Here is a 56631-nt window from a genome sequence, read left to right on the forward strand (position 1 = left end):
TTCCGTCTGCTGCTGCGCCCAGCCTCCGCCTTGGTCATACGTCCGCCCCGCTCTACTTTGTGTTTTGGCGGAGCTTACTGTTTTCATGACGCGCATTCTATTGGGCACAGGAAATTTTCTTTGCCCGGCAAAGTTTTGATAGCGCCGGGAAAGAAGAGTTGCCGTAAGGGAAGGTTTCAACTTGGAACAAAAGGGAATGTGATGGTAGCCGTCAGCAGACAGCGGGATGACCATCGTTCCATAAGTACGCCGCAACGCGCGCGAGATATGACCGATCAATGCCGGTCATATCATTCTTGCGGCACGCTTAGATAACGATGCCGCAGACGATAGCAGCGACAAAGATAAACGCCGCCGAAAACAGCGCAACGTGGATCGCAGTCTGAATCTTGTTCCGCGTCGTTGCGACACGCTTAGAACCGTCGAACTGATTCACATGCGTATTCGACATACCCAAATTCGCCATGTGTTGCCTCCGTTCGTTTTTTCGATGTTTTGCGGGCGAGTTCACGTCCGACATTCATACAATCCCTATCAATTAGGTAGAGATGAATTTTCGTCCAGAGGCCAACGAAGGAAAAAATAACCCTTGAACGATGGTCGGGCTCGAAAGATCAGCAAGGCCGAAATCAGCAGAGAATGCGGCGAACCCAGATCAAGGTGCGCTCTACGGCGTTTGCTTCGGGAACCCTAGTTTCGGCCGGATCGATCTGACGGCGGTTCTTTTCTTCCGGCAGAGTGACGGCCAACGCGTCCTCCTCTTTCGCCGGCACTGGCGGATGAAGGTAACCCATGGTCATGCCACCCATGAAAAACATGCCTACCTCCACTCGTATGACCCGAACCAGGGATCACGAAAGTTAACCGCCATTAACGGGATCATGACAGAATTGCGGCACGAGTCAATAGTCTATACGATTGGTCGTCTTTTAAGTACTACTTAACTAAATTGGCGGAGAAGGCATAATGATTATAAGCAGTTAGGCACGGACAAAACCCTTGCTGGCAATCATCAGGTTGTGGGTGTAGTCCTGCTTGACATCGCCGGCCGCCAAATCTTTTGCGCTCAGCCGCTCGACGACGGCGCCGTTCTGCATCACCACCAGGCGTTCGCACATATGGGTGACGACGCCGAGATCGTGGCTGACCATGACGAATGTCAGGTGGCGATCTCGGCGCACCTGCTCCAGCAGATTGAGCACTTCCGCCTGCACGGAAGCGTCCAGCGCCGAGGTCGGCTCGTCGAGCAACAGGATCGACGGCTCGACGATCAAGGCGCGGGCGATCGCGACGCGCTGGCGCTGACCGCCCGACAATTGGTGCGGATAGCGGAACCGGAAACCGGAGCCGAGCCCAACCTCGTCAAGCGCCCGAGTGATGCGCGTCTCGCTGTCGCCGATACCGTGGATCGCCAGAGGCTCCAGCAGCAGCCGGTCGATGGTCTGACGCGGGTGCAGCGAACCGTAGGGGTCTTGAAACACCATCTGGACCTGGCGGTAGAACGCCTTGGTGCGTTTCGAACCCTTCAGCGCCTCACCGTCGATGCGGATCACACCGCCGCTGACGGGCGCAAGACCGGCGACGGCGCGCAACAAGGTCGACTTGCCGGAACCGGACTCGCCGACAAGACCGAAGGATTCGCCCTTGTCCACGCCGATGCTGACCGCATCGAGAGCATAGTAATCGTCATAGACGACGCTGAGGCCGTCGACTGCAAGCGCTGCCGTCATGCCGCCCACTCCGGCTTGCGGTCGAGGACCGGGAGCGGATGGCGGTCCTCACCGATCACAGGCATGCAATTCAGCAAGCCACGCGTATAGGGATGCTGCGCATTGTTGAGATCGGAAGCCTTCAGTTCCTCGACGATCTTGCCGGCATACATGACGATCACCCGGTCGCAGAAGGAGGACACCAACCTCAGATCGTGCGACACGAAAATCAGCCCCATGCCGCGTTCCGATACCAGCCTGTCCATGATTTTCAGCACATCGAGCTGGACTGTAACATCGAGCGCAGAGGTCGGCTCGTCGGCGATCAGCAGTTCCGGCCCGGCAATCAGCATCATCGCGATCATCGCGCGCTGGCCCATGCCGCCGGAGACTTCATGCGGATGCAGGTCGTAGACGCGTTTGGGATCGCGTATCTGCACGGCTTCCAGCATGGCGAGTGCACGGTCTCGCGCCTCCGCCTTGCTGACCTTCTCATGCGTGCGCAAGGTCTCGGTTATCTGCTTGCCGATGGTCATCACCGGGTCGAGCGAATATTTCGGGTCCTGCAGCACCATGGCGATGCGCTTGCCGCGCAAAGACCGGCGCTCCCTGGCAGAGGCCGACAGCAGGTCGATGCCGCTGAAATTCAGCCTGTCGGCGGTGACGATGCCATGGGGCGGTGTCAGCCCCATGATGGCGCGGCCGGTCTGCGATTTGCCGGAACCGCTCTCCCCGACGATGCCCAGCCGCTCGCGGCCAAGCGTGAAGGACACGCCTCGTACGGCCTCGATCATGCCGGTGCGGGTCGGATAGCGAACCCTGAGGTTCTCGACCGTCAACAGTGCAGTCATTGGCCGCTCTCCTTCGGATCGAGTGCATCGCGCAGCCCGTCGCCGAGCAGGTTGAAGCCCAGGCTGACGATCAGGATGGCGATGCCAGGCATGGCTGCGACCCACCATTGATCAAGATAATATTTGAACCCGGTGGCGATCATCGCCCCCCATTCCGGCAGGGGCGGCTGCGCGCCAAGGCCAAGGAAACCGAGACCCGCCGCGGTCAAGATGACGCCGGCCATGTCGAGTGTGACGCGCACGATCACAGAGGAGATGCAAAGCGGCATGATGTGGCGGAAGACGATGCGCATTGGCGATGCGCCCATGAGCTGCACGGCGGCGATATAGTCCGAGCGCCGCACGGTCATCGTCTCGGCCCGAGCCAAGCGCGCATAGGGTGGCCAGGATGTAATGGCGATGGCGATGATGGCGTTTTCGATACCGGGGCCGAGAGCGCCTGCAAAAGCGAGCGCCAGCACCAGCTTCGGAAAGGCGAGGAAAATATCGGTGATGCGCATCAGCACAGTATCGATCCAGCCACCTGCATAGCCAGCTATCATCCCAACAAACAGCCCAAGCGGCGCCGAGATGATCGCGACGAGCACAACGATGTAGAGGGTCCATCGCGACCCGTAGATCAGGCGGGACAGTATATCGCGTCCGAGATTGTCTGTGCCGAGAAGATAGCCCCCCGAGCCTGGCGGTTTCAGGTAGGCGTTGGTCAGGTCGCCGATCGTTGGCGGGTAGGGCGCGATGACATCGGCGAGGGCTGCGACTAGCATCAGGGCGATGATGATCAGCAATCCGGCGACGGCCAGCCGATTGGCGGAAAATTGCCGCCACATGACATAGGCGCGACCAAGGCTCGCTTGTCGGCGCGACTGCGGCCGATCCGACAGCAGCCAATCACGCCAGGAAAGTTGCGTGGTCCCAGTCCCAGCCGTCATTTACGTCGCGTCCTTGGATCGAGAGTGCGGTAGAGCAGGTCGGAGAGCAGGTTGATCCCGATGAAAACAGTACCGACGACGACAGTGCCGCCAAGCACGGCGTTCATATCGGCGTTCTGCAGCGAGCTGGTGATATAGAAACCGATGCCCGGCCAGGAGAAGACGATCTCGGTCAGTACCGAGCCTTCCAGCAACCCGGCATAGGAGAGCGCGATCACCGTGATCAGCGGCACGACGGCGCTGCGCAGCGCGTGGCCCCAGATCACCCGGGTTTCCGAAAGTCCCTTGGCGCGGGCGGCGACGATATATTCCTGACCCAGCTCATTCAGCATGAAACTGCGTGTCATGCGGCTGATGTAGGCAAGCGAGAAATAGCCGAGCAGCGAGGCCGGCAGAATGATGTGGCGGAATGCATCCCAGAACACATCCCATTGCCCCTGCATCGCACTGTCGAGCAGATAGAAGCCGGTGATCGGCGTGAATGTATATTCGAAGGCGATGTCGATGCGGCCGGGGTAGGCCACCCAGCCCAGCTTGGCATAGAAGATGAGGAGAGAGACCATCGCCAGCCAGAACACCGGCACCGAATAGCCGACGAGACCGATGACGCGCACGACCTGGTCGATGAAACTGTTGCGGCGCACGGCGGCGAGCACGCCGAAGGGAACGCCGAAAACCGCACCGATGATCGTGCCGACGGTCGCAAGCTCCATCGTCGCCGGAAAGACGCGCCGGATATCGTCCATCACCGGGTTGGTCGTCAGCACGGAAGTTCCGAAATCGCCGGTCAGGGCACTCAGCAGATAATAATAGAACTGCAGATAGAGCGGCTGATCGAGATGCATTTCGCGGCGCAGCCGCTCCAGCACCTGCGCAGGCGCATGGTCGCCGGCAATCGCCAGCACCGGATCGATCGGGATGACGCGCCCGATAAAGAAGGTGACGGCGAGAAGGCCGAGATAGGTCGTGACCGCGACGACCAGGAAGCGCAAGACGCCCATCGCAATGGGCGCGGCACGGCCCTTCTTGGGCCGCACCTCCATTTTCCGTTCGACAGTGCTCAAAGAACCAGTCCTACCGGACCATCATTTCGACACCGGCCAGACGAAGTTGGTGTCGAAGCTCGGGCCGAGCTTGAAGTCCTTCACATCCTTGCGATAGCCGGCGACTTCCGTCTGCTGGAAGAGGAAGACGAAGGGGCTGGCATCCAGGTACTTTTTCTGGATATCCTGATACATGGCGCCGCGCTTCGCAGCGTCGACCTCGAACAGGGCGGCCTTGGTTTCCTTGTCGAGTTCAGGCGTCGTCCAGTCGTTGCGCCAGGCAAGCGTCTTGTTGGTGCCTGCATCGGAGTTGTCAGGATTGTTCGTGAACGTATCGGCATTGGAATGGGGGTCCCAATAGTCGGCACCCCAGTTGCCAAAATAGATGTCGTGGTTACGGGCACGATATTTGGTGAGTTTTTGCTTGCCATCGCCCGGGATGATCTCGACCTTGATGCCCGCCTGGCCAAGCGTCTGCTGGATCGAAGTGGCAACGCCCGTATCAGGCTCGATGCTGCGCACGTCCATGGTGACCGAGAAACCGTTGGGCAGCCCGGCCTTGGCAAGCAGTTCCTTCGCCTTGGCGACATCGAGCTTGAACGGATTTTCATCCAGCGCGCCAAGCATGCCCTTCGGTTCGAAGGTCTGGTGGATTTCGCCGATGCCCTTGATCAGCGTCTTGCTGATGGCATCGTAATCGACCAGGTATTTGAACGCCTGCTGCACTTCCGGCTTGGCGAGGTTGGCATTCTTCTGGTTGAGGCTGATGTAATAGATCGTGCCTTTCGGCGTGCTGGTCGAAGCAAGCTGCGGGTTCTTCTCGACGGCGGCCAGGTCGGTCGGCGACAGGTTGCGGGCAACGTCGATGTCGCCATTTTCCAGCGCCAGTCGCTGTGCCGAGCTTTCCTTCATGAAGCGGTAGATGACGCGCGCAAGCTTTGGCTTTTCGCCGTAGTAATTGTCGTTGCGCTCCAGAACGACGGCTTCGTTGGCGCGCCATTCGCGCAGCTTGAACGGGCCGGACCCGGCATAACCGGTCTTCAGCCAGCCATTGCCGAAATCGTTGTCGTATTTGTTATTGGCCGAGGGTGTCACCGGCTTGACGTGCTGCAGAACCAGCTTCTTGTCGACCACTTCCGCGACAGTCGCCGTCAGGCAGTTCAGCACGAAGCTCGGCGCATAGGGTTTGTCGACGGTGAAGGTAAAGGTGCTCGGATCGGTCGCCTTCGCCTTTTCCGTGACATTGTCGCCGGTCAGGCCGAACTGAGTGAGGATGAAGGCCGGGCTCTTGTCGAGCTTGACGACGCGCTCGAAGGACCAGGCGACGTCATCGGCGGTGATCGGATTGCCCGAAGCGAATTTGAGGCCAGGCTTCAGCTTGAACGTATAGGTCAGGTGATCGTCCGAAACCGACCAGCTCTCGGCAAGATCACCCTGGATCTTGGAGGTGTCGTTGATGTCGAGGCGAACGAGCAGGCTGTAGCTGTTGCCGGTGACTTCGGCAGCGGAGAGTTCGTAGGCTTCGGCCGGGTCCATACTGAGAATGTCGTCGAAGGCGAAACCTTCGACCAGCGTGTCCTTCGGCGTTGCGGCGAAGGCACTCGGCGCGGCCATCGTCAAAAGTGCGAGAGCCGCACCGGCCGAAAGGGCGCGGAAGTTGCGGTTCATCTTGGTCATCATCATGTTTTCGTTCCCTATTTTAGCTTTATCACCATGAATCACATACGCTGCCCGCTGCTCTCTCCCCAAGCAGATGCCAGGATACGAAGCCAATTCTCCCTGCATAGTTTCACAAGATCGGCTTCAGCATAACCAACGTTCCTGAGGGCAGCAATCAGCTTTTGATTGCCCGCAGCATCCCCGATCTCCTGCGGAATCGTCGCCCCGTCGAAGTCCGATCCGAGACCGACGCAATCGATGCCGACGCGGCTGACGAGGTGATCGACATGGCGGACCATCGCCTCCATCGGCGTATTGGCATCCGAGCGGCCGTCCTCGCGCAGCATGGCCGTCGCATAGTTCAGGCCGACGATACCATGGCTTTCCTTGATGGCGTCGAGTTGTCTGTCGGTCAGATTGCGAGCGACGGGGGTCAGCGTATGCGCATTGGAATGGCTGGCGACCAGCGGCTGGTCCGATGTCTTCGCGACATCCCAGAAGCCTTTCTCGGTGATATGGGCAAGGTCGATGACGATGCCGAGCCGGTTGCATTCGCGCACAAGCGCAAAACCCGCATCCGTCAGGCCCGGCCCGGTATCCGGCGACCTCGGATAGGCAAAGGGTACGCCATGGGCAAAGACATTGTTACGGCTCCAGACGGGGCCGAGCGAGCGCAGGCCGGCCGCATAGAAGGTTTCGAGCGCGACGAGGTCGGCGTCGATGGCCTCGCAGCCTTCCATGTGCATCACTGCAGCGAAGACGCCCTTTTCCATGCAGTCGCGGATTTCCGCGGTTGAGCGGCAAAGCTTCCAGGCGCCGGCGCGATCGAGCTTGAGGGCGATCGCCGCCATTTCGAGCGCGATATCGAGCGACGGCCCCCGTTCCAGCGGCGGCGAGAGCGGCGTCGCATAATGGCCGCTGCGGTCGGGATCGGCGAAGACGAGATTTCCAGAGGGGATATAGATGGCGCAGAGGCCACCGGCCAGCCCGCCCGCTTTGGCACGGGGCGCATCGATATGGCCGGTCGATACCCCATCTCTGAATTCAGCGACCGGATCGGCTCCTTCGCGGGCATGATTCCAGAGTCTCAGCAGAACGTCGTTATGGCCATCAAATACGGATTGCATTGTCTATCCTGGATAGTGTGCTCCGAGGAGCAACGGGAAAGCGGCCAGAATAGAAAAGATGGCGGGATTCGCCATAGCTAAATAAAAAAAATCTTCATTAGCATAGAATGCCGCAGCGCACGAAAAAGGCGGGAGCAAAACCCCCGCCTCGAGATATCAGATGAAACCCGGCCGTTTCAGTGTTTGGCCCGCTTTTTCTGACGGTAGACGTCGATTGCGACAGCAGCGACGATGATGATGCCCTTGGCTATCTCCTGGTAGTAGGCGTCGACGTTCAGGAAGGTAAAGCCCGAGATCATCACACCGAGAATGACGGTACCGATGATCGTGCCGGTGATGCGTCCGACGCCGCCGGTGAGCGAGGTACCGCCGATGACGGCGGCGGCAATCGCATCCAGCTCATATGTCACGCCCATGCCGGCCTGGGCCGTCTGGACGCGGGCGGCGGTGATGATGCCGGCAAGACCGGCGAGCAGACCGGCAATCGCGTAGACCTTGACCAGATGCGCCTCGACATTGATGCCCGAAACGCGCGCCGCCTGCACATTGGCGCCGATCGCATAGGTGAATTTGCCGTAGCGCGTGTAGCGCAGCACGACATGGAAGACCAATGCGACGAGCAGGAAGACGATGACGGGCCAGATACCGGTACCGATGAAATTGAACTGATCGGTGAGGCCGGAGACCGGTTGCCCCTTCGTATATAATTTCGAAAGGCCGCGGGCGGAAACCATCATGCCGAGCGTTGCGATGAACGGCGGAATCTTGGTTTTCGTGATGAGCTGGCCGTTGACATAACCGGCGACAAGGCCAATCAGCAGGCCGACGCCGATCGGAACGAAGAAAGGCATGTCGGTCAGCGCTGGATAAAGCGCCCGCGCCCAGGTCGAGGATTGTGCGAAGCTCGCCGCCACCATGGCAGTCAACCCGACGACGGAGCCCGACGAAAGGTCGATGCCGCCGGTGATGATGACCTGGGTCACCCCGACCGCGATGATGCCGATGACGGAAACCTGCAGGATCATGATCTTCAGGCGCTGCACGTTGAGCAAGAAGCTCTGGCCGACGAAAATCCAGCCGAGGATTTCGCAGACGAGCGCAATGCCGATCAGCACGAGGAAGATGCCGAGTTCCGGCGGCACGCGGCGGCGCCTGGGACGCGTCACTGACGGTACGGTCGCCTCTGCAACTTTGCTAACCATGGTTCAATCCTCCTTTGCGACGGCCGGCCCGATCATTGCGCCGCCAGCTCCATCACCTTGACTTGGGTTGCATCCGCACGATCGAGAAAACCGGTCACCCGTCCCTCATGCATCACCATGATGCGGTCGCTCATGCCGAGCACTTCGGGCATCTCCGAGGAGATCATGATGATGGCGACGCCATCGCGCGCCATTTCCGTGACCAGGCGGTGTATTTCCGCCTTGGCGCCGACATCGATGCCACGCGTTGGCTCGTCCAGAATCAGAATACGCGGATTGGTGAGCAACCAACGGCCGATCAGCACTTTCTGCTGATTGCCGCCGGATAGATTTTCGACACGCTCGTCGAGATTCGGTGTCTTCACGCGCAGCTTGCGCGCCATATCTTCGCAAGTCTCCTCGATCGAGCCCTCCTGCACGAAACCGGCCCGCACGAACTTGTCGTGCAGCACGGCGACCTGCATGTTCTCAAGGACGCTGAGGATCAGCAGACAGCCGGTATCCTTCCGATCTTCCGTCAGGAACGCCATGCCGTGCCGGATCGCCACCGCTGGCGAGGAGATATCGGCCTTCTTGCCGAAAAGCTCGATCGTTCCGGACGAGGCCGGAGTCACGCCGAACAGCGTCTCGGCGACATTCGAACGGCCGGAGCCGACGAGACCAGCGACCCCGAGGATTTCACCGGCCTTCACATCGAAGGAAACATCCGAGAAGACGCCGTCCAGAGTGAGCCCCTTGACGGAAAGGACCGTATCGCCGATCGGCACCTCCTCTTTCGGGAACATCTGGGTGATTTCGCGGCCGACCATCATGCGGATGATGTCGTCGCGGGTGACATCGGTGGACAAGTGCGTGCCGATGTATTTTCCGTCGCGGAACACCGAGAATTCATCGGCGATCTCGAACAGCTCGTTCATCTTGTGGGTAATGTAGACGATGCCGATGCCCTGCTCGCGCAGATCGCGGATGATCTCGAAGAGATGCGCCACCTCGCGTTCCGTCAGCGCCGAGGTCGGCTCGTCCATGATCAGCACGTCGGAATTATAGGAGACCGCTTTGGCGATTTCGACCATCTGGCGGTTGGCGACCGAAAGATCCCGCACCTGAATTTCCGGATCGATGGTGATGTTCAGCCGTTGAAAGAGTTCCTCGGTCTTCCGGTTCATCTCCGCATGATCGACGAAGCCGAGGCGGTTCTTGGGCTCGCGACGGATCCAGATATTCTCGGCGACGGTCATGAACGGCATCAGGTTCAACTCCTGATGGATCATTGCGATGCCGTTCTCCAGCGCATCCAGCGGCGATTTCAGGCGGATCTCGACGCCCTTCAGGCGCACTTCGCCCTGATCCGGTATATAGATGCCGGCCAGAATCTTCATCAGCGTCGACTTGCCGGCGCCGTTTTCGCCCATCAGCGCATGCACGGTGCCGCGCTTCAGACGGAAGGAAACATCATCGAGGGCCAGCACACCCGGAAATTCCTTGCGGATACCTTCGGCACTCAGCAGATAGGTGGCATTGGGGACCGCGCCGCTGGCGCGCACCGCAGCCATGGTGGATGGGCTCACAACCATCTTTTCCCTCCCGGGAGCTGTCGGAATTTGGGGATGCGGGCTGTAACGCCCGCATCCGTCGCTAACAGCGCTGTTAGTTCTTCTTGACGAAGTCCTTGACGTTCGCAGGCGTCACGAGCTGGAAGGGAATATAGACCTTCTTGTCGACCTTATCACCCTTGGCAAGCTTCAGAGCAGCATCCACCGCCCCCTTGCCCTGACCGGCGGCGTCCTGGAAAACGGTGACGTCGAGGTCGCCTGCCTGCATGGCTGCCAAGGCATCCTGCGTCGCGTCGACACCGCCGATGACGACCTTATCCATCGACTTTCCGGCTGCCTTCAGCGCCTGAATGGCACCGATCGCCATTTCGTCATTGTTGGAGATGACGGCATCGAATTCCAAACCGCTGGAGAGCCAGTTGGTCATCAGGTCGGCGCCCTGGGTGCGCTGCCAGTTGGCGGTCTGTTCCTGAACGATCTGGATGCCCTTGCATTCATCGGTGGCGAGAACGTCATGCACGTCCTTGGTGCGCATGCGGGCTGCCTGGTTCGACAGTTCGCCCATCATGACGACGGCCTTGCCCTTGCCCTTCAGCAGACGGCATACTTCCTTGGTTTCCAAGGTGCCGGATTCCTGCTCGTTGGAAGCAACGAAGGCCTGCTTGTCCGGCAGGCTGTCGACGTTTGCCGGTTCGCGATTGACGTAGATCAACGGAATTTTTGCATCCGCCGCCAGCTTCGACATGGCGGCCGTGGCATCCGTATCGACGGGATTGACGATAATGGCGTCGACGTGGCTGGCGATGAAGTTCTGGATCTGGCTCTGCTGCTTGGCGATATCGTTCTGAGCGTCTTCGACCTGCAGCGTTACGCCCTTCATGGTCTTGGCATAGTCCTGCATGCCGTTGCGCAGAACGGTCAGGAAGTTGTCGTCGAACAGCGCCATCGACACACCGATGGTCTGGGCATGGGCCGCAGTCGACAGCATAAGTGCCATCGCGGAGCCCAGAATGAGTTTTCTCATGATTTTTCCTCCAACTACGGTGTCCGGCTACACCCCTCCTTAACGCCGGAGCCCCCCGGTCTCCACCGTAGGGCCATCAAATATGAGCTGCCATCTCCCTAACGGCAACCCAAAAAACGGAACAAACAAACCGTAAAATTCCATCTGCGGAATATTTATTCCATTTTTCGGTAAGAACGTCAACACTATTTTGTAGCTGCGATCACGGAACTGGCGATTGAAGCGCAGCCGGTAATTTTCGGTCGAAAAGGGCTGTAAAAGACGAGGATCGAGCTTACATGTGAGCCGTCCAATCCGATGGAACACACATTCCATTGACATTCTGCATGACGTAAAATTCCGCTGATATCAGGCCGAAACCACTTCACCGGCCGACCATGGAGAACCAACATGCCCTCGATGTACCGCTTCTCGGTCCCCGTCTTTCAACGCGGCCTCGCAAATCTTTCGACCTATCTCGACAAGATCGAGGCTTATGCGGCGGAAAACGGCACCGATCCGAACGACCTTGTCGGCGCACGCCTCATTGACGACATGCTGCCGCTCTCCGGCCAGTTTCAGCGCGCCACCGACAGCGCCAAGCTCGCGATCGTCCGGCTGACCGGCATCGACGCGCCGCGCTTCGAGGACAACGAGACCACCATTGCCGAGCTGCGCGAACGCCTGAAGAAGACGGAGGATTTCCTGGCGACAGTGACGCCGGAGACGATGGAAGGCAGCGAAAACCGGGAGGTGACGATTACGCCCGGCGGTAACAAGATCGTGTTCAGCGGCGAGAACTATCTCGCAAGCTTTGCCCTGCCGAACTTCTTCTTCCACGTCACGACCGCGCACGACATTCTGCGCAGCCGCGGGCTCCCGGTCGGCAAGATGACCTATCTCGGCTCGTTTTCCTGATAGCCTGCTATGTAAATCTGATCAGGGCCGGCGCGAGACCGGCCCTTTTTCCGTCAGTTCGGTATAGGCGAGCGTCTGATCGAGGTGCCGCGCCCTGAGCGACAGCATCTTTTCGGCATAGGCAAGCCGGGTCGCGACATAATTCGGGTTGTCGGCGAGATTGGTGAGCTCCATCGGATCATTCGCCAAATCGAACAACAAGGGCGGCAGTCCGGCGAAGTGGACGTATTTGAATCGTTCGTCCCGGATGACAGCGAGATTGCACGCATTCGACCTCAGGCCGAAATGCCGTTCCGCCTCGCCCTTGGCGATATCGCGGAAATCGAACTCCCAGAAAGCCGCGTCACGCCAGTCCTCCGGCTCCGCACCCTCGACAAAGGGCAGAAGCGTTTCGCCGTCCAGATGATTGTCGGGCGTGAGGCTCAGGCGATCGCAAAGGGTCGGGAAAATATCGGCGGCGCTGGTGAAGCGCTCCACCTGCCGGCCTGCGCCGGCAGGCTGCCCCGGATCGCGAATGACCAGCGGGATATGATAGCTGCCGTCGAAAAAGCCGCCCTTGCCGAGCATCCAGTGATCGCCCATCATTTCCGCATGGTCCGATGTGAACACGATCACAGTATCGTCCCAGGCATCCGCATCCCTCAGTGCCCGCCAGATCCGCCCGAGCTGCGCGTCCACTTCGGCAATCATGCCGTAATAGGTGGCGCGGATTGCCGACAGATCTTCAGCCGTCCAGTCGCTCATTGGCCCCTCGCCGCCATGGATGAATCCACTCTTGCCGATCAGCGGCATGGCGAAGGCGAGAAGGGGGTGCACCGCCTGCTCCACTTCGCGGTCGGCAGCGCGCGCAAAAGCCGGCCCATCGCTCGGGGCAAACATGCGGTTATAGGGTTCTGGCACCGAAAACGGCGGATGCGGCCTGAGGAAAGAGACATGGGCGAACCAGGGCTCCTCCTGTTCGCCAAGCCAGCGAATGAATTCGCCGGCGAGAAAAGCCGTCTGCGTCTCATCCTTCGAATAGGCCGGCGCGGCATTGGAGATCTCACCGGGCTTTGCGCCGACGGGAATGTGGATATCGCGGCTCGTCGCACCCTGATGGCCACGCGAGCGCAGCCAGGAGAGCCATTGCTTCTCGTGCTCCGGCAGAAGCTGACGCACGCTGAATCCGGGAAGCACGCCCTCATAAGTCGTTAGATGCGGATCGTTCGGGTCCATGCCGCGCGGATCGGGCCCCGTATCGGTATAGCCGAACAAGGTCGGATCGTAGCCGGCACGCCGGGCGGCAAGCGCCAGATTGTCGAAACGGGCATCCAGCGGCGACCCATTGCGGCAGACGCGGTGGTTCATCTGATAAAGGCCGGTGTAAAGCGTCGCCCGCGCCGGCGAGCAGGGTGCCGCGCCGGCGAAATGCCGGCGGAACAACACACCATCACGCGCCAGAGCATCGATATTGGGCGTTTTCACGCAGGGGTGACCGACAGCGGAGAGACAATCGCCCCGCCATTGATCGGCCGATATCAAGAGCACGTTCGGGCGCTTGCCCGAACCACGCCGCTCAATGCTGGTTGGATTTGGCATGCCAATTCCAGGCGGATTCGATAATACGCGAGAGATCATATTTCGGCGACCAGCCGAGAACATCGCGGGCCTTATCGTTATTGGCAACCAGCGTGGTCGAATCGCCCTCGCGGCGGCCGACATATTCGACGGGGAAAGGCCGGTTCGACACCGTCTCGATCGTCGACAGCAATTCCTTGACCGTCGTGCCCGTACCAGTGCCGAGATTGAGCGCCACTGACTCGCCGCCCCGCAGCAGATATTCCACCGCCCGGACATGCGCATCCGCAAGGTCGAGGACGTGGATATAGTCGCGCACGCAGGTACCGTCGCGCGTGTCGTAGTCGCTGCCGAACACCTTGAAGCCCTGACGACGGCCAAGCGCCGCATCGATCGCCAACGGGATGGCATGGGTCTCCGGCGTATGCCACTCACCGATGCGCCCGTCGAAATCGGCGCCGGCCGCATTGAAATAGCGCAGCACCACGGAGCGCAGACCCTTGTATTGATCATAATCGGCAAGCGCCTGCTCGACGATATATTTGGTGCGGCCATAGGGATTGATCGGTACCTGCCGGTGGCTCTCATCCAGCGGCACGCTCTGCGGCAGGCCATAGGTCGCGCAGGTGGAGGAAAATACGAAGGCGTTGACGCCGGCTGCCTGCGCCGCCGATAGCAGCGTCAGCGTGCCGATGACGTTGTTCTCATAGAAGGAGACGGGATCCTTGACCGATTCGCCGACCTCGATCAGCGCCGCGAAATGCAGGATGGCGGCCGGCTTGTATTTCGCCAGGACTTCATCGAGCCGCGCCCTGTCGCGAATATCGCCCTCTTCCGCCGGACCCCATTTGACGAATTCGCGATGACCGTTGGAAAAATTGTCGTAGACGACGGGCTGAAAGCCCTTATTCGCCAGATCCAGGCATGTATGCGAGCCGATATAACCAGCTCCCCCGACCACCAGAACCGTTTCGCCTGCCATAATCACCTCTTCTCAAAGACCGACTGCTCAAGCACGCAGCATCGTGCTCGAATCCCCGCGTAGAGTTAGAGACCTGTAGATCAGTTGCAAGACCAGAAATAGACGGAGCTTTGAAGGGCAACCTTAATGGCTATGCTCGGCTTTCCAGCGCGGCGATCTCGTCTGAGATTTCCATAATGCGTTGCCGAAGCTCCGCCTCTGTGCCGTCATCGATTTCGCCTTCGCCGAAACAATAGCGTGCTATATGCAGCTCGAGTTTGGATTCCAGCTCCGCGCGCCTGGCGTATAAAAGGGCAAGATATTTGTTCCGCATTGCAAACGACGCATCCCGGGAAATATGTCTCTGAATACTAAATGGGCTTGCGGCGAAGGGTTTCGATAGGCGGCGCCGCGACCTTTTGACCTGCCGCGGCGAGGTTGGACAGTTTATCGGCACCTATCCGCGCGCTTCCTTTTTATTCGGCCGCCTCGAAAGATGGTGGGAGTGCGACGACGCCCCCGCCGATGCGGCTATTGCAAAGCCTCCGCCTGATAGTCACATTGATCTGACTTGCACCTGAATTGACGTCTCCTGACAAAGATTTGCGCTGACACGCTGCCTGGATTCGGGCTAATTCAGGCCGATTGTTCGAGGTGGATTGTGTTGAGCGAAAAAATTGCCGTCATCGGCCTGGGTTATGTCGGATTGCCTGTCGCGATCGCCCTGGCTGAGAAATTTTCAGACGTGGTCGGCTTCGATATCAAGACCTCCCGCATCAAGGCCCTGAAAGCCGGAGAGGACGATACCCGCGAGGTTTCACCGGCACGCCTGAAGGAAAGCGGGCTCCGCATCAGCAGCGACATTCACGACCTGCAAGACCGCGACATCTTCATCGTCGCGGTTCCAACGCCAATCGATAGAAACCGCCAGCCGGATCTGAGGCCGATGATATCAGCCTCGCGCACCGTCGGTCAGGCTTTGAAGAGGGGCGGCATCGTCGTCTATGAATCGACGGTCTATCCCGGCGTGACGGAAGAGGTCTGCGGCCCCGTGCTCGCCGACGTCTCCGGCCTGCGCCAGGGCGAGGATTTTCACGTCGGCTATTCGCCCGAGCGGATCAACCCCGGCGATAAGGAACACACGTTCGAACGCATCGTGAAGGTCGTCGCCGGCGACGACGAGGAGACGCTGGAGAGGATCGCCGCCGTCTATGGTGCGGTGGTCCAGGCCGGTATTCATCGCGCGCCCAGCATCAAGGTGGCCGAGGCCGCCAAGGTGATCGAAAACACCCAGCGCGACCTTAACATCGCCTTGATGAACGAGCTGTCGATCATCTTCGAGAAGATGGATATCCGCACCGCCGACGTGCTGAAAGCGGCCCGGACGAAATGGAATTTCCTGCCCTTCACGCCCGGTCTGGTCGGTGGCCACTGCATCGGCGTCGACCCCTATTATCTTACCGCCAAGGCCGAGGAGCTTGGCTACCACCCCGAAGTCATCCTCTCCGGCCGCCGCATCAATGACGGCATGGGCGCCTTCATCGCCCAGAAACTCATCAAGATGCTGGTAGCGGCGCAAAAGCCGATCAACGGCGCCCGGATCGGCATCTTCGGCCTGACCTTCAAGGAAAACGTCCCCGACCTGCGCAACAGCCGCGTGCCCGACATCATCCGCGAACTGCATCAATTCGGCCTCGAACCGCTGGTGCACGACCCCATGGCCAGCCATCACGAGGCGGAAGAGGAATACGGCGTGCGGCTGGCGGCGCTCGAAGATTTCGGCGAGCTCGACGCCCTCGTCCTTGCCGTACCGCACAAGTCTTACCTGACCGACGGGGCCGCGCAGATCCTTGATCTGCTCGGCGAGAACGGCGTGGTGGTCGACGTGAAGGCCGCGCTGGAGCAGAGCAACCCGCTACTCAAGGGGCATGCTGTCTGGAGCCTGTGAGGGACGATCAGCGATCCTGCACGGATGCCGCAACCGTCAGCCGCAGACCGTCTTCGACCGAAAAAGGCGGCGACCAGCCGGTGATCGTCGTCGTCTCGCCGATATCGACCTGCAGCGACCCAAAGAGACGTTGCGCCGCCGCACGACGGCCAAGCAGCGCCGCGAGTCCTTCCAAAAGGCGCGGCGGTACAGGCAGCAGCAGCGCTCTGCGCCCCATTGCCGAAGAGAGCTTGCCGATCAATTCGCCGATGGAAAGATCCGCGCCATCGCTGATCAGAAACACGCGATTTCCCGCATCGGGATGGCGCACGCAGAGCAGAATGAAATCGACGAGATTGCCGACGAAAACTAGGGATCTCCGGTTGGCGACCAGACCGAAAGGCCAAGGAAGCGGCCGCCTGGCCCATTTCATCAAACTCGCGAAATTCGCCTTTACCCCGGGGCCATAGACAAGAGGCGGGCGGATGATCACGACATCCATGCCCGTTTCCTTGCCTATGGTCAGGAGCGCCGCCTCCGCCTCCCGCTTCGACTGCCCATAGGGGTCCTCCGGATGCGGCTTATCCGACGCGGTAAACGGCTTGCCGAGTTCGGTCGCCTCGCCATTGACCTTGATCGAGCTTAAGAAAATGAAGCGCTTCACACCGGCCTTCGCCGCCTGCCTCGCCAGATTGACCGCGGCGTCGACATTGGCGGCGCGAAAGGCGGCAAGCGGATCGGCGGAGGTGTTATTCATGACATGGACCCGCGCCGCCAGATGCACGACCGTTTCGACGCCTGCGAGCGCGCCAGCCCAATCCGTCCCGTCATTGATGTTACCTATGGCGAAGAAGCCCGGCTTCGGCGCACGGCTGATCGGTCGATAAGCCAAATGTCGCCGCGAAAGCTCGGCGCAAAGCGCCTGCCCGACAAAACCCGTCGCGCCTGTGACCAGGATCATGCGTCTGCCACCCTTGTTCTACCCGGTTTTCGTTGCCGCCATGCTTTGCACATTCCCTCCACCGGGAACAAGCCCGGCAAAATTCATGGATAGGGCGATTGTGAACAAGTCCATGATGTGAGATGCACTCCGCACAAAGCCGTCATCGGCTCAACCACACACGAGCCCGGCAGAACCACTAGAAACGATGCCCTATACGATCGCCAAGCGCCTTTTCGACTTCCTTGCCGCCCTCGGCGCAACCGTGGTCTTTTCCATCCCGATCCTGATCGTCGCCGTCGCCGTGCGGCTGACCTCCCCCGGCCCCGTTCTCTACTGGTCGGACCGTGTCGGCCGTGGAAACAGGATTTTCCGCATGCCGAAATTTCGTAGCATGCGGACCGACACGCCGGCGGTCGCGACCCATCTCCTGAAGGACGCCAACGCCTATCTGACCCCGATCGGTTCCTTCCTGCGCAAATCCAGCCTGGATGAGCTGCCGCAGCTCTGGTGCATCCTGAAGGGCGAGATGAGCATCGTCGGCCCTCGCCCGGCCCTCTTCAACCAGCATGATCTGATTGCGCTGCGCACCGAGCGCGGCGTCGACGCACTGCCGCCGGGCCTGACCGGCTGGGCGCAAGTCAACGGCCGCGATGAGCTGCCGATCCCGCAGAAAGTGGCGTTGGACGAAGACTATCTACGCCGGCGCTCGTTTCTCTTCGACCTCAAGATCATCGTTCTGACGGTGTTGAAAGTTGTGCGCAGCGACGGCGTAACGCATTAGCAGGGCGGCGATATCATAAGATTTTGATATCATAAACAGACCACATGAATTGCCCGCCACCAAAATGCCGTATTCCTGCCGGCTTGCGACCTTACTGCCAACGGACACCTGCTGGCTGAAATACGAAGAAGGGCGGACGCAATATTGGCTCAGTTGCAGACGAATAAACCACCCATCGATCTTGCGCCTGGAAACAACGCCGGCGAACTCGTGCCTGTCGTCCTGCCGCAGCGCCTGATCATCTTTGGTAGCCTCCTGTGGCTCGTGGTCGTATCGCCGCTCTTCGTCGAAAGCGCCGCCTACCGTTATGTCGCGCCCTTCCTTGCCCTCATAGCCCTGCACTATTACCGGAAGGCGCCGGTACGCCCGCGTACCGACTGGCTCGGTTGGCTCTGCATGGGCTGGGGCACCTACGTTCTTGTCCGCTTCGTCGCCATCTTCCTGATGACGCCGGAGCATTCGATCGGGGCATCCGATTGGCTCTATGCCTATCCCTTCTTCTTTCCGATCCTCGGCGTCGCCTTTTTGCTCTACGAACCGGTGCTGGAAAAAATCGTCGCCGCAGTTTTCGCCTTCGCGCTGATCATGTTGATCGCCACGCAGCATTTCCGCGACGTCTTTGCCGGCGAAACGGTGCGCCCGCTGATCATGAATAACCAGATTCACGGAGCGGTCGCCTGCGGGATGATCCTGATCTTCACCGCTTTCTGGCTGCTGCACTATCTGACGGACAAATCCAGCGATCGGTCGATTGCCCGCTTCGCCTATATCGTCTCGCCATTGATTGCCATTCTCTGTCTGATCGCCATCTACGGCGCAAAATCGAAAGGCGTCTGGCTGGCGCTCGCCGCCACGCTGCCAGTGCTGGGGCTGGTGACCTTGACCTATCTGCGCTTGAAAACCGGCCTTATCGTCGTCGCCTGCGCCGCGGTGCTTCTGCTGGGCGGCGCCTATGCAGTGCGGCACAATATTGAAAAGACCGCTGGCCCGACCGTCTCTTCCACCATCGAGATGATCGACAACATCACCAAAAGCCGCGATCTCAGTGATGCCGTGTCAAGCACGATCACTTCCGATACCACGCCCTTTTCCATGGACGCCCGGCTCCAGCTCTGGTCGAATGGCTGGGAACTGTTCTCCTCCGCGCCCATCTTCGGATGGGGCGGCGAATGGGTGGAGCGCTGGAAGCATACGCGCTATGCCGACGTCCAATATACGCTGCTGCACGACGGCTATCTCGAAATGCTGGTGCGCCACGGCCTGTTCGGCGGCCTTGTCATGGCGCTCATTCTCGCCGCGCTCATCGTCAACGTCTGGCGTGCCCGTAAAGCCGGCCTCATACCGCGCACTGCCTGGCATGCCTATGCCGTCTGCCTGTTCTTCTTTGCGCTGACGCTGCTCAGCAACTCTAACAACCGCCTTGCGATCGGCGAAAGCCTTGCGCTGACAAGCTCCGCTTTCGCTTGCTGGTGCGGCATGCGCTTGAGAGGGGAACGCTTGTTGATGCCGGCGAAGAAACCACAGGCAGAGGCTGTCGGCGCCTGATCACGAACGGTCAGCGCGGCAATCTTGCGATCGACATTTCCTTTAGGGCTTTCCTTCGCTTGCGCCAGAAGGCATTCGACTATGCAGGCTCTTATAGAGCGTGGCATAGGCATTCCCCATCCGCTCTGCGGTAAAGCACTCTTCATATCGCAGGCGAGCCGCTTTGCCTAAGGATGCTGCCGTCTCGCCATCGGCGACGAGACGTCCCATTGCGTCCGCAAGCGCCGCTGGCTTGTTTGATTGCACGACATAGCCCGTTTTTCCGTCTTGGTTGACGAAACTGGTGCCTGTACCGATTTCACAGGAAATCATCGGTTTACCGAACATCGCGGCCTCGACCAGCGAAAGGCCGAATGCTTCCGAGCGAAGATTGGACGGAAATACGAACCCTGTGCACAATTCGAGAAGAGCAGCCTTATCCGCATCCGGCAGCGCCCCCAGAAAGGCGACGTTTCCGAGACCGTGCTGCTGCGCATAATTCTTCAATGATGCTTCCATCGGACCTTCGCCGACGATGACGATATCGCTGGCCGTCTGCCGTGCCGCTTCGAGAAGGACATGAACGCCCTTGTAATAGCGTAGCACGCCGACAAAGAGGAAAAACGGTTTGGGAAACCGCGCGCGCCAACGCACTCTATCCTCTTCTTTTGACTTCCGATAATCCGCCTCGTCCAGACCGAGCGGGATGACGGTGGTCTTGTCCCGGTAGCGCTGCAAGACGTCGCTCGTCGCCAGATAATTCGGCGACGTGGCCACGATCGCGCCGACGCTTGCCAGGAAACGGTGCATGACCGGCTCGTAGAGCTTCAACAGAAACTTCTGCTTCACAATGTCGGAATGGTAGGTGACGATGGTCGGCTTGCCGGGTGGGGCAGCAAGATGGACGATATCCATCATCGGCCATGGAAAATGATAGTGGACGACATCAGCCTTCCGGCTCAGCTCCCGAAAACGGCCGAATGTCTCGCGCGAAAAGCCGGTGGAGGCAAATTCCAAATCGAGCTTCGCCTTGTAAGCCATATGGCCGTCGAATTCGACGGTGCCTTTCTCGGGCGTCTTGCTGAGCGAGAGGACATCGGACTGTATGTCGTGTCCTGCGACGCCTTTGACGATCGCATGGATTGTCCGCTCGATCCCGCCGAAAGTATCCGGCCAATATGTCTTGAAAAAATGTAGAACGCGCATGTCACTCCTGTAGCGAGAGAAGCTGCGCAGGTCCATAATCGGCATCGCACGAAGAGCCGGAGTCGGAATGCAGGATCAATCGAAGATCTCGGCATCCGCCAGCAATGGTTGCCGCTGATCCTTAGCGGAAAACGTCAGGGGGCCGACCGTTTTCCAGTCGATTGCGAGCGTCGGATCGTCCCAACGAATGCCGCGGTCGCTCTCCGGCGCATAATAATCGGTGGTCTTGTAGAGGAATTCGACACGGTCGCTCAGCGTCAGAAATCCATGCGCAAACCCTTCCGGAATCCAAAGCTGACGCTTGTTTTCCTCCGACAGAAGGACACCGACCCACTGGCCGAAAGTTGGAGAAGACCTTCTGATGTCGACCGCGACATCATACACCTCTCCGATGACGACCCGGACGAGCTTGGCCTGAACACGTGGCGGCAACTGATAATGCAGGCCGCGCAGGACGCCTTTCCCCGACCGGCTATGATTGTCCTGCACGAATGTCGCGCTTCGCCCGATCGCCGCCTCGAATTTGACCCGGCTGAAGCTCTCGAAGAAAAAACCCCGATCGTCGGCAAACACCGCGGGTTCGATGATCTTCACGTCCGGTATGGCGGTATCGATGGCTTTCATCTGTGTTTCCTGCTTCACTCAACCAGTGCCGGAGTGATCTGCGGACGCTCGGCATCGCCAGGCACGTTGTCAAAATACCCGCTCACGCAGAATCCCGAGAAGATACTGTCCATATGCGTTCTTCTTCAACGGATCGGCCAGGGCCTCGACCTGGGAAGTGTCGATCCAACCGCTCCGATAGGCGATTTCCTCTGGGCAGGCGACCTTCAGGCCCTGCCGGCTCTCGATGGTGGCGATATAATGGCTCGCCTCCAGCATGGATTCATGCGTGCCCGTGTCGAGCCAGGCATAGCCCCGGCCCATCGTCTGGACATCGAGCTGCCCTGCCCTGAGGTAGTGCGCGTTGACATCGGTTATTTCCAGTTCGCCGCGCGGTGAGGGACGTATGGATTTCGCCACGTCGACCACATCGGCACCGTAGAAATAAAGCCCTGTGACGGCGTAGTTGCTCTTGGGGGCCTTCGGCTTTTCTTCGAGGCTGATCGCACGGCCCTGAGCATCGAATTCGACCACGCCGTAACGATGCGGATCCTGCACGTGATAGGCAAAAACGGTGGCGCCGCCCTGCTTGTCGTTCGCCTGATGAAGAAGCTTGGTGAAATCGTGCCCGTAGAAGATGTTGTCTCCCAGCACCAGGGCGGAGGGGGCACCATCGAGAAACGTTTCGCCGATAAGAAACGCCTGCGCAAGACCATCCGGGCTCGGTTGAACCGCATAGTCGAGCTTGATGCCCCACTGGCTTCCGTCTTGCAACAACTGCTCGAAACGAGGCGTATCCTGCGGCGTCGAAATGATGAGGATTTCCCGAATGCCGGCCAACATCAAAGTCGTCAGCGGATAATAGATCATCGGCTTGTCGTAGATCGGCAGGAGCTGCTTGCTGACGGCAAGGGTCGCAGGATACAGGCGAGTTCCGGATCCGCCGGCGAGGATGATGCCTTTGCGTGCTTTAGTCATTGTAGAAACGTCTCGACTCAAATTCTTTGCAGCCCATCAAATTCTTTGCAGCCCATCATAGATAGACAACTGCGGCTTCAGTTTTTAAACTTCGCGCCCCTCAACTTGAGGCAAGCGAAAGCTTTTCAAGCACCTCCGTCACACCCTCTTGCCAAGCCGGAAGGCGCAGCTCGAAACTATCCGCCAATTTCGTGCAGTCCAACCTGGAATTTGGCGGCCGCTTCGCCGGTGTCGGATATTCCGCGGTCGAGATCGCCTTGAGAGCATCGAGCGTCAGAGCAAGCTTGAAGTTTCTCGCTGATGCCTCGCGGACGATATGCGCGGCATAGCCGTGCCATGACGTATTGCCCACAGCGCTTAGGTGATAGGTGCCGGAAAGATCAGGCGCATTCGAGCCACTGACGACCTCGACGATCCTGCGCGTGACATCCGCAATCAGCGCCGCCGAAGTGGGTACGCCGATCTGATCCGCGACGACGTTCAACGCGCTGCGCTCCTGCGCAAGACGCAGAATAGTCTTGAGGAAGTTATTGCCGTGATGGCCGTAAACCCAACTCGTCCGCAAGATGACATGATGTGCGCCGGCGGAGCGCACCGCCTCTTCGCCCAGCCACTTGCTTTCGCCATAGACCGACTGCGGATTGACCGGATCGCTCTCCACATAGGGATCGGCTTTCATGCCGTCGAAGACATAGTCCGTCGAATAATGTACGAGATGAGCACCATTATCGGCGGCCCAGCGCGCCAGCACGCCGGGCGCAGTCGCATTGACCGCCATCGCCTGCTCTTTTTCGCTCTCGGCGCGATCGACGGCCGTATAGGCGGCGGGATTGACGATGATCCCCGGTTTATATTCCCTGAGCGCGGAGAGAATGCTCGTCTCATCCGACAAGTTCATCTCCGCACGCGTTACGGCGATTATTTTGCCAAGGGGCGCCAGGGAACGCTGCAATTCGAAGCCGACCTGCCCATTCGCGCCGGTGATCAGAACCGCGCTCACGCCTGAACCTCATACTGCTTGCCGACCCATTCGCGGTAAGCGCCGCTGGTGACGTTCCCTACCCAATCCTGATTGGCGAGATACCATTCAATCGTCTTGCGAATGCCGGTCTCGAACGTTTCTTCAGGCTTCCAGCCCAGTTCGCGTTCGAGCTTGCGGGCGTCTATCGCATAGCGGCGATCATGACCGGGCCTGTCCTTCACGAAGGCGATCTGGTCCTTGTAGCGGCCGCCGCCGGCCTTCGGCCGCAACTCATCGAGAATGCTGCAGATCGTATGCACGACATCCAGATTGGGCTTCTCGTTCCAGCCGCCGACATTGTAGGTCTCACCGACCTTGCCGGATTGCAGCACGCGGCGGATAGCGCTGCAGTGATCCCTGACATAGAGCCAATCGCGGATCTGCTGACCGTCGCCATAGATCGGAAGGCTCTTGCCCGAAAGCGCATTCAAGATCACCAGAGGGATCAGCTTCTCTGGAAAATGATAGGGGCCGTAATTATTGCTGCAATTGGTCGTCAATACCGGCAGGCCATAGGTATGATGCCAGGCGCGCACCAGATGGTCCGACGCGGCCTTGCTTGCGGAGTAGGGGCTGTTCGGCTCGTATCGATTGAGCTCGTTGAAGGGCGCATCATCCTTGGAAAGCGTGCCGTAGACCTCGTCTGTCGAGACATGAAGGAAACGAAATGCCTGTTTCTCCTCGCTCGGCAGACCATCCCAATAGCCACGGACCGACTCGAGCAGGTTGAACGTGCCGACGACATTCGTCTGAATAAACTCACCCGGCCCATGAATGGAGCGGTCGACATGGCTTTCGGCGGCAAAGTTGATGACGGCGCGCGGCTTATGGGTGACAAGCAGGTCGCTGACCAAATCGCGGTCGCCGATGTCGCCGTGAACGAACACATGGCGACCATTACCGTTCAATTCTTTCAGCGTGCCCAGATTGCCGGCATAGGTGAGCTTGTCGAGGTTGATCACCGTTTCATCGAAGCGTTCCAACCAATCAAGAACAAAATTCCCCCCGATAAAACCGGCGCCCCCAGAAACCAATATCGTCATTTCGCTTTCAGTCTCACCTAAATTTCTTCAATACAACTTCTAATATGATCGCGGTACCCCACCGGTGATGCTGGGAAATAGTGCCGGTGAGTGCCTGACTTCTACAACGTCGACGCAGGCCTTGAAAAGCTTTTGGATGCGAATTCACTCAAAAATTGTCCCAGAGTCTTGCGATTTTCGCTCGTAAAAAGATGCGTCTGCCAAGAGGAGCGAATCGAGATTCCGCTGATCAAGAAATCATATCAGCGCTTTACGTCAGCCCGCTTGCGGCCGTTGTCCGACGTGAGCATGGGTGCGGGTAGCGTTTATGGATGGAAAGTCTATTTGACGGAGCTTAGATTGGCTGGGAAACCTGGATTCGAACCAAGATTAACGGAGTCAGAGTCCGCTGTTCTACCATTGAACTATTTCCCAACAGCCGCTGGACGATGGACGCCCCCGCGGGGAAAGCAGCGCCTCTATAATGGAATTCGCCGCGGATGCAAACACTTTAACGCCCACGAACGAGATTTTTTGAGCAAGGCGCAGCCAACCGACAAGATAGTCCCTGACCAGCGGCATTTCCAGCCATTATCGAAAAGCAGGCCTGACGCCTTATCCAAGCTCTGTTCAATCTGGTGATTGCGTTTACGACCGCCGGCCACCGTTCATGGCTTTGTTTGGGGACACAGTGACCCATCACCAGCGCAGCATACGCCTGCCGACGAGATATCCAACCGCCGTCACCGCGGCGATGGCGATCGGATACCAGAGCAGGACGAAAAGCGGACTGTCGTCGGTGCAATTGGAAGCATAAAAGGTGGCTGCGATGCCGCTCGCGGCAAGCCCGGCGACCGCGCCGGCGGCACCCGGATTCTCCGGCGCCCCTTGACGCAGCGCAAAGAGGAAACAGGCAAGCGGACCGATCGACAGCAGCGGAATGAGTGTCAGGCAGAAGCGAGCGTTGTGTCCGATCATGCGCGCGCCCCAGCTATCGGCCGGGATGACCATCAACTCGGCAAGCGCGGCGGCAGCCAGCAGCAGCGGTGCGGCGAGCAACATCCAGCCCCAAGGGCGCAGCGATACGCCGGGGCGGCCGATGCGGAAGACGACGGCCCCGGCGGTGACAGCCAGCGCAATGGTGACGACGAATTTGAACAGGAAGCGCACCGTTTCCATGGCACTGCCGATATCGGCGCGAAAACCGATCGCTGCGAAGAAGATTGGGCCGCTGATGAGGATGCCACCGACGACCGCGAGCGTCAGCGCCTGCCCGATCCGCGTGCGGACCGGCGCATCCTGCGCCAGAAGATTGATGAGGTCATCGGTTTTCACTGGTCTCGCTCCGATATAAGGCGGCAAGCGCCTTCAATGCGCGATGCAGGGCGACGCGCACCGCACCCTCCGTCATCTTCAGCCGACCGGCGGTCTCGCGCACGCTGGCTCCCTCGACGGAGATTGAGCGTACGATAGTCCGCTGCGGATCCTTCAACTGCTCCAACATATGATCGACATCAAGGCGATCCAAGGCATCCGTCTGCTCTTCCGCTTCCAAAATATCGATGACATCGTCGATCGGCACGCTCATATGCCGCCCGCGCCGCCTCAGGCTGTCGATCAGCTTGTTGCGCACGATGGTCGATATCCACGGGCCGATGGGACGCGAGGTGTCCCACGTTCCGCGTTTCAGATGTATCGTCAGCAACACTTCCTGGACCACGTCTTCGGCCTCGCTTGCCGGTGCGCCGAACTGATCGCAGCGCCGGCGCGCCATCGCGCGCAGATAGGGAGTGACAGTGGACAGGAAGCGATGATAGGCCTGCGCATCGCCGTCGACGGCGGCCCGCATCCAGACTGCCCATTCCTCTTCGCGCGCCGAATAATTCATTCGGCATCTCCTTCTACGCGCGACCGCAAGCTTTTGTTACCGGCAATGGTCATTCTTTTGCAAAACCTTGCCTAATCGGATTTCGGCCAAGACAGATGCGCCGAAGATTGGGCGTCATCCGGCGATTCGGCCGCTATCAGGCACGAAAAAGTGCGGCTTGAAAAGGCCGTTGTTCCATGATCCGTCACCTACGCCGCTCGGCCAGCGGTATCTTATCTGCCGCTCCCCAGTATCTCACGGAACCAAACCTTGCGCAGTGCTCCCGGCATACATGCGAAGAATTGAATGATAGACTGCCTCGCAGAAGCTTGGGCGGACGAATGCGTAAAAACAAAGAGATAGAGCGGGAAAGCGACTCCGCGAAACGCTGAACCGCTCTATGGAACATAGCCTATGAAAGACAGCGCCGTTACAGCAGCCATTGCCGGTATGCTGGTATCCGCAGTCGCATCCCTTATCGCGGCTCCTACCGCAGCGGCCAATGGCAAAGCCAAGGAGAAGTGCTACGGCGTGGCCCTCAAGGGTCAGAACGATTGCGCCGCCGGCGCGGGCACTACCTGCGCCGGGACCTCGACGATCGACTACCCAAGAGAATTCCTGGAAGCTGGTTCCAGCCGGAACCTGCGAAGCAATCAAGACGCCGAACGGCCACGGCACCCTGATACAGGGATCGGCGCCTGCCTGATCGAAGCCGTCCCTCAGGAGCCCGGATGTCCGGGCAGGGGTCTACGGATGACCATTTACCGCAGAGCCGGCTCTCCGTGGAATCTGCGGCGGGACGGCTTTGAAACCCCGAAGCCGACTTCCATCATCAGCCTCGGCTTTTGCGTCGGCACGGTGCCCATGTGGAAACCGAAGGGATCCTCGACGAAGCCGAAACCGGCCTTGCCGGTCAACGTGACGGCACTTTCCTCTCCGTAAAATCGAAGGACCTCCTCCGCCGGATGGCCGACCAGGAGTGTCAATTGATGCTTCATCCTCCGCCGCCTGTGGCTGCCCTTGACGAAAACATGCGGGCCCGTGCCTTCATCCACATCGACCAGATTGAAGAAGAACTTCAGCATCCGCCAGTCGTCGAGGTCGAAATGATATTTGTCGAGCGAGGCAAGGCTGCGATCCGCTTCCGAGGCATGCGTCGGAAAACTCCACCAGATGCGCGTGGTTATCACCCGGGCCTGCCCGCCGAGATAATGTCGGGCCACGTCGCCAAGCAGGGGATCGCGCTGAACTGCCAGCACGGCGCCGCAATCAAGCGAACGCTCGAAAAAATGCCCGCTCAGAAGAGACCGCCCGAATCGCGTCTCCGCGTTTCCATGTTCGGGCGCCACGAATTCAAGCTTCCTGTCGAAATTGCCGAAGCAGCCGGTGGTCCGGGCAAATTCGGCAATTTCCCGGTGAATGTTCTCTGGCAGGATCAAGCCGGGAAAAATCCCGTCGGTCCGGAGCGCACTGACGACTGCATCGCACCCGACCCCTGAGAACATCGATTGGCCGGCCCCTGGCCGAGCTACCGGTTGCCTGGTCGCGAACCAGTGCATGCGCCGAAACGGCATCGTCCGGGCCAGCAGAAACATCGGCAGCCAAGCCGGATTTTCCCGCACATCCGTCAAATAGGTGGGTATTCGAACAGCCATTCGCTTCAGACGGCCGCCCTGCCGGGCGATGGACTCCAAGTCATCTGCCGGAGGATTGTGCATAGGTATCCCTTTCTGCACGCGCATTAAATCCAGGGCAACAGGCCGAAGCCCGTTGAAAAATTCGTGGAAGGTAGTCCTTGTTTGGCGCCGCAAGACGCCTGCTGCAGCGCGGCAAATAGAAGCTCCCCAACCGGGGTCAAGGGGCTGAAAAGGCACATTTCTGCTTGGTTGGCGAAAATTCGCGAGACAGTCGCCCTGCGATTTTACAAATGATTTCAAAGACTCACGGCTCGGTTGTCAAATGTTGCTGTATTTTGCTGATAACGAACGGATGGAGGGGCCTTCGCTTCTCCCACGCATCCGCGCCGCAATTTATTTGCCATTGCTTAGGATTAGATCGCTAGGAAGATTTACAGCGAACGGGTGGCCGACCGAGACTGGGGCGAAACCGGAACAGTTTTGTCGAGGCCCATCGCGCAGTCAATTTACAGTCACAATCCTGTTCCGATCATCGGCTAGACGAACGAACTACTACTGCGAAAGAGGGCTCATATGACAGAGACAGACCCGGCGGAAGGTATAGTCGATTTTGACGCGGGCGAAGGCGAAGCGGCGACCGTGGTGATGGATGACTATACGAAAAGCCTCGCCCAGGCGAAAGCCAAGTCCGTCAAGCTTGTCGACGCCATTACCGGCGCAACGCTGAAGAAGAAGGATGCAGTGCACTTCGATGACCTGCGCCCATCGCTTGCGGAATTCATGCGCCAGAAACATCCGGACATCCGCTCCGACGATTATATCAGCCGCAAGGCGATGGACGAGTATCGCGCCCAATATATCGCCGAACTGCTGACGGACGAGCGCGGCGAACTTTCCAACCTGGAAGACGAAGTCGTCGAAAGCCTGAAGACGCACGACACACTCGCCGAGAACATCGAAGAGGACTACGAGGATCATCGCTCCATCGGCGACCGGATGGCCGACATGGTCGCAGCCTTCGGCGGAAGCTGGACCTTCATCATCTCGTTCTGCTTGTTCTTGACAGTGTGGATGGGCATCAACCTCGCCATGGGCGAAAGCAAAGCCTTCGACGCCTATCCCTTCATCCTGCTGAACCTGATCCTTTCGACGATCGCCGCCCTGCAGGCGCCGATCATCATGATGAGCCAGCGCCGGCAGGAAGCAAAGGACCGATTGCGCGCCCTCAACGACTACAAGGTCAACCTGAAAGCCGAACTGGAAATCCGCCACCTGCATGAAAAAGTCGACCATCTCCTCAATCGCCAATGGGAGCGGCTGACGGAAATCCAGCAGATTCAGATCGAGATGATGCTGGAACAGGCCAAGGCGGCCACGCGCGCCCTGAAGGTCAGCAAGGCATCGAAAGTGAAGACCAATGCCCTGAAGAACCTCTTCGGCGGCAAGCCCAAGGCCGAGGAGCCGGACGATTCGACGGAGTAGAGCGACCGGCTTGATAAGTGCTGCCCGCTAGGGCTTGCGTCTCGGCACATGCAGGTGCGTTCAGAGGCCGCTATCGTCGGCCCGGCCTCTTCTCTCGAACAGAAAAATACGCCTGATTTCCTAAGGCTGCGGATGGATAGCCATCCGCGCTCCCGTGGGCGCATATAAGCCGGAAGCCCGCCGGCAGCATAGGCGAACCCCGTCAGGACCGTATTTTTTGCTGTAAACGCAGGCAGCCCTGGCCGCGCTGCCCGGGAGCAACAAGGCACTTTCTGCGATCTCGGCTGCGGGTATTATCGACGACACACGTATAATGTTTTGCGCCGCGTCAGCGGCCGTAGCACCCCAAAATACGACGAGAAAACACACGAACGTTCTCATGCCCCCCTCCTTTACGTTAGAAATTAAACAATAAACCTTTGGTTGTTCATCGTCAATTTGACACTCTTAAGTTAGCCAGAACGGATGAGGCCAGCGCGCGACGAGGCTCCGCCGGATGCGATTTCGCGATGCGGCTTAAGGCGATAGCTGGGATGAGTGCGGAGTTGTAAGGCCGGAAAGGACGCGGAGCGACGTAATACTTACGTGTTAGCCACCATAGTAAGGTTGACTCGCGATTTGCGCGTCCTAAGCTTCAGTTTGGAACTATTACTGAGGTGTCGCCATGACCTACTTCGAGGAGACCAAAAGAATAGCATGCGAAAATGACGCCGGGCGCCGCATCGTCATTATCGAGCAATTGAAATGGCCCAAATTCGCCTTCTCGGACCGACCGGGAGGCCCCGTCTTCGACTACATGACAGAAGACGGCCAGATCGCCAACAAGCTGGACGACGAGAACTTCCTTTTGCTCCTGACGGACGAAGTCTTCCATCGCGCCTAGCGCACCCGCTTTCAGGTGAAACCGGCGGCAAACGGGAAAAATACCCCTGGAGTCAAAAACCGGAGCGACCCTTGTGCGTTCAAATGAACGCACGGCGCTCTGGCTGAATACGTCACACTCCGTCACACAGCGGCAAGCTTCGCACATCCCTCATACAAGATACTCCTAATGCGCAGTCGAACTCGGCGCAAATAGAGAAGGGGGATATAGTTATGGACTACGACTGGGACGGCGTGAAGACACGCCGCATGAAGATATTGAAGGTCGGCATATCATTATTCATCTTCGCGATGACCCTGGTTGGGCCGACGATGTTTCTTTTACATTTTCGGTAGGGACGTTCTTGCAGGCGCGCCGCATTTCGAGTGCGGTGCATTCGACCACTCTGCCACCTCTCCGGTTATGCTGGTCGGCGCGTTTCTCAGCGCGGGCTGTCTCATAGCGATGCGCTAATTGTGGCCGCTACGTGCCGCTATTCTGCCGCCTCGTCAACACTAGGAATTGAACGAGCGTATTGCGCCAATGGCTGTCGGAAGGCGCCTTCTAGCTTGCGGATATGCTCCGACAACCAGTCGAGCATTTCCGGCCAGTTATCCGACTCGTAGCCATCGAATGGATGAGCGTATGATATGCGGCTTTGTTTCTTGTCGTCCAACCGATACCACTTCATCTCTCCTCCAAATCTAACCTCGATCGCTGACTTGTCCGCTACGAGCTGATCGAAGAGCCACTTGTTTTCGTCACGATCGGCACGCGCGAGGTTCATCTCGACGCGAGCCTCGTCGCGAGCAAAAATCATTGTGAAAGGGCAGCCTCTGACACCAGAGCCCGCATTGAGCCAATGGTCGCGGCTTGGATTGACATTGGCAAAGAGAGTGATGCCATCTGCGCGCAGCCTTTCCAGTGCGCGAGCCCAGAACTGGAGTCGGAGCTGATGCCGGCGCGCTTGCACGCCTTGCACGTTCGTCTCCTCAACCTCCTTCGAGGAAATGCCAATCATGTAGTCTGCAGCCTCGGGGGTTGGAATGATCTGCTGCAGGTCGATGAATAGCTCATCGCCGAAGCTGTAGGGCACAACGCGAAAGCACTGCGCACGAATGCCGCGACTGAGCAGCCACAACACTGTCGCGGTCACCTCGCGGCGAAAATTGGCAGCTATGAACATCATGCGCTGGCCGTTGCCGGGGTTCAGCACCGTCTCTTGAAGCTCCTCGACCTCCATGAATTCGCAGATGCGCTCGACTGCCGAGCCACCCCCACAATATCGATCGAGATATTGCTGATAGATCTCGACGATCTGCAGCTTGCTCAGTCCCGACACATAGGCAGTATATTTCAACGCCTGCCAGGTCACGTCACGGCCGGAGTCGTCAAGCTTGTTCTCGATAACGACTAGGTTGCCCGTCTTGTCGAGTGCAAGAAGATCCAGTCGCTCTCGCGTCTCATCGAACCCGTCGAACTCTTTCTGGATGATAAGCAGTTCTTCGCCGAGTGCGTCTGGCTGGTGCACCAGCCATTCCTGCAGATTATCCCGCTCGCGCAACGCAAGCTCACCGAAGCGTTTTTGCGCCAGGCGCGAGATTCTATTCTGGCTTAGATCAACACGAAACATCAGACGACCCTCGCCGGTGTCGCGCCAGCCCTAACAAGCTCGTTATTTCTAAGGCGCATACTTTCATCTCGCGGTCATTCAACTTTCCGATGCATCTTCAGTAGCACGGCCTTATGCCGTAGTGTCAAACCCGATTCGGATGGTGCCAGGGACTACGCATGCTCACAGGTGAAATTCGCTCGAAGTGATCGAACAGATCACCTATCTGCTCTTCGTGCGCGGCCTGGACGATATTCAAACGCGTGAGGAGAACAGCAGGCGCCGGGTTACGATTCTTCATTCGACGTTGCGTCACTATTCGACGCATTTGATTATTGACCGACGCAGCGAAGTTCCGAAGCCGCTAAAAAGTCCGGAAGTTCTCTTCTTGAGACAGCAGGACGCGGAATCCACCGCCTTCGTGCCGAACGCGTGGCTCGCTGTCTGACACATGAGTCGAAAAAGAAATTGGATTACATGCAGACCACTGGCAACCCAGATTTGTCATGGCGGAGAGGGTGGGATTTGAACCCACGATGCCCTTGCAGGCATGCCGCATTTCGAGTGCGGTGCATTCGACCACTCTGCCACCTCTCCGGTTATGCTGGTCGGCGCGTTTTGCAGCGCGGGCGTTCTCATAGCGAGAGAAGGATGGGATGGCAAGGGTGAATATTCAAGCTTTTCATCCTTTTGCCTTGACAGATCACAGGCCCTTATATATCCCGTGCGACGCAATAGGTGTGGATAAGTCCGTGCCTTGGCCGCCCTGCTTTGTGCGGGGCTTCACCGGCAGATCCTTTTCGAGGCCGCAAGCCCCTGAAACTCCTGCTAAATTTAGACTGATAAAAAGACGGCCGCTTGCCTCATGGCGAGAGAGTCGGAACGAACATGAAAGGATAAAAAATGTTCGCAGTCATCAAGACCGGCGGTAAGCAGTACCGTGTGGCAGCAAACGACGTGCTGACCATCGAGAAGCTGGAAGTCACCGCCGGCGATACCGTAGAATTCACCGAAGTCCTCGTTATCGGCGAAGGCGCCGACGCTGCGATTGGTGCTCCCTTCGTCAAGGGCGCTTCCGTCAAGGCCGAAGTGGTCGAGCACAATCGCGGCAAGAAGGTCATCGCCTTCAAGAAGCGCCGTCGTCAGAACTCGAAGCGTTCGCGCGGCCATCGCCAGCATCACACGGTCGTCCGCATCACGGACATCGTGGCTGCCAAGTAAGTAACGGGATCAAGGTTTAAAGGAGAACTCCAATGGCACACAAAAAAGCTGGCGGTTCCTCGCGCAACGGTCGCGATTCCGAATCCAAGCGCCTTGGCGTGAAGAAGTTCGGCGGCGAAACCGTCGTAGCAGGCAACATCATCGTGCGTCAGCGCGGTACGCAGTGGCATCCGGGCGCCAATGTCGGCCTCGGCAAAGACCATACGATTTTTGCGCTTACGGCCGGCAATGTGGACTACCGTACGAAGGCCAATGGCCGCGTCTACGTGTCTGTAATGCCGAAAGCGGAAGCAGCGGAATAAGCCGGTAGCGCTCTAAAACAGCCGGCGTCTCATCGACCCGGCTGACGCATCAGGTTCAGTCAAGAAAAAAGGGGAGATGGGGCGCCATCTCCCCTTTTTCTTTACCCCAACCAAGGAGGACTGAACCATGCAAGGCGAATTGTTAAGGGAAGACCAATCGAGGTCTCCCGAAGAACGGCTGAGGCCGGAGCGGTTAAGGACCGATTGCCCTGTCTTGTTGTCGGAAAGGCTCGTCATGCGCGCGCCCCACGAAGAAGACATCGACGCCCTTGCCCATCTCGCCAACAACGCCAACGTCGCCACAATGGTATCGCGTATGCCGCACCCGTATACGACCAATGATGCCGCCGATTTCGTGCGACGCACGAAGCTTGGCGAGATTGGCAAGTGCGTCTATGCGATCACCAAAGCCGAAAACGGCGCCTTTCTCGGCTGCTGCGGCGTCGAGCCGACGGCCGACCCGGAAACCGTCGAGATCGGCTATTGGCTGGGCGAGCCCTATTGGAACAAGGGCTATATGACGGAAGCCGCCCATGCCCTGATCGACATGGTCTTCCGGACGCGCGAAAACGTCGCCCAGATCGATGCCCGTTGCCGGGTGATGAACGTCGCCTCCAGGCGGGTCGTGCAGAAGTGCGGCTTCCAGTTCCAGGGATCCGGCCTTGCCGCATCGCTGGCGCTCGGCAGCACGGTATCGGTCGAATGGTACCGGCTTGACCGCAAGACCTGGATGTCATTGCGCAGCTGGGGAGGTCTGCGATGAACGCCGCCATCCTCCCTCGCCGCGACGTCAGGATCCTGACGCCCGGACCGACGCCGGTCATCCGGACGGAGCGGCTGACGCTGCGCCCGCACCGGCTCGGCGACGCCGACGCGATGACGGAATCGCTCTCGGATTTCGCCGTCACCCGCATGCTGGCGCGCGTGCCGGTGCCCTATGACCGACAGGATGCCCTGGATTGGCTGATCCCGCGCACCGCCGGCCTCGAGAACGACTGGATGCTGGCCATCACCGAACGGGACGACGTCCATATCGGCTGCGTCGGCATCGATCTTCGGCATGGCCGCTGGCATCTCGGCTATTGGCTGAACCGCTACTACTGGCGGCGCGGCATCATGAGCGAAGCGGTCGCGGCGACGCTCGAGCGCTTCGCCCGCCGCATGCCCGAAGTCGCCGTGTTCTCCGGCGTCTTCGCCGACAATCCGGCGTCGTTGAAGCTGCAGCAAAAGCTCGGTTTCGACATCATCGGCTGCGCGGAAGTCTACAGCTTCGCCCGCAACACCATGGTTCCGCATATCGAAACCGTGCTGAAGCCGGGCGCACTGCGGCTCTCGCAGGCGGCATGAAGCTTCGAAAACCAGTCATCGCCGGCTCTGCCCGGCGATGACACCTCTATCCATCGATCTCGATCCACACCGGAAAATGATCGGACCCATCCGCATCGATATCCACATGGGCCGATCGCAGGCGATCACTGAGCCCGCAACTGATGAAGCAGTAGTCGAGATGCATGCGCTTGTTACGATCATTCGGATCCATCCAGCTATAGGCTTCGGGCTTCAGCCAGCCGGCGGCATCGAGCGCGTCGGTCGGCGTATCGAAGCGCGGCAAGCGACCGTAGAAGACGTCCTTCAGGCCGGCAAGCGCGCAATATTCCGGCGATTCCGGCACCATGTTGAAATCGCCCATAAGGACAAATTCCTCCGGCAGCGGCGGATCGGGGTGACCGATCTCCATGCCGCCCGTCAGCGAACCGCCGTCGCGTGCAAAGTTGATCGCATGGTCCTTGAGATAGTGGATCTGGCGGATGCGCTCGTCCGGAGAGACGTGGTCGAGATGCACGGAATAGGCCCGGATGGCGCCACTGGGCGCATCGATCACCGCTTCAACGGCAACGCGCTGCAGATTGAGCTTGGACAGCGTGCGGCTGCGCGGCAGAAGCAGCGTCCGTGTCGCGACGACCGGCCAGCGCGACAGCACCATGTTACCGAACTGAAAACGCGGATCATGTGGGCCGGCATCCGGCGGCAGCACGTCCAGTCCGGCCCCATAGACGGCATAGTAATCCGGCAGCAACGTGTCGATCGCGGTAACCATGTCGACATGACCGTTGCGGATAAAGCCTCGGGTTACCTCCTGCAAGGCAATGATATCGGCGCCCGCAAGGTTTGCGACGATGCGCTCGAGATCATATCTACCGTCGAGGCCGAAGCCGTACTGGATGTTATAGCTCACCAACTTCACGATAATCTTTGACCTCCGGCTGAACGGCCTATATCGAAGGCGACATGACGGGCAAATGACCGCGCCGCCTGTCCTGGCGGACATGCAGAGGACGCGGTAACAATTGAAAAGAGCGCAGAAACTTTCTTGAATCCCATTTCGATCTCAGGGGTCATGCGCCAATACCGAGTGACGGAAGTAAAATGAAATTCCTCGACGAAGCAAAGGTCTATATTCGGTCTGGTGATGGCGGCGCGGGCAGCGTCTCCTTCCGGCGTGAGAAATTCATCGAATTCGGCGGTCCCGACGGCGGCGATGGCGGCCGCGGCGGCGATGTCTGGGTCGAGGCCGTCAACGGCCTGAATACGCTGATCGATTTCCGCTATCAGCAGCATTTCAAGGCCAAGATCGGCATGCACGGCATGGGCAAGAACCGCGCCGGCGCCAAGGGCGACGACGTGACGCTGAAGGTCCCGGTCGGCACGCAGATTTTCGAGGAAGACGAGGAAACCCTGATCTGCGACCTGACGGCGGAGGGCCAGCGTTTTCGTCTCGCCGCGGGCGGCAACGGCGGCTTCGGCAACGCCTATTTCAAGTCCTCGGTCAATCAGGCGCCGGACTGGGCCAATCCCGGCCTGCCGGGCGAGGAAAAGACCATCTGGCTGCGGCTGAAGCTGATCGCCGATGCCGGCCTCGTCGGCCTGCCGAATGCCGGCAAATCGACCTTTCTCGCCGCCGTCAGCCGCGCCCGACCGAAGATAGCCAACTATCCATTTACGACGCTGCATCCCAATCTCGGTGTCGCGACCATCGACAGCCAGGAATTCATTCTGGCCGACATTCCCGGCCTGATCGAAGGCGCGCATGAAGGTGTCGGCATCGGCGACCGCTTCCTCGGCCATGTCGAGCGTACCCGCGTGTTGCTGCATCTCGTCTCCGCCCAGGAAGAGAAGGTCGGCAAGGCCTATAAGACGGTCAAGCATGAGCTCGAAGCCTATGGCAACGACATCACCGACAAGCCGGAGATCGTCGCGCTGTCGCAGATCGACGTGCTCGACGAGGAGACGCTGAAGAAGAAGACCCGTGAACTGGCGCGAGCTTGCGGCAAGACGCCCTTCCAAATCTCCGCCGTCACAGGCCGCGGCATGACCGAGGTGCTGCGCGCGCTTCGCGATGTGATCGTTGAGGCCAATGCCGGCACTGAGGAAGAGAAGCCGGCAAAGGCGCCGAAGCTGCGCCACCGTGACATGCCGCTCTCCCGCGACGCAGTCGAAGATGAAGGCGACGAGGAGGAACACCAGGGATGACCGCCCGCAAGCCGCTCGATCGCTATCGCCGCATCGTCATCAAGATCGGCTCCGCCCTTCTCGTCGACCGCAAGGCCGGCCTGAAGAAGGCCTGGCTGGACGGAATGTGTGCCGATATTGCCGGGCTGAAGGCCAAGGGCGTCGATGTCCTCGTCGTCTCCTCCGGCGCCATCGCGCTCGGCCGTTCGGTGCTCGACCTGCCTTCGGGCGCGCTGAAGCTGGAGGAAAGCCAGGCGGCGGCGGCCGTCGGTCAGATTTCGCTGGCGCGCGCCTGGTCGGAAAGCCTGTCGCGTGACGATATCGTCGCCGGCCAGATTCTGCTGACGCTCGGCGACACCGAAGAGCGCCGGCGCTATCTCAATGCCCGCGCCACCATCAACCAGCTCCTGAAGATCGGCGCCGTGCCGATCATCAACGAAAACGACACGGTCGCCACCAGCGAAATCCGCTATGGCGACAATGATCGCCTCGCCGCCCGCGTCGCCACCATGACCGGCGCCGACCTGCTGATCCTGCTGTCCGACATCGACGGTCTCTACACCGCTCCGCCGCATCTCGATCCGCAGGCGAAATTCCTCGAAACGATCGCCGAGATCACGCCCGAGATCGAAGCCATGGCCGGCGGCGCTGCTTCCGAACTGTCGCGCGGCGGCATGCGCACCAAGATCGATGCCGGCAAGATCGCCACCGGCGCCGGCTGCGCCATGATCATTGCTTCGGGCAAGACGGATCGGCCGTTGAACGCCGTTGCAAGCGGCGCGCGCTCTTCCTGGTTCGCACCGTCTGGCACGCCCGTCACTGCCCGCAAGACCTGGATTGCCGGACAGTTGCAGCCCGCTGGTGAGCTGCATGTCGACGAGGGCGCCGTCACCGCACTCGGCGCCGGCAAGAGCTTGCTGCCGGCCGGCGTGCGCAGCATCGTCGGCCATTTCGGCCGTGGCGACACCGTTGCCGTCATCGGCCCATCGGGCCGTGAAATCGCCCGTGGCCTTGTCGGTTACGATGCCGAGGAAGCACGCCAGATCACCGGCCGCAAGTCGACGGAGATCGAGGCGACCCTTGGCTATCCCGGCCGCGCCGCCATGGTGCATCGCGACGACCTTGTCATGACCGCCTCCGTCAAGACGAAGGCCGAGAAATTGAAGAAGGATGAAGCCCATGCTTGATACCGTCGCACAAAGCCCCGACATCGATGCGCTGATGAACGATATCGGCCGCAAGGCCCGGGCTGCGTCGCGACCTCTGGCCTTCGCTTCGACCGAGAGCAAGAACAAGGCGTTGCAGGCCATGGCCGATGCCATTCTGGCGCGGAAGGATCATATTCTTGCCGAGAACGCCAAGGACCTGAAAGACGTCGAAGGCACTGATATGCTCGCCTCCTTTGTCGATCGCCTGACGCTGAACGACAAGCGTGTCGCCGAGATGGCCGAAGGCATCCGCGCCATCGCCGCCTTGGCCGATCCGGTGGGCGAAGTCATCGCCGCCTGGGATCGTCCGAACGGCCTGAAGATCGAGCGCGTCCGCACGCCGCTCGGCGTCATCGGCGTCATCTTCGAAAGCCGACCGAACGTCACCGCCGATGCCGGTGCGCTGTGCCTGAAGGCCGGCAATGCCGTGATTCTCCGCTGCGGCAGTGATTCGCGCCGGTCGTCTCAGGCAATCCACGAATGCCTGGTCGAGGGGCTGAAGGTAGCCGGCCTGCCGGAACATGCGATCCAGCTCGTGCCCGTCAGCGACCGGGCAGCCGTTGGCGCTATGCTGCGCGGGCTCGAAGGCAACATCGACGTCATCGTACCGCGCGGCGGCAAAAGCTTGGTTGCTCGCGTTCAGACCGAGGCGCGTGTGCCGGTCTTCGCCCATCTCGAAGGCCTCTGCCACATCTACATCGATGCCTCCGCCGATTTGGAGATGGCGAAGTCCATCGTCGTCAACGCCAAGATGCGCCGCACGGGCATCTGCGGCGCGGCCGAAACACTGCTGGTCGATTCGAAGGTCGCGTCCACCCATCTGAAGCCGCTGCTCGACAGGCTTGCCGCGGCAGGCTGCGAAATCCGCGGTTCCGCCGATGTGCTAAAGCTGGTGCCCGGCCTGAAGGCGGCGACGGAAGAGGACTGGTCGACTGAATATCTGGCCGCGATCATCTCGGTCGCGCTGGTCGACGGCATTTCCGGGGCTATCGCCCATATCGGCAAGTATTCTTCGAACCACACGGAAGCGGTGATTGCCGAGGATCCAGCCGTCGTCGAGCGCTTCTTCACCGAGATCGATTCGGCAATCCTGCTGCACAATGCCTCGACGCAATTTGCCGATGGCGGCGAGTTCGGCATGGGCGCGGAGATCGGCATCGCCACCGGCAAGATGCATGCGCGCGGACCTGTCGGCGTCGAGCAGCTTACCTCCTTCAAATATCGCGTGCGCGGCACCGGACAGATACGGGCCTGACGTGCATAAGGAAGAGATCGATTACCGCTATCTGCGCATGCCACATGCCGAGCGCGGCATGGTAGTCGGTCTTTTCGGCGGCTCCTTCAATCCGCCGCATCAGGGTCATGCGCTGGTGGCTGAAATCGCGCTCCGCCGGCTTGGCCTCGATCAGCTCTGGTGGATGGTGACTCCAGCCAATCCGTTGAAGAGCCGTAATCATCTCGCGCCGCTTGCCGAACGCATCGCGCTCAGCGAGGCGATCACGCATGATCCGCGCATCAAGGTGACGGCTTTCGAGCAGACGCTCGGCATGAGCTACACGGCCAATACGCTCGCCTACGTCAAAGCACGCAATACACACGTTCATTTCATCTGGGTCATGGGCGCCGACAGCCTCAATACATTTCACCGCTGGCAGAAATGGCAGGAGATTGCCCGCACCTTTCCTATCGCCGTCATCGACCGGCCGGGATCGACGCTGTCCTATCTCTCGGCAAAGATGGCCAAGACGTTTCACTATGCGCGCGTCGACGAGGACGATGCCCGGGTATTGTGGAAAAAACCGGCACCCGCCTGGACCTTTATTCACGGTCGGCGCTCGACGTTGAGCTCGACCGCCCTGCGCGCAGCACAATGACCGCCTAGAGCAATTCCAGGAAAAGTGCGCAGCGGTTTTCCGTCCGGAATGCGCAAAAACAAAGGGGTAGAGCGGGAAAGCGATCCCGTGAAACGCTGAACCGCTCTGGACGCGATAGCGAGCCCGAATTTTTCGGAAAAACCCTCCAAAATGAAAAGCCCGACGGGGGAGGAGATCCGTCGGGCTTTCAAACCTGATCAGCAACTGGGAGGAGGATAGTTGCCGATCCATATCGAACGGCATTGGGAGGAGGAGATCGCCGTTTCGATGGTTAAGTTTTAGCAGATTTTACCAAATGATAAAACGCTGATAGCGCAATGCAGCAATGCATTTTCATCATGGCTCTGAAAATGATCTGCCCAAAAAACGCTTCCTTTTCATGATCTGAGCAGGATCACCTTCCGCTTCGCGAGCGGCGCTCCTGAAATCTCCTATGTAATTGCACGATTCTTAACGTTACGTCTTGCGGCGTGAGCTTTCGCCGGCACATTGGGCGAATCAAGCCATGCATTTCTGCAATAACAAAGCTGCCCAATATGCATCGGAAAACCAAATCCCTAGTAAATTCGTAGAGTTACGTCCTCAATAACGCTATGTTTTTCAAAACATATCCCTAGCCAAGCTTCGCCGGCCGTTATATCTCTCGCAATATGACGATACCTTTCGGGAGAAACATGATGGCCTTGAGCCGCCGCCAATGGATCAAACTTGCAACCGCCGCCCTTTCTGCCGCCTGGCTTGGCATGTCTGCCATTCCGGCACCAGCGTTCGCCGCCGACAAGATCACCGTCTTTGCCGCTGCGAGCATGAAAAACGCGCTGGATAACATCGACGCCGCCTTCACCAAGGAAACCGGCAAGCAGGTTACCGTCTCCTATGCGGCAAGCGGACCGCTGGCCAAGCAGCTCGAAAACGGCGCACCGGCCGACGTCTTCATCTCCGCTGATACCGACTGGATGGACTATGTCGCCAAGAAAAAGCTGATCAAGGACGACAGCCGCGTCAACCTGCTCGGCAACAAGATCGTTCTCGTCTCCGCCAAAGACAAGGCCAAACCCGTGGAGATCAAGCAGGGCATGGATCTTGCCGGCCTTCTCGGCGACGGACGCCTGGCGATCGGGCAGCCGGAATCGGTGCCGGCCGGCAAATACGGCAAGGCGGCGCTGGAGAAACTCGGCGTCTGGTCTTCCGTCGAGAAGAAGATCGCCGGTGCTGAAAGCGTGCGCGCCGCGCTCGCGCTGGTTTCGCGCGGCGAAGCGCCCTACGGCATTGTTTACCAGACCGACGTTTCCGCCGATCCGGGCGTCGCCGTTGTCGGCACGTTTCCGGAAGACAGCCATCCGCCGATCATCTATCCCATCGCGATCACGGCCAGCAGCACGAACCCGGACACACAGGCCTATGTCGATTATCTGAAATCGGCTAAGGCTGTTCCGTTCTTCGAGCATGAAGGCTTTACGGCTCTGAAGCCGTGAGCAGCACCGCTCAACCGTAGGCATTCTGTTTGTTTCGACAGGCTCGCCGGACCTTGGCGAGCCTGACATGTCTTTACGAGGCCGGACTTGGGCGCATTGGGTTTGAGCAACGACGAATGGACGGCGATCGAGCTGAGCCTGCGCGTCTCGACCGTTGCCATGCTGGTGAGCCTGCCCTTCGGCATTGCCGCCGCGATGTTGCTCGCGCGCGGTAAATTCTGGGGCAAATCGATCGTCAACGGCATCGTCCACCTGCCGCTGATCCTGCCGCCCGTCGTCACCGGCTTTATCCTCCTCATCCTCTTCGGTCGCAAAGGCCCGATCGGCGCAGTGCTCGACCAATATCTCGGTATCGTCTTCTCTTTCCGCTGGACCGGCGCCGCCCTTGCCTGCGGCGTGATGGGATTTCCGCTGATGGTCAGAAGTATCCGCCTGTCGATCGAAGCGGTCGATCGCAAGCTTGAAGAGGCCGCCGGAACGCTCGGGGCCAGTCCGCTCTGGATATTCCTCACCGTGACCTTGCCGCTGATCCTACCGGGCATCATCGCCGGCATGATCCTGTCCTTCGCGAAGGCGATGGGCGAGTTCGGCGCCACCATCACCTTCGTCTCCAATATTCCCGGCGAAACGCAGACGCTGTCTTCGGCGATCTATACCTTTACACAGGTGCCCGGTGGCGATGCCGGTGCGTTGCGGCTGACGATCGTCGCCATCGTCATTTCCATGGCGGCATTGCTCGCCTCCGAATTCCTCGCCTATCTCGCCGGCAAAAGGGTGGATTGGGAATGACGCTGACCGTCGATATCCGCCATCGATTGGGCGCCTTCTCGCTCGACGCCGCCTTCACCTCCGACGGCGGCGTCACGGCCCTATTTGGCCGCTCCGGCTCAGGCAAGACCTCGATCATCCGCATCATCGCCGGCCTGATCCAACCCGATCATGGGCGCATCGACCTTGACGGCACGGTGCTGGCAGACACCGACAGCCATGTCTTCGTCCCGCGCCACCGCCGTCATTTCGGCTACGTCTTTCAGGAAGCGCGGCTGTTTCCGCATCTTTCCGTGCGGCAGAACCTGAACTACGGCCGCTGGTTCGCGCCGAAAGACGGCCATGGCGAAAGCTTTGATGGGGTCGTTGATCTCCTCGGCATCGCAGCGCTTCTCGATCGAAGGCCCGCAAAACTCTCCGGCGGCGAGAAACAGCGTGTCGCCATTGGCCGCGCCCTGCTGTCGTCACCGCGGCTGCTGCTGATGGACGAACCATTGGCGGCGCTCGATGAGGCCCGCAAAGCCGAGATCCTGCCCTATCTCGAACGGCTCCGCGACGAAACGAAGGTGCCGATCATCTATGTCAGCCATTCCATCGCCGAGGTGGCGCGGCTGGCCAACCGGGTCGTCGTGATGCGCGACGGCAAGGTGGAGGCAACGGGAGCAGCGGTCGACATCTTCAGCCAGCTTTCCGGCCCGCAGGCAATGGACCGTCGCGAAGCCGGCGTTCTGCTGGAAGGCCGTGTGGAGCAAATCGACCGCGGGCACCGCCTGACCGTCGTGGCACTGAAAGCGGCCAAACTCTTCGTGCCCGGCGAAGCGGCTGCAATCGGCAAAGCCGTCCGTGTCCACATCCCTGCGCGCGATGTCATGCTGGCGACGGCCCGACCTGAAGGTCTGAGCGCCCTCAATATCCTCGAAGGCCGGGTGCTTGCCATCGGCACGGCCGCCGACGGTACCGTGGACGTAAAGGTGGATTGCGGCGGCGACAGCGTGCTTGCCCGCATCACGCAGTTTTCGTCTGAACGGCTAGGTTTGCGGATTGGACTGCCCATCCACGCGATCGTCAAGACCGTAGCGCTCGAATCGTAAGAGCGATCAGGACTTCGCGGCGGCCTCGTCGGAATTGCGATTGGCTTCCAGCCATTCCAGATCGCCGGCAATGGCTGCCCGCACGGTGTTCTCCATGCCGCGAAACCGCCGCAGCAATTCCTCGCCGAAGGGCGTCAATGCCGCGCCGCCGCCATTCTGACCGCCACGCTGGGATTCGACGACCGGCCCCTGGAACATATGGTTCAATTCGCTGATCAGCAGCCAGGCCCGGCGATAGGACATGTCCATGGCCCGGCCGGCGGCCGAGATCGAACCGGTTTCGCGAATATGTTCAAGCAGTTCCATCTTGCCGCGTCCAAGCCGCTCCTCCCCCGGAAAACTGATGCGGAGGATGGGCTTCAGGGACTGTTGCGGAGCTTTGGTCATGGCATCGGAGCGTTTCGATCTGCTCTTGTGTATACGCGTCCTTGGCTCGCCTGTACATGGGAGGCGGGGACGGTGGCGACCCCCGCAGGGTTTTGCATCACCTTACGTTAGCTGATGATCCCAATGAGGATTCGCCCATATATGGTGCGAAAGAGCCTAGAAATACCACAAAAGCTTGTCCTTACCTCCAATAGATGACAACCAGCGTCTTGAAACCTTAATGCTTTGGTGCCTATCTTTAAGATGTGATCGACTCAGATCATGTGCCTGTTCTGTTACTCAAGGAAGGAAGAGCACTGACAACAGTACACGCCAAGGGAAGAACGCCTGTCGTTGTCCCGAAGAGCCCGGAACGTGGCGTCGATGCCGCTGCCCGCGCCCTGCAAGCCGTCCTCGTAAGCCTCGAGGACTCCAAGGCCGAAAATATCGTCACCATCAACATTGCTGGCAAGTCCGCGCTTGGAGACTACATGGTCGTCGTCTCCGGACGCTCGAACCGGCATGTCCTGGCGATTGCCGACCATCTGATCACCGACCTCAAGGACGAAGGCCTGGGCACCGCCCGCGTCGAAGGCCTGGAAGGCGGCGACTGGGTGCTGATCGACACGGGTGACATCATCATTCACGTGTTCCGTCCTGAGATTCGCGAGTTCTACAACATCGAAAAGATGTGGGCCGCACCCGATCTTGAGGAAGGCACGCTGCACTAACCTGTTCCGGACATTATTCCCGGTCCCGGTTAGTGGTATCGAATCGCCGGACATGTTTGTCCGGCAACGATCTATGTCTGTGTCGCCATGATGGCGGATATGCTTGGGAGCGGGAATGCGGATAGGTCTTTTTGCGGTGGGACGGTTGAAAACCGGCCCTGAAAAGGATCTTGCGGCCCGTTATCTCGACCGTTTCGCCAAGGCTGGTCCGGCAATCGGCCTTGAATTGGCGCGCATGACCGAAGTCGCCGAAAGCCGCGCATCCAACGGCGAGACGCGCAAGCGCGAAGAGGCGGTCCTGCTGCAGAAGGCGCATCCGGACGGCGGCGTTCTCGTTCTGCTCGACGAGCGCGGCAAGGCGCTGGACAGCGAAGCCTTTGCTGCTCTGCTCGGCACATTCCGCGACCAGGGCAAGCGCGACCTCACGATCGCCATCGGCGGTGCCGATGGCCTTGATCCCTCGCTTTACGACAAGGCCGACGCGACCCTCTGCCTGGGCAAAATGACCTGGCCGCACCAGCTTGTGCGCATTCTCATCGCCGAACAGCTCTACCGCGCCGTCACGATCCTGTCCGGGCATCCCTATCATCGGGTTTGAATGCCTACTGCCGGAAGCGAAATGCTCGAAAACAGTTTGGCTTTCCGATATTTTGCGTTAACGGAACGCTCACACAGGCGTGTTTTGATTCCCGCCGCAAAATTGATGATGCTTTCTGGATAATCGCGGCAAACCGGTTTAATTTCACGCGATCTGAAGGGGCTGAGCCCAAACGACTGGATGAGAAAAACCCCGCCCACGCTTTTCCGCTTGCTGCTGCCCTCCCTGGCAGCGTGCTTTGGCGTCGGCGTCTATCTTGAAAGTCCGTTTCAGTTTCGGGATATAGCCCTGGCGCAGGAAGATGGCGGCGCTACACCTGCGCAGACCCCCGCGCAGACTAAAGACGATCACCCGGTCGTCACGTCGCCTGCACCATCGGCGCAACAGCCGGAACAGGCGCCGGATCCCGCCGCCGACCTTGCCCGGAAGCGCGATCAGACCCGCGCCGAGCTGGAAGAATTGTCGAAGACGATCAGCCTTTCCTCCGACAAGACGAAAGCGCTGGAAGACAGCATCGCCTCGCTCGACAAGAGCACCGCCAGCCTGCGCCAAGCGCTGATCGACAGCGCCGCCCGCCGGAGGGATATGGACCGCAAGATACAGCAGAGCGAAAGGACGCTGACCGATCTCGCGGTCAAGGAAGACAAGATCCGCAAATCGTTGCACGAGCGCCGGGCGCTGCTGGCCGAAGTTCTGGGCGCGCTGGAGCGCATGGGCCGCAACCCGCCACCGGCGCTGCTGGTAACGCCCGACGATGCGCTTGCTTCAGTGCGCAGCGCCATCCTGCTCGGCGCCGTCGTTCCCGGCATGCGCAAGGAGACGGACAAGCTCATCGCCGACCTTACCGATCTCACCAAGCTGCGTGCCGCCACAGCGGCGGAAAAGGCCGACCTTACCGCCACCATGACCAACAGTCTGGAGGAGGAACGGCGCATGGATATGCTGATCGCCGAAAACGACAAGCACAGCCATGAGAATGCTGCCGAACTGGACGCGGAGCGCAAGCGTTCCGAAGAACTGGCGGGCCAGGCGACCAGTCTCGAGGGCCTCGTCGCGTCGCTGGAAAGCCAGATCGGCTCGGTGCGCGATGCCGCCGCCGCAGCCCGGGCGGAAGAGGCCCGCCGGGAGCAAATGACCGATCAGCAGCGGGAACAGGCAAGGGCACTGGCCGAAAGCGGCGTGCCCGATAAAAACCGTATTGCGCCCGCATATCCGTTTTCCGACCTCAAACGGAAATTGGAGCTGCCTGTGGCGGGTGATATTCTCCGCCAGTTCGGCGACGACGATGGTACGGGACATACGGCGATGGGCGTGACCGTCGCAACCGGCCCCGACGCGCTCGTCACCGCTCCCGCCGATGGGACCGTCGTTTACGCCGGCGCATTTCGCAGCTATGGCCAGATGGTTATTCTGGATACCGGCGACGGCTATCATATGGTGCTGTCGGGAATGGACGCGATCAAGACGCGTCTGGGCAAGTTTGTCTTCGCTGGCGAGCCGCTCGCTACGATGGGCCAGAAAAGAGTCGCAAGCGCGACTGCATTGGCGCTGGAAACGGATCGCCCAACGCTCTACATTGAATTTCGAAAAGATGGGAAGCCGGTCGATTCTCGGCCTTGGTGGACCTCCAAAGACACTGGAAAGGCACGCAATGATACGTAGGGCTTCTCTTGTTCTCGTTGGCGCATTGATGGGTGCGACCGCGATGAGCGTTATCTACACGGCGGTAGCGCCGGCGGAAGCCGCAGGCGCTTCCACGTACAAGGAATTGTCGATTTTCGGCGATGTCTTTGAACGTGTGCGCGCACAATACGTAACGCCGCCCCAGGAAGACAAGCTCATTGAAGCCGCCATCAACGGCATGCTGTCCTCGCTGGATCCGCATTCAAGCTACATGAATGCCAAGGACGCCGACGATATGCGCACCCAGACCAAGGGTGAATTCGGCGGTCTCGGCATCGAAGTGACCATGGATAACGACCTCGTCAAGGTCATCACCCCGATCGACGACACACCCGCCGCCAAGGCCGGTGTTCTCGCCGGCGACTATATCACCGCCATCGACGGCCAGTCGGTCCGCGGCCTCAAGCTGGAAGACGCCGTCGAGAAGATGCGCGGCGCCGTCAAGACGCCGATCAAGCTGACGCTGTTGCGCAAGGGCGCCGACAAGCCGATCGAACTCACCATCATCCGTGACGTGATCGCCGTTGCCGCCGTCAAGTCGCGCGAAGAAGGCGGCGATGTCGGTTATCTCCGCATCATCTCCTTCACCGAAAAAACCACGCCGGACCTGGAAGCCGCGATCGCCAAGATCAAGAAGGATATCCCGGCCGACAAGCTGAAGGGCTATGTCCTCGACCTGCGCCTCAATCCGGGCGGCCTGCTCGACCAGGCGATCAACGTCGCCGACGATGTGCTGGAGCGCGGCGAAGTCGTCTCGACCCGCGGCCGCAATCCGGACGAAACCCGCCGCTTCAACGCCGGCCCGGGCGATCTGACCGACGGCAAGCCGATCATCGTGCTCATCAACGGCGGTTCGGCATCGGCATCGGAAATCGTTGCCGGCGCCCTGCAGGATCTGCGCCGCGCCACCGTTCTCGGCACCCAGTCCTTCGGCAAGGGTTCCGTGCAGACGATCATCCCGTTGGGCGATGGCAACGGCGCGCTGCGCCTGACGACGGCGCTTTATTACACCCCGTCGGGCCGCTCGATCCAGGGCACCGGTATTACGCCTGACATCAAGGTCGACGAGCCGTTGCCGGACGACCTGAAGGGCAAGCTGGTGACGGAAGGCGAATCCAGCCTGCCGGGCCACATCAAGGGCCAGAGCGAAACCGACCAGGGCTCCGGCTCGGCCGCTTACGTGCCGCCGGATCCCAAGGACGACGTCCAGCTCAACTACGCACTCGACCTGCTGCGCGGCGCCAAGACCGATCCGGCCTTCCCGCCGAACCCGGAAAAGGCGGTTTCCGCCAAGTAAGGAAACAGCGCCGGGCTGGAAACAGACCCGGCGCTTTCATATCCGGAGCGAGGTGATATCTCATCGCGCTCCAAAATCCATTTTGGATCATGCTTGGGTGTTTTGAATCTGGAGCATCTCGCTGCTTTAATGGCGACATGAAAGCGGAATGCTCTGGAGCAATTCCAGGAAAAGTGCGAAGCGGTTTTCCGTTCGGAATTGCCTAACAACAAAGGGATAGAGCGGGAAAGCGATTCCGTGAAGCGCTGAACCGCTCTGGGGCAGATAGTGTCCCGCTTGGGGTGGATACGGACTTTGGGAACGGATTTGCATGCACCGCTGGGCCAGAACCGCGGCTCTGGCCGCAAACGGCGGCGGCCGCCCTTTGGGCGCATTCTCGCTGGCTTCTGCCTGATCGCGATCGCCAGTTTTTCCCTCTATTCGGCACTGCTGCGCGACAATCTGCAGAAAACGCCTCCCGTCGAGACCGCAGAGAAGACCTCGCCACCACCAACACCCGCCAATGACAATCCGGCCACCGCCGATCAAACGACGGGCCTGAAGCAGGTCGATCCGCAGTCCGGTGCCGATACGCATCGCATCGTCACCAGCGACGGTTCCGTCGTGACCATGTTCAGCCCGAACACCCGCGACGGCGACGGCCCGGTGCTGATCAATGCCAATCGGGTCGGCCAGGATCCGCGCATGGCGGCGACGCCGAACGACAGCCTGCTGGAGGATTCGCCTTTCGGCAAGCTGCCGATCATCGCGCCCGGCGGATTGAGACCGATGGACCAATATGCGCGGCCATGGTCCGGCGCCCGCGGCACGCGTATCGCCATCGTCGTCAGCGGCCTCGGCCTCAGCCAGACCGGCACGCAGCGCGCCATCGAGAAGCTGCCCGAGGAGATCACGCTCGCCTTTGCCGCCAGCGGCAACAGCCTGCAGCGCTGGATGCAGGAGGCGCGGCGTGGCGGCCATGAAATCCTGATCCAGGTGCCTTTCGAGCCGTTCGATTATCCCAGCAACAATCCCGGACCGGATACGCTTCTGACCTCGCAGCCGGCGGCCAAGAATATCGAAGACCTGCACAAGGCCATGGCCGAAATCACCAATTACACCGGCGTGATGAACTATCTCGGCGGGCGGTTCCTGTCGAATGCCGACGCCACGGAACCTGTCATGCGCGATATCGGCAAGCGCGGCCTGCTGTTCCTCGACGACGGCTCCTCGGCGCAGTCCAAATCCGGCACCATCGCGAAGGCGCTGGAGGTGCCGCATGCCTTTGCGGATCTGCAGCTCGACGGAGAATTGCAGCAGGATGCGATCTTGAAGAAGCTCGACGAGCTGGAGCGGATCGCGCGACGCAATGGCTCGGCCATCGGCGTTGCGTCCGCTTTCGACGAGAGCGTCGACGCCATCAGCAAGTGGAGCGAGGAGGCAGCCATGCGCGGCATCGAGATCGTCGCCGTCTCGGCCCTCGCCGACGATCCCAAACATCCCTGATCGTTAGAGGACAATCATGAGCAAGAGCCATCAACCCGTCAGAGCTGAAGACCTGCCCTACCGCCCCTGTGTGGGCGTCATGGTGCTCAACCGCGAAGGGTTGGTCTGGGCAGGCAGACGCATTCCAGACGGCAATTCCGAATATGACGGCTCGCCGCAGCTCTGGCAGATGCCGCAGGGTGGCATCGATGAGGGCGAAGATCCGCTGGAGGCAGCCTATCGCGAGCTCCACGAAGAAACCGGAATGAAAACAGTAACGCTGCTCGCCGAAGCAAAGGACTGGATCAATTACGATCTGCCGCCGCAGTTGATCGGCATCGGCCTCAAGGGCAAATTCCGTGGCCAGACCCAGCGCTGGTTTGCCTTCCGCTTCGACGGCGATGAAAGCGAAATCGCCATCAACCCGCCGCCGGGCGGCCATGAGCCGGAATTCGATGCCTGGGATTGGAGGCCGATGGCCGACCTTCCCCGCCTGATCGTCGCCTTCAAACGGTCGGTCTACGAACAAGTCGTCGCCGAATTCCGGCATTTGGCCGGTCTGAAGGCGGAAGATTGAGAAAAGTCCGGCCGTCCAAAACGGCCGGACTTTAAAATGCGAATTATTCGGCCGAGTCGGCTGAATCGGCGTTGAGCTGGCCGTATTTGGCTTCGCCGATCTTTTCGAGCAGGTCGATCTGGGTTTCCAGGAAGTCGATATGACTTTCCTCGTCCGCCAGCAGCTCCTCGAACAACTTCATCGAGACATAGTCGCCGGCATCGTGACAGATATCGCGCGACTTCTTGTAGGCGGTGCGGGCATCATATTCGCCGGCGAGATCGGCCTCCAACACTTCCTTGACATTCTGGCCGATGCGCAGCGGCGCCAGCGTCTGCAGGTTCGGATGTCCCTCGAGGAAGATGATCCGAGCGACGAGGCGATCGGCGTGATGCATCTCTTCGATGGATTCGGCACGCTCCTTCTTGGCAAGCTTGGTATAGCCCCAATCTTCCAAAAGCCGGTAATGAACCCAATATTGATTGACTGCACCGAGTTCGAGAAATAGGGCCTCGTTAAGCCGCTCGATGACTTTTTTGTCGCCTTTCAATGTCCGCTCTCCTGTTATCTTCATGAAATTTTTTCAAGCGGGACATGAAATCAAATATTTCCGCCTCCGTCGAGTGGCGGCGGGCATGATAGTCCTCGGTCGTCTTTATGATGATGTCGACGACATTCGGGAAGCAGCCACAGCAGCGGCCGCGCTTCGACATGGCGTGATAGACCTTGGCGGGAACGATGAGCTGCCAACAATCCTGATCGAGGAGCTCGATGATGGTCTCCCGGATTTCCTTGTCGGTGATGTAATTACAACTGCAAACCAGCATTCTTCGCTCAGCCCGTCAAACATGACATCTGCTGTCTTGTTATCTGCGAAAGAAGACGCTCTTTGTCAAGAAAAATCGATTCATTTTCATCGGGTGAGCCGGACAAGCTCACGTCGGCGTGAGACCTAACCTCCTGCGCATCAATGGAAGTTACGGCCTCGCGGCATGACGCTTGCCGTCTCGGCGACAGAGCTGCGGCCATCCGCCGCTATCTCGGCAGCCTGCTCACGCACCGCCCGGCCTGTTTCGGCAAGCCGCGTCTTTTGCCGGTGATCCATGGTCGGACGCAGGGCCTCGTCCGCCCGATCGCTGACCCCGAACCGCTTGGCCTCGCGTTGCAGGATCCCCAGTGCCGGGGTCATATCCTCGATATAATCGACCACCACATGGATGACGCCGCTTTCGCTCTGCAGGCGGCCGCGGATCTTGACCAGCCGGGCGCCCATGACGATAGCCCGATACTTGTCGAACATCTTCGGCCAGACAATCGCATTGGAGACGCCAGTCTCATCCTCCAGCGTCATGAAGATCACGCCCTTGGCCGAGCCAGGCCGCTGTCGCACCAGCACCAGCCCGGCAATCGTCACCATCCGTCCATTAGGAACATTGGGCAGATCCCGGTTCTGCACGATGCCCATTTGGGAGAAATCCGCACGCAGGAAGGACATCGGATGCGCCTTCAGCGATAGCGACAGATAGCGATAATCCTCGATCACCTGCTCGCCAGGCAACATTTCCGGCAGAAAAACCGCGGGCTCGACTTGCAGGTCGGTGCGGTCGGCAAGATCGAAGAGGGGAAGCTTTTCGGCAGCACTGCCGACATCGAGCGCCCTGACAGCCCAAAGCGCCTCGCGACGGCTGAGGCCGATCGAGCGAAAGGCATCGGCATCGGCCAGGCGCTCGATAGCGGATTTGGCAAGGCCGGATCGTAGCCAGAGATCGCGTACGGAACGATAGCCATCGCCACGGCGCTCGACGAGCTGCTTCATCTCATTCTCGGACAGACCTTTGACCTGCCGGAAACCGAGGCGGACGGCGCATTGCGTCTTGATCAGCTCGCGCATCGACGCATGACGCGGCTCGACTGCGTCCTGATCGAAACGCGCCTTCTCCAGCAGGCAATCCCAGCTCGAATGATTGACATCAACTGGCCGCAGCTCGACGCCATGTTCACGCGCATCGCGCACGAGCTGCGCCGGCGCATAGAAGCCCATAGGCTGGGCATTCAGGATCGCCGCACAGAAGACATCGGGATAATAGGCCTTGAGCCAGGAAGAAGCGTAGACGAGAAGAGCAAAGGAAGCCGCATGGCTTTCGGGAAAGCCATATTCGCCGAAACCTTCAATCTGGCTGAAGCAGCGTTCGGCAAAGTCTTGAGGGTAGCCGTTCGCGACCATGCCCGAAACCAGGTCTTTCTTGAATTCATCGACCTTTCCCGTCCGCTTGAACGTCGCCATGGACCGGCGCAGCCTATCGGCCTTGGCCGCCGAAAATCCAGCCGCAGTAATGGCAATCTGCATCGCCTGTTCTTGAAACAGGGGAACTCCTAGCGTCCTTTCCAAAACTGCCTTCAATTCCGGACGATGGTATTCGATCGGTCGATTATGAAGTTCGTCATCCCGCCGCTTGAGATAAGGGTGAACCATGTTGCCCTGGATGGGACCTGGCCGGACGATCGCCACCTCGATGACCAGATCATAGAATTTGCGAGGACGGAGACGCGGCAACATGCTCATCTGCGCCCGGCTTTCAATCTGGAAGACGCCCACCGTGTCGGCCCGGCAGATCATATCATAGACCGGTATGCGGTCGGGATACTCGCCGCTGCCAAGATCGGCGAGCTCCTTCTTCACATCGTAATGCAGCAGCAACAGGTCAAAAGCTTTGGCAAGGCAGGTCAGCATGCCGAGCGCAAGCACGTCGATCTTCAGTATGTTGAGATTGTCGAGATCGTCCTTGTTCCACTCGATCATGTAACGATCGTCCATCGCCGTGTGCATGATCGGCACCACCTCGTCCAATCGATCCCGGGTGATGACGAAACCGCCGACATGCTGGGTCAGATGCCGCGGAAAACCCATCAGCGTCGAGGCGTAGGAGAGGACGTTCCGTGTCGTCTTGTCCTTGAGATCGAGACCGGCAATCTTCGCCTCACGCTCGGAAAGCTCTTCCGTCGACCAGCCCCAAACACCGCTTGCAAGAGCCGACTGCACATCCTCCGACAGGCCGAAGGCTTTCGCCACTTCGCGACCGGCCGAGCGCGCCCGATAGCTGGTGACCGCCGCCGTCAGTCCGGCATGCTCCTTTTTGTAATGCTTGTAGATAAACTGGATGACCTCCTCACGCTTCTCGTGCTCGAAATCGACATCGATATCAGGCGGCTCTTCACGTTCCGTCGAGATGAAACGCTCGAAGAGCAAGCTTGTTATTTCCGGATTGACCTCGGTAATCCGGAGACAATAGCAGACCGTCGAATTGGCCGCCGACCCTCTTCCCTGACAAAGGATATTCTCGCTGCGGGCAAATTCCATGATCCGATGCACCGTCAGGAAATAGGGCTCATATTGCCGCTCACGAATGAGCTTGAGCTCATGCTCGATCTGCATCGAGACCTTTTCGGGAATCTTTTCGGGGAAGCGCCATCTGGCCCCCTCCCACGTCAGCCGCTTCAGCGTCTCCGCAACGGTCTCGCCATCAATGCTTTCGTCGGGATAGTTATGCTTCAACTCGTCCAGCGAAAAAGACAGCCGGCTAAAAAACTTCTGCGTATTGGCGACTGTCTTCGGATGATCCCGGAACAGGCGCGCCATCTCGACAGCATCCTTCATGTAGCGCTCGGCATTGGCCGCCAGTTTGAAGCCGGCCTCGGCGATCGGCACATGCTCGCGGATCGAAACGACGATATCGGCAAGCGGCTTTCGTTCGGTCGCGTGATAAAGCGGCTGGTTGCTGGCGATCAGCCGCACGCCGTTGCGCAATGCGATGATGGAAAGCGTGGCAAAGACCATCCGATCCCGCCCGTCATAGGCAGGAGACAGGACCATATGGAACTTTCGGCCAAAGCGCATCCATAACCGCTTCAGGTACTCCTCAAGCTTTGCCAGCCTCTCCGGCGTCTCGATGCTATCAGGATCGGGAACAAGGGCCAGCATCATCTCGTCGCCCCATTCCACGAGATCGCTTTCATTGAGGATACAGACGCCTTTCTCGCCGCGCAGATTGCCAGCGCTCAACAGTCGGCAGAGATGCGCCCAACCCTTGCGGTTTTGCGGATAGGCAAGAATATCGGGCGTACCGTCCGAAAACACCAGGCGAGCGCCAGGCTGGAAGGGAACCGGCTTCAGGAGAGGCTTTTCCGGCTCCCCATTGGCTCGAAGCACCATGTTGTTCTTAGCGGTCTCCTCATATTTTTCTCGGAGAACTTTGGTGTGCGCATGCGCCTTGACGACGCCTGCAACCGAATTGCGGTCGGCAATTCCAAACCCCGAAAGTTTCAGGATAGCGGCTTGCGCCACCATTTCTTCCGGATCCGAGGCACCTTCGAGAAAAGAGAAATTCGTTCTCACCCCGATCTCGAAGAAGGATCCGGGTTCGTGAAAGCTCGGGCGCGCGTTCATGCGAAGACCCCGTGCATATACCAATCCGGTCCCGTTTCGCCTCGGCCGTAGAGACCCTTGCGGAACAGCCAGAAACGATGGCCTTCTTCATCCTCGACCTGGAAATAATCGCGGACAGGCCCTTCCTTTTCCTCGACCCACCATTCCGCCGAAAGCCGCTCCGGCCCTTCGGCTCGGCTGACTCGATGCATGACACGCCGCCAGCGGAACTGCCGGGGAGGGCCATCGGGTACTTCGGCGGCAATGGTTTCGATCGGCTCCGGCATGCGAAACAGCCGCAGCGGCCGCTCGCCGCGGAAGAAGCCAAACCCAGCATCTTCCTTACCTATCCGCCGCCGGGAAGCGAGAAGCCCCATGGCCGAGATCGGTCGCACGGCCCGCTCGGGAATATGGCTTTCCTGCAGCTCGAAGCCCTGCAGGCAATCCGGCCCCAGCCGCGCGGCTACCCGGTCGACAAAAGCAGCGAGCGACCCGTCCTGGCGGCCTTCTCCGACAAAGTCATCCTGCGTCGAATCGAAAGGCGCATGTTCCAGGACATTGAGGCGGACGATTTCGAAGCCATATCCCGCATCGAGATCATCATGAACGGCGGTAAAGCGCTCCGTAAACAGACCGGCGATCCGCCTCGGCTCCCGCAGCGGCTGCGATGCCCCGGCGGCAATACGGAACACCGCGCCGTCGACCCGGAACAGCAGAAGCTCGAACGAACGGCCACCGACGCCCCTGCCTTCCAGCCCCGGTTTCAAGGTTTCGGCAAGCTGGTGGGCCAATTGCAGAATATCGGCCTCCGCCTGTACCGGTTCGGCAAGCCGCCGCTCGGCCGACAACTGCGCGACCGGCCGGCGCGGCGAGATCGGCTCCTCGTTCAAGCCGACAGCCTGGTCGAGCCGCAAAAGCAGTTGCGCGCCGAAACGGCGGGTCAGCGGCGCCCGCGGCGCGGCCAGGAGATCGCCCACCTGCTTCAATCCCAGCTTCTGCAATGCGGCGATGGTTTCCTCGCCAAGCCTGAGCGAGGCGACCGGCAGCGGCGCCAGCGCCTCTTCCATGGCCTCCGGAGGAACGACGCGGCTGTCGTCGAAGCGAGCAACCGCCCAGGACAGGCCCGGCGCGGAGGAAATGGCGCCGCGGACATCGAGTCCAAGCCGGGAAATCCGGATCAGAATATCCTCGAGCAGCGCCTCTTCGCCCCCGAAGAGATGGGCGCAGCCGGTAATATCAAGGAAAAGCCCGTCCTTGCCGTCGATCGCCACCAGCGGCGTATAGCGGTCGCACCAATCGGCGATCGCCTCCAGCAGTTTGCGGTCTGCACCTGGATCCTCTTCGACGACGTCAAGGGCAGGACAGATCGCCTTCGCTTCGGCAACGCCCTGCGTAAGCTTCAGGCCGATCGTCTCGGCCCTTTCATTGAGCGCGGTAAGCCGCATGGCATTGTTCAGTTTGCCGGCACAAGCGAGCGGCGGTGCCTCAAGCCGACCGGTCGAACGCCAGGACAGACCCCATCGCTTGCGCGCGATCCGGTCGGTCGGCAGATGCGGAAAGGTCAGCGCCAGAATGCGCTGCGTATTCGCCGGGAAAGGCAGGGTGCTGAGCGTCGAGGACAGGGGCAAACTGGCGGTCATGGGCATTCCACTCCAGGGTTATGGAAAAGGGCGCCGGGTTGCGGCTTTTTTCCAGGGTGAGACGAAAGGCCGGATGACCGATGCTGCCGCCAAGCAGCGATCCATCCGGCAGAGGCCGCGCCAGGGCCGGCGCGGGTTCGACGGAGAGGCGGAAGAGAGCGCTGCTCGCCTCCTCCTCGCCCGCTTGACGCAACAGAAACAAAGGCCGCCCCGCCGCTTTGGCCCGTAGCGCCAGCCGCCGGCTCTCGGTCAACCCGAAGCGAGCCGGATTGCCGCGCACCTCCAGAATGACAACCGCAAAGGCCGCACTGGCAAGCGCCGTCTCCGCCAGCCATAGCGCCTCTTCCAGCTTGCGCGGCGACGCCTGCAGAAAGCCGGCCGGCTCCAATCCAAAATCCCGAAGCCCGATCGCATAGGGCAGGCCCGCCTCCATCGCCGCGACCGTAT

General features: G+C 59.7%; 56 protein-coding genes, 2 tRNA genes and 1 pseudogene (2 of these 59 only partly in view). 25 read left to right on the plus strand and 34 right to left on the minus strand.

Annotated features, from left to right (window positions below; genetic code table 11):
- From QA646_RS16130 to QA646_RS16185, 12 genes are all read right to left on the minus strand, one after another.
- Window positions 1–38, minus strand: partial view of an XRE family transcriptional regulator gene (locus tag QA646_RS16130; protein WP_283056419.1) — the 5' end (the start) only. Its footprint begins 646 nt before the window's first position; the window shows 38 of its 684 coding nt (coding positions 1–38); it begins with the start codon at window positions 36–38; its stop codon lies off the left edge, out of view.
- Between the two features lie 269 nt (window positions 39–307).
- A complete protein-coding gene (locus QA646_RS16135; protein ID WP_283056420.1) occupies window positions 308–466 on the minus strand; it encodes a hypothetical protein in 159 nt (52 codons plus the stop codon).
- A gap of 163 nt (window positions 467–629) precedes the next feature.
- Window positions 630–818 (minus strand): hypothetical protein, encoded by a 189-nt coding sequence (locus tag QA646_RS16140; protein WP_283056421.1) that lies wholly within the window; start codon window positions 816–818, stop codon window positions 630–632.
- Window positions 819–980: 162 nt separating this feature from the next.
- Window positions 981–1730 (minus strand): ABC transporter ATP-binding protein, encoded by a 750-nt coding sequence (locus QA646_RS16145; RefSeq protein WP_283056422.1) that lies wholly within the window; start codon window positions 1728–1730, stop codon window positions 981–983.
- Window positions 1727–2560, minus strand: a complete 834-nt coding sequence (locus QA646_RS16150) for an ABC transporter ATP-binding protein (protein WP_283056423.1) — start codon at window positions 2558–2560, stop codon at window positions 1727–1729. Before QA646_RS16150 ends, QA646_RS16145 begins: the two co-directional genes overlap by 4 nt.
- Window positions 2557–3489 carry an ABC transporter permease gene (locus QA646_RS16155; RefSeq protein WP_283056424.1) on the minus strand — a complete coding sequence of 311 codons (933 nt, stop codon included), beginning with the start codon at window positions 3487–3489 and terminating at the stop codon, window positions 2557–2559. Before QA646_RS16155 ends, QA646_RS16150 begins: the two co-directional genes overlap by 4 nt.
- Window positions 3486–4553: an ABC transporter permease gene (locus tag QA646_RS16160; RefSeq protein WP_283056425.1), complete on the minus strand. Its 1068-nt coding sequence runs from the start codon at window positions 4551–4553 to the stop codon at window positions 3486–3488. The genes QA646_RS16155 and QA646_RS16160 overlap by 4 nt, the downstream gene beginning before the upstream one ends.
- 21 nt (window positions 4554–4574) lie before the next feature.
- Window positions 4575–6215: an ABC transporter substrate-binding protein gene (locus QA646_RS16165; protein ID WP_283056426.1), complete on the minus strand. Its 1641-nt coding sequence runs from the start codon at window positions 6213–6215 to the stop codon at window positions 4575–4577.
- Window positions 6216–6250: 35 nt separating this feature from the next.
- Complete coding sequence (locus QA646_RS16170) at window positions 6251–7318, minus strand: dipeptidase (protein ID WP_283056427.1); 1068 nt, start codon at window positions 7316–7318, stop codon at window positions 6251–6253.
- A gap of 176 nt (window positions 7319–7494) precedes the next feature.
- Window positions 7495–8520 carry an ABC transporter permease gene (locus QA646_RS16175; protein WP_283056428.1) on the minus strand — a complete coding sequence of 342 codons (1026 nt, stop codon included), beginning with the start codon at window positions 8518–8520 and terminating at the stop codon, window positions 7495–7497.
- 32 nt (window positions 8521–8552) lie between these two features.
- Window positions 8553–10094: a sugar ABC transporter ATP-binding protein gene (locus tag QA646_RS16180; RefSeq protein ID WP_283056429.1), complete on the minus strand. Its 1542-nt coding sequence runs from the start codon at window positions 10092–10094 to the stop codon at window positions 8553–8555.
- A 73-nt stretch (window positions 10095–10167) separates the two neighbouring features.
- The gene (locus tag QA646_RS16185) at window positions 10168–11097 is read right to left on the minus strand and encodes a sugar ABC transporter substrate-binding protein (protein WP_283056430.1); all 930 of its coding nucleotides are present in this window, start codon (window positions 11095–11097) and stop codon (window positions 10168–10170) included.
- A 390-nt stretch (window positions 11098–11487) separates the two neighbouring features.
- Between QA646_RS16185 and QA646_RS16190 the strand changes: the two genes are divergently transcribed.
- On the plus strand, window positions 11488–11994 hold the full coding sequence (locus QA646_RS16190; protein WP_283056431.1) for a DUF1993 domain-containing protein: 507 nt from the start codon (window positions 11488–11490) through the stop codon (window positions 11992–11994).
- 21 nt (window positions 11995–12015) lie between these two features.
- On the opposite strand, the gene QA646_RS16195 is transcribed toward QA646_RS16190, so the two are convergent.
- The 3 genes from QA646_RS16195 to QA646_RS16205 form a co-directional block, all read right to left on the minus strand.
- The gene (locus QA646_RS16195) at window positions 12016–13572 is read right to left on the minus strand and encodes an alkaline phosphatase family protein (RefSeq protein ID WP_283056432.1); all 1557 of its coding nucleotides are present in this window, start codon (window positions 13570–13572) and stop codon (window positions 12016–12018) included.
- Entirely contained in the window at window positions 13550–14533 is a 984-nt protein-coding gene (gene galE / locus QA646_RS16200) for a UDP-glucose 4-epimerase GalE (RefSeq protein ID WP_283056433.1), read from the minus strand. The genes QA646_RS16195 and galE overlap by 23 nt, the downstream gene beginning before the upstream one ends.
- Window positions 14534–14663: 130 nt before the next feature.
- The gene (locus QA646_RS16205) at window positions 14664–14846 is read right to left on the minus strand and encodes a hypothetical protein (RefSeq protein WP_283056434.1); all 183 of its coding nucleotides are present in this window, start codon (window positions 14844–14846) and stop codon (window positions 14664–14666) included.
- Between the two features lie 327 nt (window positions 14847–15173).
- On the opposite strand from QA646_RS16205, the gene QA646_RS16210 reads away from it, so the two are divergent.
- Window positions 15174–16460 carry a nucleotide sugar dehydrogenase gene (locus tag QA646_RS16210; protein WP_283056435.1) on the plus strand — a complete coding sequence of 429 codons (1287 nt, stop codon included), beginning with the start codon at window positions 15174–15176 and terminating at the stop codon, window positions 16458–16460.
- Between the two features lie 7 nt (window positions 16461–16467).
- On the opposite strand, the gene QA646_RS16215 is transcribed toward QA646_RS16210, so the two are convergent.
- Window positions 16468–17400, minus strand: coding sequence for an NAD-dependent epimerase/dehydratase family protein (locus QA646_RS16215; protein ID WP_283056436.1), 933 nt, complete (start codon window positions 17398–17400; stop codon window positions 16468–16470).
- Between the two features lie 187 nt (window positions 17401–17587).
- Here QA646_RS16215 and QA646_RS16220 point away from each other — a divergent pair, with 187 nt between their 5' ends.
- Together QA646_RS16220 and QA646_RS16225 are read left to right on the plus strand one after the other, a co-directional pair.
- Window positions 17588–18163, plus strand: a complete 576-nt coding sequence (locus tag QA646_RS16220) for a sugar transferase (RefSeq protein WP_283056437.1) — start codon at window positions 17588–17590, stop codon at window positions 18161–18163.
- Between the two features lie 144 nt (window positions 18164–18307).
- The gene (locus QA646_RS16225) at window positions 18308–19708 is read left to right on the plus strand and encodes an O-antigen ligase family protein (protein ID WP_283056438.1); all 1401 of its coding nucleotides are present in this window, start codon (window positions 18308–18310) and stop codon (window positions 19706–19708) included.
- Window positions 19709–19750: 42 nt separating this feature from the next.
- Here QA646_RS16225 and QA646_RS16230 read toward each other — a convergent pair whose 3' ends face one another.
- The 8 genes from QA646_RS16230 to QA646_RS16265 form a co-directional block, all read right to left on the minus strand.
- Window positions 19751–20893: a glycosyltransferase gene (locus QA646_RS16230; RefSeq protein WP_283056439.1), complete on the minus strand. Its 1143-nt coding sequence runs from the start codon at window positions 20891–20893 to the stop codon at window positions 19751–19753.
- Window positions 20894–20968: 75 nt separating this feature from the next.
- Window positions 20969–21517 (minus strand): dTDP-4-dehydrorhamnose 3,5-epimerase, encoded by a 549-nt coding sequence (rfbC, locus tag QA646_RS16235; protein ID WP_283056440.1) that lies wholly within the window; start codon window positions 21515–21517, stop codon window positions 20969–20971.
- A gap of 69 nt (window positions 21518–21586) precedes the next feature.
- Complete coding sequence (gene rfbA, locus QA646_RS16240) at window positions 21587–22474, minus strand: glucose-1-phosphate thymidylyltransferase RfbA (protein WP_283056441.1); 888 nt, start codon at window positions 22472–22474, stop codon at window positions 21587–21589.
- 100 nt (window positions 22475–22574) lie between these two features.
- Window positions 22575–23474: a dTDP-4-dehydrorhamnose reductase gene (gene rfbD / locus QA646_RS16245; protein WP_283056442.1), complete on the minus strand. Its 900-nt coding sequence runs from the start codon at window positions 23472–23474 to the stop codon at window positions 22575–22577.
- Window positions 23471–24538, minus strand: a complete 1068-nt coding sequence (rfbB, locus tag QA646_RS16250) for a dTDP-glucose 4,6-dehydratase (RefSeq protein ID WP_283056443.1) — start codon at window positions 24536–24538, stop codon at window positions 23471–23473. The genes rfbD and rfbB overlap by 4 nt, the downstream gene beginning before the upstream one ends.
- A 340-nt stretch (window positions 24539–24878) precedes the next feature.
- Window positions 24879–24952: transfer RNA gene (locus QA646_RS16255), tRNA-Gln, on the minus strand.
- 264 nt (window positions 24953–25216) lie between these two features.
- The gene (locus QA646_RS16260) at window positions 25217–25852 is read right to left on the minus strand and encodes an NrsF family protein (RefSeq protein WP_283056444.1); all 636 of its coding nucleotides are present in this window, start codon (window positions 25850–25852) and stop codon (window positions 25217–25219) included.
- A complete protein-coding gene (locus tag QA646_RS16265) occupies window positions 25839–26405 on the minus strand; it encodes a sigma-70 family RNA polymerase sigma factor (RefSeq protein ID WP_283056445.1) in 567 nt (188 codons plus the stop codon). The genes QA646_RS16260 and QA646_RS16265 overlap by 14 nt, the downstream gene beginning before the upstream one ends.
- A gap of 393 nt (window positions 26406–26798) precedes the next feature.
- Between QA646_RS16265 and QA646_RS16270 the strand changes: the two are divergent.
- Window positions 26799–27090, plus strand: a pseudogene (locus QA646_RS16270) (DUF2282 domain-containing protein).
- 55 nt (window positions 27091–27145) lie between these two features.
- Here QA646_RS16270 and QA646_RS16275 read toward each other — a convergent pair.
- Window positions 27146–28102: a hypothetical protein gene (locus QA646_RS16275; RefSeq protein ID WP_283056446.1), complete on the minus strand. Its 957-nt coding sequence runs from the start codon at window positions 28100–28102 to the stop codon at window positions 27146–27148.
- Between the two features lie 492 nt (window positions 28103–28594).
- Between QA646_RS16275 and QA646_RS16280 the strand changes: the two genes are divergently transcribed.
- Both QA646_RS16280 and QA646_RS16285 read left to right on the plus strand, forming a co-directional pair.
- On the plus strand, window positions 28595–29503 hold the full coding sequence (locus QA646_RS16280; RefSeq protein ID WP_283056447.1) for a DUF1003 domain-containing protein: 909 nt from the start codon (window positions 28595–28597) through the stop codon (window positions 29501–29503).
- 664 nt (window positions 29504–30167) lie between these two features.
- On the plus strand, window positions 30168–30386 hold the full coding sequence (locus tag QA646_RS16285; RefSeq protein ID WP_028751596.1) for a hypothetical protein: 219 nt from the start codon (window positions 30168–30170) through the stop codon (window positions 30384–30386).
- Window positions 30387–30858: 472 nt separating this feature from the next.
- On the opposite strand, the gene QA646_RS16290 is transcribed toward QA646_RS16285, so the two are convergent.
- The gene (locus QA646_RS16290; protein WP_283056448.1) at window positions 30859–31998 is read right to left on the minus strand and encodes a DUF4268 domain-containing protein; all 1140 of its coding nucleotides are present in this window, start codon (window positions 31996–31998) and stop codon (window positions 30859–30861) included.
- A 184-nt stretch (window positions 31999–32182) separates the two neighbouring features.
- Here QA646_RS16290 and QA646_RS16295 point away from each other — a divergent pair, with 184 nt between their 5' ends.
- Entirely contained in the window at window positions 32183–32425 is a 243-nt protein-coding gene (locus QA646_RS16295) for a hypothetical protein (protein WP_283056449.1), read from the plus strand.
- A gap of 59 nt (window positions 32426–32484) precedes the next feature.
- On the opposite strand, the gene QA646_RS16300 is transcribed toward QA646_RS16295, so the two are convergent.
- Window positions 32485–32574 (minus strand) — tRNA-Ser (locus QA646_RS16300).
- Between the two features lie 306 nt (window positions 32575–32880).
- On the opposite strand from QA646_RS16300, the gene rplU reads away from it, so the two are divergent.
- The 4 genes from rplU (at window position 32881) to QA646_RS16320 (ending at window position 34847) form a co-directional block, all read left to right on the plus strand.
- Window positions 32881–33198, plus strand: coding sequence for a 50S ribosomal protein L21 (gene rplU, locus QA646_RS16305; protein ID WP_028753733.1), 318 nt, complete (start codon window positions 32881–32883; stop codon window positions 33196–33198).
- 32 nt (window positions 33199–33230) lie between these two features.
- Entirely contained in the window at window positions 33231–33500 is a 270-nt protein-coding gene (gene rpmA, locus QA646_RS16310; RefSeq protein WP_283056450.1) for a 50S ribosomal protein L27, read from the plus strand.
- A gap of 127 nt (window positions 33501–33627) precedes the next feature.
- Window positions 33628–34263, plus strand: coding sequence for a GNAT family protein (locus QA646_RS16315; RefSeq protein WP_283056451.1), 636 nt, complete (start codon window positions 33628–33630; stop codon window positions 34261–34263).
- Entirely contained in the window at window positions 34260–34847 is a 588-nt protein-coding gene (locus QA646_RS16320; protein WP_283056452.1) for a GNAT family N-acetyltransferase, read from the plus strand. Before QA646_RS16315 ends, QA646_RS16320 begins: the two co-directional genes overlap by 4 nt.
- Before the next feature lie 46 nt (window positions 34848–34893).
- Here QA646_RS16320 and QA646_RS16325 read toward each other — a convergent pair whose 3' ends face one another.
- Window positions 34894–35745 carry an endonuclease/exonuclease/phosphatase family protein gene (locus QA646_RS16325; protein WP_283056453.1) on the minus strand — a complete coding sequence of 284 codons (852 nt, stop codon included), beginning with the start codon at window positions 35743–35745 and terminating at the stop codon, window positions 34894–34896.
- A gap of 182 nt (window positions 35746–35927) precedes the next feature.
- On the opposite strand from QA646_RS16325, the gene obgE reads away from it, so the two are divergent.
- From obgE to modC, 7 genes are all read left to right on the plus strand, one after another.
- On the plus strand, window positions 35928–37031 hold the full coding sequence (gene obgE / locus QA646_RS16330; protein WP_283056454.1) for a GTPase ObgE: 1104 nt from the start codon (window positions 35928–35930) through the stop codon (window positions 37029–37031).
- Window positions 37028–38197, plus strand: coding sequence for a glutamate 5-kinase (proB, locus tag QA646_RS16335; protein WP_283056455.1), 1170 nt, complete (start codon window positions 37028–37030; stop codon window positions 38195–38197). The genes obgE and proB overlap by 4 nt, the downstream gene beginning before the upstream one ends.
- Complete coding sequence (locus QA646_RS16340) at window positions 38190–39473, plus strand: glutamate-5-semialdehyde dehydrogenase (protein WP_283056456.1); 1284 nt, start codon at window positions 38190–38192, stop codon at window positions 39471–39473. The genes proB and QA646_RS16340 overlap by 8 nt, the downstream gene beginning before the upstream one ends.
- A gap of 37 nt (window positions 39474–39510) precedes the next feature.
- A complete protein-coding gene (locus QA646_RS16345) occupies window positions 39511–40092 on the plus strand; it encodes a nicotinate-nucleotide adenylyltransferase (RefSeq protein ID WP_283058892.1) in 582 nt (193 codons plus the stop codon).
- 677 nt (window positions 40093–40769) lie between these two features.
- Window positions 40770–41567, plus strand: a complete 798-nt coding sequence (modA, locus tag QA646_RS16350; RefSeq protein ID WP_283056457.1) for a molybdate ABC transporter substrate-binding protein — start codon at window positions 40770–40772, stop codon at window positions 41565–41567.
- A gap of 87 nt (window positions 41568–41654) precedes the next feature.
- Entirely contained in the window at window positions 41655–42356 is a 702-nt protein-coding gene (gene modB / locus QA646_RS16355) for a molybdate ABC transporter permease subunit (RefSeq protein WP_283056458.1), read from the plus strand.
- Window positions 42353–43426: a molybdenum ABC transporter ATP-binding protein gene (gene modC / locus QA646_RS16360; RefSeq protein WP_283056459.1), complete on the plus strand. Its 1074-nt coding sequence runs from the start codon at window positions 42353–42355 to the stop codon at window positions 43424–43426. Before modB ends, modC begins: the two co-directional genes overlap by 4 nt.
- 6 nt (window positions 43427–43432) lie before the next feature.
- On the opposite strand, the gene QA646_RS16365 is transcribed toward modC, so the two are convergent.
- Window positions 43433–43813: a winged helix-turn-helix domain-containing protein gene (locus tag QA646_RS16365; RefSeq protein WP_283056460.1), complete on the minus strand. Its 381-nt coding sequence runs from the start codon at window positions 43811–43813 to the stop codon at window positions 43433–43435.
- Window positions 43814–44076: 263 nt separating this feature from the next.
- On the opposite strand from QA646_RS16365, the gene rsfS reads away from it, so the two are divergent.
- The 6 genes from rsfS to QA646_RS16395 all read left to right on the plus strand — a co-directional run bounded on the left by rsfS (window position 44077) and on the right by QA646_RS16395 (window position 50142).
- The gene (rsfS, locus tag QA646_RS16370) at window positions 44077–44523 is read left to right on the plus strand and encodes a ribosome silencing factor (protein ID WP_283056461.1); all 447 of its coding nucleotides are present in this window, start codon (window positions 44077–44079) and stop codon (window positions 44521–44523) included.
- A gap of 115 nt (window positions 44524–44638) precedes the next feature.
- Complete coding sequence (gene rlmH, locus QA646_RS16375; RefSeq protein ID WP_283056462.1) at window positions 44639–45121, plus strand: 23S rRNA (pseudouridine(1915)-N(3))-methyltransferase RlmH; 483 nt, start codon at window positions 44639–44641, stop codon at window positions 45119–45121.
- Between the two features lie 180 nt (window positions 45122–45301).
- Window positions 45302–46783: a murein hydrolase activator EnvC gene (locus QA646_RS16380; RefSeq protein ID WP_283056463.1), complete on the plus strand. Its 1482-nt coding sequence runs from the start codon at window positions 45302–45304 to the stop codon at window positions 46781–46783.
- A complete protein-coding gene (locus tag QA646_RS16385; protein ID WP_283056464.1) occupies window positions 46773–48101 on the plus strand; it encodes a S41 family peptidase in 1329 nt (442 codons plus the stop codon). The genes QA646_RS16380 and QA646_RS16385 overlap by 11 nt, the downstream gene beginning before the upstream one ends.
- 294 nt (window positions 48102–48395) lie before the next feature.
- Window positions 48396–49586, plus strand: coding sequence for a divergent polysaccharide deacetylase family protein (locus tag QA646_RS16390; protein ID WP_283056465.1), 1191 nt, complete (start codon window positions 48396–48398; stop codon window positions 49584–49586).
- 16 nt (window positions 49587–49602) lie between these two features.
- Window positions 49603–50142, plus strand: coding sequence for an RNA pyrophosphohydrolase (locus QA646_RS16395; protein WP_283056466.1), 540 nt, complete (start codon window positions 49603–49605; stop codon window positions 50140–50142).
- Between the two features lie 43 nt (window positions 50143–50185).
- On the opposite strand, the gene bfr is transcribed toward QA646_RS16395, so the two are convergent.
- The 5 genes from bfr to QA646_RS16420 all read right to left on the minus strand — a co-directional run.
- On the minus strand, window positions 50186–50671 hold the full coding sequence (gene bfr, locus QA646_RS16400) for a bacterioferritin (RefSeq protein WP_283056467.1): 486 nt from the start codon (window positions 50669–50671) through the stop codon (window positions 50186–50188).
- On the minus strand, window positions 50637–50948 hold the full coding sequence (locus QA646_RS16405; RefSeq protein ID WP_283056468.1) for a (2Fe-2S)-binding protein: 312 nt from the start codon (window positions 50946–50948) through the stop codon (window positions 50637–50639). Before QA646_RS16405 ends, bfr begins: the two co-directional genes overlap by 35 nt.
- Window positions 50949–51088: 140 nt before the next feature.
- Window positions 51089–54565 carry an error-prone DNA polymerase gene (locus QA646_RS16410; protein WP_283056469.1) on the minus strand — a complete coding sequence of 1159 codons (3477 nt, stop codon included), beginning with the start codon at window positions 54563–54565 and terminating at the stop codon, window positions 51089–51091.
- Window positions 54562–55989 (minus strand): DNA polymerase Y family protein, encoded by a 1428-nt coding sequence (locus QA646_RS16415; protein ID WP_283058893.1) that lies wholly within the window; start codon window positions 55987–55989, stop codon window positions 54562–54564. The genes QA646_RS16410 and QA646_RS16415 overlap by 4 nt, the downstream gene beginning before the upstream one ends.
- A 40-nt stretch (window positions 55990–56029) precedes the next feature.
- On the minus strand, window positions 56030–56631 hold the 3' portion of the coding sequence (locus QA646_RS16420; protein ID WP_283056470.1) for a hypothetical protein. The gene runs 367 nt beyond the window's last position; the window shows 602 of its 969 coding nt (coding positions 368–969); its start codon lies beyond the right edge, outside the window; the stop codon is at window positions 56030–56032.

The organism is Rhizobium sp. CB3090 (genome assembly GCF_029714285.1).
GTDB lineage: Bacteria > Pseudomonadota > Alphaproteobacteria > Rhizobiales > Rhizobiaceae > Rhizobium.

What these genes read in the sequence shown, in the direction of transcription:
- modA (WP_283056457.1), top strand. Translation starts at nt 40,770, where the DNA reads ATGGCCTTGAGCCGCCGCCAATGGATCAAACTTGCAACCGCCGCCCTT.
- QA646_RS16195 (WP_283056432.1), bottom strand. Translation starts at nt 13,572, where the DNA reads ATGCCAAATCCAACCAGCATTGAGCGGCGTGGTTCGGGCAAGCGCCCG.
- QA646_RS16340 (WP_283056456.1), top strand. Translation starts at nt 38,190, where the DNA reads ATGCTTGATACCGTCGCACAAAGCCCCGACATCGATGCGCTGATGAAC.
- QA646_RS16285 (WP_028751596.1), top strand. Translation starts at nt 30,168, where the DNA reads ATGACCTACTTCGAGGAGACCAAAAGAATAGCATGCGAAAATGACGCC.
- rfbA (WP_283056441.1), bottom strand. Translation starts at nt 22,474, where the DNA reads ATGACTAAAGCACGCAAAGGCATCATCCTCGCCGGCGGATCCGGAACT.
- QA646_RS16155 (WP_283056424.1), bottom strand. Translation starts at nt 3,489, where the DNA reads ATGACGGCTGGGACTGGGACCACGCAACTTTCCTGGCGTGATTGGCTG.
- QA646_RS16395 (WP_283056466.1), top strand. Translation starts at nt 49,603, where the DNA reads ATGAGCAAGAGCCATCAACCCGTCAGAGCTGAAGACCTGCCCTACCGC.
- QA646_RS16365 (WP_283056460.1), bottom strand. Translation starts at nt 43,813, where the DNA reads ATGACCAAAGCTCCGCAACAGTCCCTGAAGCCCATCCTCCGCATCAGT.
- QA646_RS16415 (WP_283058893.1), bottom strand. Translation starts at nt 55,989, where the DNA reads ATGCGGCTTACCGCGCTCAATGAAAGGGCCGAGACGATCGGCCTGAAG.
- QA646_RS16135 (WP_283056420.1), bottom strand. Translation starts at nt 466, where the DNA reads ATGGCGAATTTGGGTATGTCGAATACGCATGTGAATCAGTTCGACGGT.
- QA646_RS16145 (WP_283056422.1), bottom strand. Translation starts at nt 1,730, where the DNA reads ATGACGGCAGCGCTTGCAGTCGACGGCCTCAGCGTCGTCTATGACGAT.
- QA646_RS16140 (WP_283056421.1), bottom strand. Translation starts at nt 818, where the DNA reads ATGTTTTTCATGGGTGGCATGACCATGGGTTACCTTCATCCGCCAGTG.
- QA646_RS16175 (WP_283056428.1), bottom strand. Translation starts at nt 8,520, where the DNA reads ATGGTTAGCAAAGTTGCAGAGGCGACCGTACCGTCAGTGACGCGTCCC.
- galE (WP_283056433.1), bottom strand. Translation starts at nt 14,533, where the DNA reads ATGGCAGGCGAAACGGTTCTGGTGGTCGGGGGAGCTGGTTATATCGGC.
- modC (WP_283056459.1), top strand. Translation starts at nt 42,353, where the DNA reads ATGACGCTGACCGTCGATATCCGCCATCGATTGGGCGCCTTCTCGCTC.
- rlmH (WP_283056462.1), top strand. Translation starts at nt 44,639, where the DNA reads ATGCGGATAGGTCTTTTTGCGGTGGGACGGTTGAAAACCGGCCCTGAA.
- QA646_RS16410 (WP_283056469.1), bottom strand. Translation starts at nt 54,565, where the DNA reads ATGAACGCGCGCCCGAGCTTTCACGAACCCGGATCCTTCTTCGAGATC.
- QA646_RS16205 (WP_283056434.1), bottom strand. Translation starts at nt 14,846, where the DNA reads ATGCGGAACAAATATCTTGCCCTTTTATACGCCAGGCGCGCGGAGCTG.
- proB (WP_283056455.1), top strand. Translation starts at nt 37,028, where the DNA reads ATGACCGCCCGCAAGCCGCTCGATCGCTATCGCCGCATCGTCATCAAG.
- QA646_RS16385 (WP_283056464.1), top strand. Translation starts at nt 46,773, where the DNA reads ATGATACGTAGGGCTTCTCTTGTTCTCGTTGGCGCATTGATGGGTGCG.
- QA646_RS16380 (WP_283056463.1), top strand. Translation starts at nt 45,302, where the DNA reads ATGAGAAAAACCCCGCCCACGCTTTTCCGCTTGCTGCTGCCCTCCCTG.
- QA646_RS16220 (WP_283056437.1), top strand. Translation starts at nt 17,588, where the DNA reads ATGCCCTATACGATCGCCAAGCGCCTTTTCGACTTCCTTGCCGCCCTC.
- QA646_RS16320 (WP_283056452.1), top strand. Translation starts at nt 34,260, where the DNA reads ATGAACGCCGCCATCCTCCCTCGCCGCGACGTCAGGATCCTGACGCCC.
- QA646_RS16315 (WP_283056451.1), top strand. Translation starts at nt 33,628, where the DNA reads ATGCAAGGCGAATTGTTAAGGGAAGACCAATCGAGGTCTCCCGAAGAA.
- QA646_RS16165 (WP_283056426.1), bottom strand. Translation starts at nt 6,215, where the DNA reads ATGATGATGACCAAGATGAACCGCAACTTCCGCGCCCTTTCGGCCGGT.
- QA646_RS16180 (WP_283056429.1), bottom strand. Translation starts at nt 10,094, where the DNA reads ATGGTTGTGAGCCCATCCACCATGGCTGCGGTGCGCGCCAGCGGCGCG.
- QA646_RS16150 (WP_283056423.1), bottom strand. Translation starts at nt 2,560, where the DNA reads ATGACTGCACTGTTGACGGTCGAGAACCTCAGGGTTCGCTATCCGACC.
- QA646_RS16265 (WP_283056445.1), bottom strand. Translation starts at nt 26,405, where the DNA reads ATGAATTATTCGGCGCGCGAAGAGGAATGGGCAGTCTGGATGCGGGCC.
- rfbC (WP_283056440.1), bottom strand. Translation starts at nt 21,517, where the DNA reads ATGAAAGCCATCGATACCGCCATACCGGACGTGAAGATCATCGAACCC.
- obgE (WP_283056454.1), top strand. Translation starts at nt 35,928, where the DNA reads ATGAAATTCCTCGACGAAGCAAAGGTCTATATTCGGTCTGGTGATGGC.
- QA646_RS16275 (WP_283056446.1), bottom strand. Translation starts at nt 28,102, where the DNA reads ATGCACAATCCTCCGGCAGATGACTTGGAGTCCATCGCCCGGCAGGGC.
- rpmA (WP_283056450.1), top strand. Translation starts at nt 33,231, where the DNA reads ATGGCACACAAAAAAGCTGGCGGTTCCTCGCGCAACGGTCGCGATTCC.
- QA646_RS16215 (WP_283056436.1), bottom strand. Translation starts at nt 17,400, where the DNA reads ATGATCCTGGTCACAGGCGCGACGGGTTTTGTCGGGCAGGCGCTTTGC.
- QA646_RS16185 (WP_283056430.1), bottom strand. Translation starts at nt 11,097, where the DNA reads ATGAGAAAACTCATTCTGGGCTCCGCGATGGCACTTATGCTGTCGACT.
- QA646_RS16190 (WP_283056431.1), top strand. Translation starts at nt 11,488, where the DNA reads ATGCCCTCGATGTACCGCTTCTCGGTCCCCGTCTTTCAACGCGGCCTC.
- QA646_RS16280 (WP_283056447.1), top strand. Translation starts at nt 28,595, where the DNA reads ATGACAGAGACAGACCCGGCGGAAGGTATAGTCGATTTTGACGCGGGC.
- QA646_RS16290 (WP_283056448.1), bottom strand. Translation starts at nt 31,998, where the DNA reads ATGTTTCGTGTTGATCTAAGCCAGAATAGAATCTCGCGCCTGGCGCAA.
- QA646_RS16230 (WP_283056439.1), bottom strand. Translation starts at nt 20,893, where the DNA reads ATGCGCGTTCTACATTTTTTCAAGACATATTGGCCGGATACTTTCGGC.
- QA646_RS16170 (WP_283056427.1), bottom strand. Translation starts at nt 7,318, where the DNA reads ATGCAATCCGTATTTGATGGCCATAACGACGTTCTGCTGAGACTCTGG.
- rfbB (WP_283056443.1), bottom strand. Translation starts at nt 24,538, where the DNA reads ATGACGATATTGGTTTCTGGGGGCGCCGGTTTTATCGGGGGGAATTTT.
- QA646_RS16405 (WP_283056468.1), bottom strand. Translation starts at nt 50,948, where the DNA reads ATGCTGGTTTGCAGTTGTAATTACATCACCGACAAGGAAATCCGGGAG.
- QA646_RS16345 (WP_283058892.1), top strand. Translation starts at nt 39,511, where the DNA reads ATGCCACATGCCGAGCGCGGCATGGTAGTCGGTCTTTTCGGCGGCTCC.
- rplU (WP_028753733.1), top strand. Translation starts at nt 32,881, where the DNA reads ATGTTCGCAGTCATCAAGACCGGCGGTAAGCAGTACCGTGTGGCAGCA.